The following is a 57,671-nucleotide window of genomic DNA, read 5'->3' as shown; positions in this document are numbered from 1 at the left end:
GCTGAGCGGGACTTTAGCGTTGCTACAAAGGAGTTCATAGGTTCTGAGGGTAAAGTAGAAAAACTTCGTATCGTCAGGCTGGACAAAGATATGAAGGAAATACCTGGCAGTGAATTTGAGCTTGATGCTGATTTGGTTCTCTTGGCCATGGGATTTGTCCATCCCGTACATGAGGGTATGTTATCTGAAATGGGTGTGGCCTTAGACGAGCGGGGTAATGTTGAGGCTAATACACAAGATTATCAGACAGCTATCCCTAAGGTATTTGCAGCAGGTGACATGCGCCGCGGCCAGTCATTGGTTGTCTGGGCTATTCGCGAAGGACGGCAGTGTGCGAGAGCCGTTGATAAATTTTTGATGGGAAAGACGGCACTTCCCAGATAATCTGAGATATTAATAAAATTAAGCAATGTCAAACGCTACGCATGGCGATCTTTTTATTTTCATGAGGACGGTAGTGTAAGTAACTTTTAGTTCTTTTTTTAAATCATTAGGCCTCAAGTGCTCAAGGTGAGGAATTAAAATGCACAGTTAACCCCGCACCTTGATTTTGGCATCCATGTACCATCAAGCAGGTCTAGATCTGTTAGCTCAGTTCACCGATCTAATGATCTTGGAGGGTGCTACAGAGACACGTATCATGTCTGCAATTAAAGACGCGAGTGCTGTTTTCGTCTGATACCCCAGTAAGTTGTAGGCTACGGCTATCAAATCTAGTGAAAATGTTGTCGTTGTTAGTACATCCGGACGTGGCACTGACTCTATTGACCTTGAGGCAGCCAGTGCAGCGGGTATTGCCGTAGTTAACGAACCTGGCGTGGGCCGTATACCAGTTTCTGAACACACGTTGGCCTTGCTGCTGGAGCTGGCTTAGCAAGTGCGTCTTTCGGACCAAGAAAATAGGGCGGGAGGGGGATTTGGGCAGGGTGCAATATCGAGCGCTTCCACCTGCAGGGGCGTTCAATGGGGATAATCGGTTGTGGGGACATAAGTGCCGAGGTCTCTCGCAAATGCAGTGTTGGGTTTGGTATGGATGTCTTCGTCTATGATCCCTTTATCAGTGAGTTGCCGTCTACAATTGGCCCTGCGAAACAACTGAAGTCATTAGACGAAATGTTACCACTGGCGAATTTTATTTCAGTCCATGCGGAACTTAATGACTTGACCAATAAAAAAGGTGGATCGTTCATTTCTTAAATCAATGCGCAAAGATGCCTATTTTCTCGATACTGCACGTAGCGGGATTGTTTTTCAGTCAGATTTGGTCGAAGCTTTGAAAGAAAATTGGATTGCTGGTGCAGCCTTGGATGTATTCGAAGAAGAACCCATTCCTTTTGAAAGTCCATTAAATCGTTAAGATAATCTTGTTATGACTGCTCACACCTGCTGGACTTACGGTTGAGGCGAAGAAAGAGCTCTTCCTCTCGGCCGCGTCTCAAATTCTTCAAGTTCTCAGGGGAAAGAAACCAAAGCATTTAGTCAACCCGAACATTTGGCGTTCTACTGTCCCTATTACATAAGAGGCTCTTTATTTTTGAAAAGACATTTGAAAACATTTTTTCGGTGAGGCGGCCGGTGTTTGTGTTGTAACGTGAACAATGATAGCTGTCTGCCAACCAAATGCCGTTTTCAAGATCATGGAAGGCACTATGGGTAAATTTTACGGCGCTTTGTTTTAGACCTCGACTAGCGAGGACAGCTTTGTGTGCTAGGGTGCCGAGAGCCAGAATGACTTTTAGATTTTTCATTAATGCTATTTCTGACACTAAGAAGGGTCGGCAATTTGTAGTCTCGGCACCTACTGGCTTGTTTTCGGGCGGTACGCAGCGGACAGCGTTTGTGATGCGAGTGTCAATAAGAGTTAGCCCGTCATCCGCATTAGCGTTGTAAAAACCTTCAGCAAAACCATGCTTGATGAGAGTCGAATAGAGAAGGTCACCAGCATAATCGCCGGTGAATGGGCGCCCTGTCTGGTTTGCACCCTTTAAGCCGGGCGCAAGTCCAACAATCAAAAGGCCAGCGTCTAACTCGCCAAAACTAGGTACTGGCGCATTGTAAAAATTTGGATAAAGTTTATCATTATTCTCACGAAAGCGAACCAGTCTTGGACAGAGTGCGCAATTAATACTCGGTTGGTGAATAATCAATTGCTGATCATCAGCAATCGTTTTCGATAATACTCCGTTCCGCGAATGTGTTACTAAATTGATCATCTTTTGTAATTTGCAGCTACTCTTCAGTATTCTAAGGTCTACGTGTAATTTCCCTGAAATGATGTTTCAAAGCCGCAAAGAAAGCTACTTGTTTACGCAACCATTCGCTGTTGATATCAAGATACCCTTAAAACCTTAACTTGAGCTAATTTTTGTTGCGCTGCCTCAACTGATTGGGAAGAAACCCCATCCTTTAAAAATAAGATACATAATTACGCTGATCAAACAACACCAACATGTCTACTGCAAGTTTAATATCCATATCACCCTTATTTGCTTGTTTCGCAGTGGCATCACTGAATCCTTGATCGCAGTTCGTATTGATAGCAAAACCATTGTAATCCAAACACTTAAAAAGTGGGCCACAACGCGAATAATCCTGCTCTTCCATGATTTCTGTATATAAGTATGCGCTAATTGCGCGTGCAGGGGCAGAAAACGGCAATAGAAATTTATTAAATATAATTAAACATTTCTTATATTTGCAAAAGGCACAATATAAATACAAAGTTTGTTGAAAAAATACCTTTTTTGACGCATAAAATTTTTTATATATTACTCAAATAAAAAAATTCCTAATTTGTTATTTAATATGAGCTGTTGTTACTTATTATTATAAATTTTTCCATCGATTATTTGCAATTAAGATTATTAAATAGAAATTCTCTTGCATAAATTTTTATTTTTGGCCGCAAAGGCAAAGTTGGATTTTTAATTTCGCAAAAACTCTTGTGTTTTTTGTTTTGCCCGACCTATAACCTTAACCTATATGGACTTTGTGAGGAGATCGGGCATGGCGCGGGTTACTGTTGAAGATTGTATCGAGCGCGTTACTAATCGCTTCGAGTTGGTGTTACTTGCTGGACAGCGTAGTCGCAATATATCAGCTGGTGGTGAGCTGACTGTTGAGCGTGACAATGACAAAAATCCTGTAGTAGCGTTACGCGAAATTGCTGATCAAACTGTTGAGTTGGAAGAGCTTCGTGACTCGCTGGTGAAGGGGCTTCAAAAGGTTGCGGAAATTGATGAACCAGAAGAAGACGAATTGATGGAATACATGGTTTCGGCGATGGGCAGTGACGATGAAACTCGTAACCGTGATACAGCTATATCCGAAAGTGCCGACGCTGGTGTTTCACCAAACGTATAATTTAGAAGCCTTTTCTGTTATTATCATCAAGTTGCTTTTAAGCCCCGTTTTTACGGTGCATTCCTAATATGTTGCGCCAACAAGAACTTATTGAGCGTGTTCGTCGTTATGACCCAAGCGCGGATGAAGCGGCGCTGAATGAAGCTTACGTATTTTCCATGAGGGCACACAAATTACAAAAACGTGCCTCAGGTGATCCGTTTTTTTCGCACCCAGTTGAGGTAGCCGGGATACTCTCTGAAAAGAAGCTCGACTCAGCCTCCATAGTAACTGGTTTACTGCATGATACGGTTGAGGATACACTTGCTACGTTGCCTGATATTGAGGGGCGGTTTGGAAACGAAATAGCACGTCTTGTGGACGGCGTTACCAAATTGAGCAGGCTGGAATTACAATCAGGTGGCACGAGGCAGGCCGAAAATTTCCGCAAGCTTGTTCTTGCTATGTCAGATGATATTCGGGTCTTAGTTGTGAAGTTAGCAGATAGACTGCATAACATGCGCACTCTGCATCACATTAAAAATAATGGTAAACGGAGGCGTATTGCCCTTGAAACAATGGAAATATACGTTCCATTGGCACAACGCATCGGTATTCGAGATTGGCAAAACGAACTAGAAGACCATGCATTCCGCGAACTCAACCCTGATGCATGGGAGTCAATTACTAAGCGGCTAGCCTTTTTGCACTCAGGTTCTGATGATGTGACTAGTCGAATAATCGATGCCTTGCGGCGTGATTTGGCAAACATGGATCTTGAGGCTGACGTCTACGGCCGACAAAAAACTCCCCATTCAATTTGGCGCAAGATGCAGCGGAAATCAGCAAGTCTTGAGCAGCTTAATGACGTAATGGCTTTTCGTATTGTTGTGAGGACGACAGAGGAGTGTTATAGGGCACTTGGCTGCATTCATAGCAAGTATCCGCTCGTCGCAGGCCGCTTCAAGGACTATATTTCTCTGCCAAAACAGAATGGGTATCAGTCTATTCATACAGATGTTATTGGACCCGAAAATCAGCGTATAGAGATGCAGATCCGCACGTTAGAGATGCACGATGTAGCTGAGCTGGGTGTGGCTGCTCACTGGCAATTCAAAGAGGGTGTTAAACCTGTGCGGCGTACTGAGGGTCGTCAGTACCGTTGGCTTCGGGAGCTATTGGAAATACTTGAAAACGCTGGTGGCCCAGAGGAGTTTCTTGAACATACGCGCATGGAAATGTTTAGCGATCAATTATTCTGTTTTTCACCCAAAGGTGACCTTCAAGTTCTGCCAAAGGGAGCAACGCCAATTGATTTCGCCTACGCGGTGCATACTGATGTGGGAAATCGGTGCGTTGGAGCAAGAATTAATGGCCGCATGATGCCGCTTCGCACACTTTTGAGGAATGGTGACCAGGTAGAGGTTATGACTTCTGACTCACAAGTGCCCTCACCTGGGTGGGCGAGTTTTGTAGTAACTGCTAAGGCGCGATCTTGTATTCGTCGATTTGTACGGTTGCAGCGAATAGATGAATACTGTCGAATGGGACGAGAGATTATTAATAAAATTTTTCAGCAAGAGGGCTATGTCCTCACACAGACAGCAATGCAAGATATTTTGAGCGACTTCGATTGCGATAAGGTAGAGGGCTTATATTCTCTTGTCGGTCGAGGTAAAGTAGCAGGTCATCAAGTTCTCAAGTCAGTTTATCCAACCGCAAAAACAGGTTGTTCTCTTAAGCTATCTGAGGATGTGGCAGTGGCCCGGGCAGGAGAACATTCGATTGAACTTGTTGGTCTCGCCCCCGGAATGGAAATCAATTTAGGGGACTGCTGTCATCCGATACCCGGAGATAGAATAATAGGTATATCAACCACTGGCAAAGGGATTACTATACATACGATTGATTGTGAGGCCCTAGAAAGTGTTGCGGAAATGCCGGAAAGATGGATGGAGGCAAATTGGTCAATTGATGAAAAAAAATCGGCAGTATTTGTGGGCCGGATTCGAGTAATACTAGCCAATGAAGCCGGCGCTTTAGGATCTTTATCAACAGTTGTTGGGCGCGATGGTGGAAATATTAGTAATCTCCGTATAACAGACAGGTCCCCAGATTTTTTTGAGCTATTCGTTGACATTGAAGTAAACGATGCAGGCCACATGTCAGATATTATCGCAGCGCTGAGAGCAACTGAAGTAGTGCGTGGAGCCGAACGTGCGGGGAGTTGATTACGGTCTCAGGAAACATACAATTTATTCTGCAAGTACATGGTCGGTTGGGACAAAGGATCAGAAAACCCTTAATGTTTAAGCGAAGAGCAAAATCAAGCCTGCCAAGTCGTGTTGCTAATGTTCTGTGGCCCACAATTGGTTGGCGTAGATCATTTATCTACATTCGGCATCGGCTAGGACGTTTGCCTGGTACCCCGTTCAGCATAGCGGCTGGATTCGCTTGCGGGGCTGCAGTATCCTTCACTCCTTTAGTAGGGTTACATTTTTTTCTTGGCGGTATTTGGGCATGGTTGATACGTGCAAATGTGATTGCCTCGGCAATAGGGACTGCAGTAGGTAACCCATGGACATTCCCTTTCATCTGGATGTGGCTTCATCAATTGGGAAATTGGATGGGAGCAGCAGGCGCTAGCGCCTCACCTGAAAAACTAGATTTTGGCATATTTTTTTCGCATATGATCAATGGAGTGTTGATGGGTGATATAGATTATTTGATGGAGACGATTTGGCCAGTATGGTGGCCAATGATGGTTGGTGCTATTCCATCAATGCTAGTTGTTTGGTTTGGATCATATTTGCCGCTTAAATCGCTAATACAATCCTATCATGTTGCCCGTCGCCAACGAATGAGTAGGAAAAGCCGAACAAATGAAAAGGGGTAGACTTCCATGTCAAAACGGTTTTTAAGACTTGGGGTAAACATCGATCATGTAGCGACCGTCCGAAACGCGCGTGGGGGGGATCATCCAGACCCTATTCGTGCGGCTCAAAAGGCCATAGTAGCTGGAGCAGATGGTATAACAGCGCATCTGCGTGAGGACCGGCGACATATTAGGGACAGGGATGTTACGCGACTGCGTAACACTATTAACAAGCCGCTTAATCTTGAGATGGCGGCAACAGATGAAATGATCGGAATCGCGCTCGACGTGAAGCCAAATGCTGTTTGTATTGTCCCTGAAAAACGGGAAGAGCAGACAACGGAGGGGGGTCTTGATGCTGGGGCTAATATATCTTTTTTTTCAGAATTTGTAGAACGGTTAAGTAAAGCAGACATTCGCGTCTCGCTCTTTATTGAGCCCTGCTCAAAACAGCTTGATGCAGCCAGAGATATTGGAGCAGCAGTAGTAGAGCTTCATACTGGAAGGTATTGTGACTCATCGGGCGTTTCTCGGTGTGAGGAATTAGGGCGTATTCAGCGAGCTGCCACATATGCAGACAATATCGGTCTGGAATGTCATGCCGGACATGGGCTGACCTTTGAAACAGTTGGGCCGATTGCATCAATCGAGACGGTGGCCGAATTAAATATCGGCCATTTTCTAATGGGCGAGGCAATGATAACGGGTTTGGACTGCGCCGTAAGGAAAATGCGTACATTAATGGATGAGGCTCGTTCTCGAAAGGATGCAACATGATCATCGGGGTTGGAAGTGATTTGATCGACATTCGTCGCATAGCCAAAACACTTAAACGATACCCAGGGAAATTTGAAAAACGTTGTTTTACCGAGATTGAGCGAGAAAAATCTGATCACCGAAGTAACCGGGCAGAAAGTTATGCAAAACGCTATGCCGCAAAAGAGGCTTGTTCCAAAGCGCTGGGCACCGGTTTTCGGCAGGGGGTTTTTTGGTCTGATATCGGAGTTGTTAACATGCCGGGTGGAAAGCCTACATTGGAGCTTACTGGAGGGGCCTTGCGGCGTCTGCGTGAAATAACGCCGAGCAATATGATAGCAAATATTGACGTTAGCATTACCGATGAGTTTCCAATAGCACAGGTGATAGTTATTATTTCAGGCGTCACTCGTAAATAAAAACCACAGCTTTGCTTGACAAGCTTTCGTGTGGGCCGACATATTTTACTTGCACCAGCAACCATAATAGAAATGAATGATTTTAAAATGTCCCGAGAGAATGACGATCCGCAGCATAATCCGAAAGATAGTCGTGGTTGGGTGGAGACGATTCGAACAGTTACGTACGCAGTGGTAATAGCTGTCTTAATAAGAACCTTTGCTTATGAGCCGTTCAATATACCATCGGGATCTATGATACCGACATTACTGGTTGGCGATTACTTGTTTGTATCAAAATACTCATACGGATATTCAAGACATTCATTCCCCTTTAGCTTAGCACCAATCACAGGTCGTATTTTTGAAAGAGGGCCTAAGCGGGGGGATGTTGCGGTATTTAAGCTACCGACTGATAACGAAACAGATTACATCAAAAGAATAGTAGGATTGCCAGGTGATCGCATTCAGATGAAAAAAGGGTTTTTATATATAAATGGCGAGCGCGTACAACGAAAAGCAATAGATCGATTCCAAGTCAAAAATTCTTTTGGACAGAAGCGCAGAGTACCCCAGTATATTGAAAAACTCCCCGGTGGAGATTCCCACTTAATAATTGAGGAACAAGGTGATTTTGGCGTGATTGACAATACGCCAGAATTTTTGGTGCCAGACAGGCATGTCTTTGCTATGGGAGATAACCGCGACAATTCGGCAGACAGTAGGATAGAGACACAAGTCGGAATGGTTCCTTTTGAAAACTTGGTTGGTAAGGCTCAATTTTTTTTCTTTTCAACTGATGGCACTGCACGATTTTGGGAAGTCTGGAAATGGCCATTTACGATCCGGTATGAGAGATTACTTAAAGCTATTCGTTAAAGTGGATATTTTATAATTTGATGCCCGCCGAAATCATGGAAATACTTGATTATGAATTCGCCAACCGTGGGTTATTGACCGCAGCATTAACCCATCGCAGTTCATGTTTGGACGTAAACTATGAGCGGCTCGAGTTTTTGGGTGATCGGGTGTTGGGGCTAGTAATTGCTGAGCTTCTTATGGAGACTTTTCCTGAAGAAAATGAAGGCGATCTTTCTCGACGATTCCACGCGCTTGTGAGGAAAGAGAGTTTGGCTGATATAGCTCATAATATTGGATTACCATCACTTATTCGTATGGGTCATGGAGAGCATGAGTTTGGTAGGAAAGAGAATGAGGCAATAATCGCCGATGTTTTCGAGGCTTTGTTAGGGGCTATATATTTAGACGGAGGTTTAGCACCAGCAAAGAAAATCATCGCCCAACATTTCATGCCAGCTATGACGAAGAATTCTTGTCCTCCACAAGATGCCAAGACGACATTGCAAGAGTGGTTACAATCCAAAGGTTTAGGATTGCCTCACTATACTCTTGTTGAGCAGAAAGGACCAGATCACCGGCCGACATTCATAGTCGCTGTGACTGCTGGCCAGCTCGGGTCGGCTGAAGGTATAGGAAAGTCAAAGCGTGCGGCCGAGCAGGAAGCTGCAGGTAATATGCTTTCAGAGCTAACAAGTGGGTGATTTGGCTGAAATTAAAAAGCGCTTCGGCTTTGTCGCGGTCATCGGTGCACCGAACGTGGGAAAGTCGACCTTCGTAAACCGTATCGTCGGCACGAAAGTAAGCATTGTTACACCAAAGGTGCAAACAACGCGCGCAAATATCCTTGGAATAATAATACGAGGCAAAAGTCAGATTGTCTTTATTGATACACCTGGCATTTTTGCACCCCGAAAACGTTTTGATCGCGCCATGGTTGACGCTGCGTGGACTGCTGCAACAGAGGGTGATCACATAATTGTAATGGTCGATGCCTCTCGCGGAATTGATCCTAATACAAAGTCTCTTCTAAATTCTATCTCTAACGGCCAGCGGAACCTAATTTTGGTTTTGAATAAAATAGATATAGTGAGACCTGAAGAACTTCTCTCTCTGAGTCATGCAGTGAATGAACTTGCAACATTTTCGGCTACCTTTATGATTTCTGCAAGAAGTGGCAATGGTGTAAATGATATTTTAGCCTACCTCGATGAAGTGATTTCAGAAGGCCCCTGGCATTTCCCAGAGGACCAGATATCCGACTTACCAATGCGAGTGTTGGCTGCCGAAATAACACGAGAGCAATTATTTTTATTGTTGCGCCACGAATTGCCTTATTTGGTTACCGTAGAGACTGACACTTGGGAAGAGTTTTCTGACGAAAGTGTAAAGATTAATCAGACAATTTACGTCCAGAGAGATACGCAAAAAGCAATCGTACTTGGCAAAAGTGGCGCCATGATAAGAAAAATAAGCACCGCAGCTAGGAAAGAGCTTCGCAAATGTTTTGAACGTAACGTTCATCTTTTTTTATTTGTCAAAGTGCGCGGAAAATGGATGGAGGATCAAGAGCGCTATCAAGTGCTTGGATTAAAATTTGATGTGTAACTGCAATGGATATTTTTGAATGGAGTGGCAAGATGAAGGATTTGTATTAGCATCTCGCCCACACGGAGAGGCCGCATCGATTGTTAGCTTACTTACATCACAAAATGGCCGTTTCTCCGGTCTTGTGCATGGAGGGCAGTCGCGTCGCCAACGGGCCGTTTTGCAGGTTGGCAACAAGGTCACAGCGGTATGGCGTGCGCGACTTGACGAGCATTTAGGAACATATTCTATTGAATTGTTAAGCAGTACTATCGCACGGCTTCTTGGTGAGCCTGCGAAGCTTTTAGCTTTGTCCTCTGCTTCTGAATTGGTAGAATCAGTAGTCCCGGAGCGTGATCCTTGTCCAAATTTGTATCAATCATTTTCTGCTTTGGTAGGATCTTTCAATGGTGAATATTGGGCGGCAACATATGTTTATTGGGAGCTCCATCTATTAACAGATATAGGGTTCGGCTTAGATCTCAGCGAATGTGCAGGGACAGGGGTCACGGAGGATCTTGTATTTGTATCGCCAAAATCCGGGAGAGCTGTTAGTCGACAGGCGGGTGAACCTTATAAGGACAAGCTCCTAAAACTTCCAGCCTTTTTGAAAGGGGCTTCGGGAGCACAGATCAGCGGAAAAGATCTCGCCGATGGGCTAATTTTGACAGGATATTTTCTTCAAAAGTATGTTTTTCAGCCCAGACAAGCAAAACTGCCTGACAGCCGGGTACGTCTTGCGGGTAAGCTTAGCAGTTATAATTAGTAAAACTTTTGTGTTACAACAATACATGATATTGGGTATGTTCTAGGGTATAATACATCATATTGTGGGCAGCATTCTTTCATGGTTAAGACCTCAGAGGCCGGAGATATATGTAATGTAGCGTTTGAGGAAGCTTTAGGAGAACGTTATCTATCTTATGCATTGTCGACAATTATGGCGCGATCGCTTCCCGATGTACGCGATGGCTTAAAACCTGTGCACCGTCGGTTGCTTTTTGCGATGCGTGAATTGCGACTAAATCCAGATAGCGGCTTTAAAAAATGCGCACGAATTGTTGGTGATGTAATGGGGAAGTTTCATCCTCACGGTGATGCTGCAATTTATGACGCAATGGTACGCTTAGCACAGTCATTCGCGGTTAGGTATCCCCTTGTTGATGGTCAGGGAAATTTTGGAAATGTTGATGGTGATAATGCTGCGGCTATGCGTTACACCGAAGCACGAATGACCAGCGTCGCCGATGCTTTGCTTGAGAGTATAGATGAAGATTCGGTTGATTTCCGTTCTACCTATGATGGAGAGGGTTCTGAGCCAGCAGTTCTACCTGCGAGCTTCCCAAATCTTCTTGCTAATGGAGCATCAGGTATAGCAGTAGGTATGGCAACAAATATTCCGCCGCACAACGTGGGGGAATTATGTGCGGCGCTATTACATTTAATTAAAAGGCCAAATGCCACGATTAAAAAGCTTGTTGAATTAATCCCGGGTCCAGATTTGCCGACAGGCGGGGTGCTTTGCGAAGACCATGACAGCATCGTACAAGCCTACAAAACAGGGAAGGGGGGGTTTCGTGTGCGTGCGACATACGAAATTGAGCGCAGTAAAGGAGGCGGATATATTTTAATAATAAACTCTATCCCTTTTCAGGTACAAAAAGCGAAGCTGATTGAAAAGATTGCGGAGCTTATGCATTCCCGCAACTTGGCTATGATAGAAGATATACGGGATGAATCCACTACTGATATTCGATTAGTAATTGAGCCTAAAAGCCGCAATGTCGATCCAGATGTTTTGATGGAGTCTCTTTTTCGTCAGACCGATTTGGAAAGTCGCGTGTCTCTAAACATGAATGTTCTTGATCAAGGCAGGGTGCCACGGGTCATGAACCTACGCGAAGTATTGCAGGCCTTTTTAGATCACCGTCATGAGGTGCTTGTACGACGTAAGAAATACCGACTGGGTAAAATCGAAGATCGTCTAGAAGTTTTAGGTGGTTATTTGATTGCGTATTTAAACATCGACGAAGTAATCAGAATTATACGCGAGGAAGATTATCCTAAAGAAATTTTGATCAAAAAGTTTAAGCTCTCTGACTTGCAGGCGGACGCCGTTCTTAATATGCGGCTTCGCCATTTGCGTAAATTAGAGGAAATTGAGATTGCGGAGGAGCATTCACACCTAACGAAAGAAAGAACACATGTTCGCGGCCTATTAAGGGATACATCAGCTCGTTGGAAAGTCATAGCGGCAGAGATAAAAGAAATACAAAAGAAATTCGGGCCAAATACTGATATCGGGCGACGTCGGTCAGAGATAAGAGATGCTCCAACCACAGTTGTTATTCCCATGGAGGCTATAATCGAGCGCGAACCGGTTACGGTTGTGTGTTCAACAAAAGGATGGGTGCGTACTGTGAGGGGCCATTTGGAGAAAGAAACCGAGCTCAAGTATAAGGAGGGAGATAGTCATCGCTTTGCGTTACATGCACAGACTACAGATAAACTAATTTTATTTGCAACTAATGGCCGTTTCTACACTGTGCCGGTTGACCGGTTGCCAGGAGGTCGTGGTTTTGGGGAGCCCATCCGATTGATGGTAGATTTACCAAATGACCAAGATGTAGTCACGTTGATGGTTTTAGAGCAAAAAGCAAAATTATTAATAGCCGCCTCTGATGGGCGTGGCTTTATTGTTAATGGAGAAGATGTAATAGCCCAGACGCGTGGGGGCAAACAAGTGCTTAATTTAGGCGATGGAATTGAGGCTGCTGTTTGTGTGCCTGCTAAAGGAGACCATGTCGCGGTTGTTGGGCTTAATCGTAAATTGATCATTTTCCCCATTGGGGAGTTGCCAGAAATGCGCCGTGGCCGCGGTGTCATTATGCAGAGATATAATAAAAGTTCAATTTCTGATGCTAAGGTATTTAATCTTAAGGATGGTTTGAACTGGAAAATAGGTGATAAGACCCGCACAGAGATGCATTTAAAAGAATGGATTGGGAAGAGAGCCCAATCCGGACGTATCGTGCCTAAAGGATTTGCCAAAAGTCGCCGTTTTCGAACTGATGCATAGTGATAGAGTGCCGAGCCAACGATAGTTCTCTCAAAAGTCAATATTTTTGGTGAAGGTTTCTAGTATTATTTTGGAGCCAGAGCTACTACCTTGTCTGTGTCGGCAGTGTTTATCATATATTAAAACTGAAAAGATAGATTTCGACGTTTGATTAATTTGGTATTGGCAAGTGCGCAGGATCAATCGCTGGTTTTATATGAGGGTGTTCCTTGGCAAGTGCTTATTTGCCGCTCATTCGTCCTATTAGAAAAGCGCCCCAGCCATTTAATGTAACGCCATAAGAATAATCCTATTCATAGTGACCAATCATTGGGGTAAGCGGGTCAAATTAAGAAAGATAGATCAAGAGTGATGGATATCTTCAGGGGGTGACGTTTAAGCACTCACTTGGTCAAGACTAAAGTTTGATTTTAAATTTTAAATTCACAGCCGTTGATTGAGGGGGTGAAAAAATCATAGTCCTTTGCTTCATATTCAATAACTTGGGAGTTTGAAAATTCGGTTGGGTGCAAGTTCTTTCTGCGTAGTTTTTTTTGCCTTTCGAAGTACTAAAACTGCTATCCGTCTATTGCGTGCAGCATAAGGTGACTCAGCATCGAGAATATTAGTGTCGGCTTTTCCGTCGATCGTAAAAATACGTGAATTAGATATACCATTTTGCTGTAGGTATAGACGGGCAGAATTAGCTCGCCCTATAGAAAGTTCCCAATTAGATTCTCCGGGAGGACCTGCTTTATACTCGCCACGCGCAGTGTGTCCCGTGATTGCGATCTTGTTAGGCAATTTTTTCACCACATCAGAAATCATCTTCAGGATTCCACGGCCGACTGAATTCAAATCTTTGCCGCCTTTTGTAAACAGTGGTCTCTTATCATTGTCAGTGAGTTGAATACGCAACCCTTTTGGGAGAACTTCAATTATTAGAGAGGGAGCCAATTCCTGTAGCTCCTTGATTTGTGCCATCGCCTTTTGAACGGCAGCCTTAGCTTTTTGTAATTGACGTTCATCATGATCAGCTTCATTTCCGGGAACGTCGGTTTCGGACTTGGTCTTCTTAGCTGGCTCTCCACTTTTCGTTTCTTTTACTTTCTTCTTCACATCCTCCGTATCTTTTGTCACATTTGGCGTGCTTGTCTGTCCAGGCTCGGGTATTGGCCCAGGGTCTGTAGCCGAAATGCCACCAAACGGGCCTCCACTACCGGTTGATCCAGCAAGAGCTCCGATCGGCTCAAAATAATTAGAAATGCCTTGTTTTTGGTCCGTGGTGGTTGCGTTGAGAAGCCATAATAGAAGGAAAAATGCCATCATAGCGGTTACAAAGTCAGCGTAAGCGACCTTCCAAGCCCCTCCGTGGTGCCCCTCTTCCTGTATCTTCTTTCGCTTTATGAAGATTTCTCGTTCGTCATCTAAACTCATATTCAGAGACCTTAAGAATTTTTTTTGTGCCGAATTAGTAAAATATCGATTCGGCTATTCCGAGGGGAATCAGGATTTTTTGGGTCAAGTAACTCTTGGTCGGCGCGTCCAGCTATTCTTTCTATTCGCTTAGGGTCGATACGGTATTTGGTTAGTGTTTTGCGTACCGAATTAGCGCGGTCGCTTGACAGTTCCCAGTTTGAGTAATTCTGTTGGCGTTTTTCACCTCTACCCGTGTGACCGGTAATGCGGAGATGGTGGGGAAGGTCACGCAGTATAGAAGATATGATAGCAAATAATCGTTCACCTTTTTCGGTAAGTATTGAATTCCCAGAAGCGAATAGTCGTGTATTTTGGTGGTCAAATAAAAGAATTCGCAGGCCCTCTGGGGTAATCCCTATAAGCAGGCTTTCGCGCAAGTCGGAGATCTCAGAAATTTCTTGTATTGCTTTTCTTAAAGACTCTGCAGTTGTCTCAAATTGTTCATTTTCTAATTTGTCACGCTTTGAGTCAGCCCCCTTTGTGTCGCCGCCTTCCCTTGGTTCCGGAACCCGCTCTCTCTCGTCTGCAGAGCCAGTTTTAACACTACCAAAAGTAGGCATTGCTGCCTTAACGCTGGGTGGGGATCCTGGCGACTTTAGAGCCTCTTGAGAATTTAATGAAAGGCCTGCCATAGCACCTCCGCTACCTGTCTGCACTTTCGATATGCCTACTGGCTCGTAAAAATCAGATATACCCTGTTTGGTGGACTCGGTGGTTACGTTGAGAAGCCATAACAATAAAAAAAATGCCATCATAGCGGTGACGAAATCGGCGTAGGCTACTTTCCACGCTCCACCATGCGGAGGCGCGGGAAGGATTTTCGTTCTCTTCACGACGATAGGGCCTTTGGCTTTTAATCCCCCTGATCCTGCATCTAACAGCTGTTCGTCTGCCATGGCTTTGACAATACTTCCTTTAATGTTCTTAAAAGATCAGTTAAATGGGCTCTAGTTTGTTCACTTCTTCCTCTAGTTCCGAGAATGTTGGTCGCACTCCACTCATGAGCGTTTTACGAGCAAACTCAACTGACACGGCAGGCGCATATCCTTGCAAATGTGCAAGCATTGCTACTTTCATTACAACAAAGTATTGGTGATCTTCTTCATCATTGCCCTTAATTGCATTTGCAATCGGGCCAAAATAACCATAACAAAGCAGAATACCGAGAAATGTTCCCACCAACGCTGCAGCGATAAGGCCACCTAATACCTCAGGCGGTTCGGTAATTGAGCCCATGGTTTTGATTACGCCCAAAACGGCGGCTACAATACCCAAACCAGGGAAAGATTCCGCCATAACATTAACGGCGTGGCTAACGCGGTGTACTTCTAAATGGTGTACATCAAGCTCTTGATCCATCAATGTTTCAACTTCAAGGGGATTGTCAGTACCTAAGGTCATTAGTCTTAGATAGTCGCACATAAATTCAAGAGCATGATGATTAGCCATAACGCCCGGGAACTCTTTAAATAAATCTGAACTCTCAGGCGCATCCACATGTGCCTCTAATGCTAGCATACCTTTTGTTTTAGCCAGCCGAAGAACTTGAAAGAGCAACGATAATAACTCAACGTAATCTTTTTTCTTAAATTTTGGTCCTGAAAGTGTCTGCGCGAAAGCACTTAGTGTTCTCTTCAGTACCGCAGGTGGATTGGCAATGATAAAGGCGCCAACTCCTGCTCCACCGATAATGACTAACTCAAATGGTTGGTTTAAGACGGCGAGTTTGCCGCCTAACGCCATGTAACCTCCGATTACGCAGAGAGTAACAAACACAGTTCCTATTATAATAAGCATTGTAGCCCTATCCGCAGTGGGAGATTATTTAATCAGGTATCAATGTAAGGAAAAAGCGCTGATATTGTCTACTACGCAATTTAGAAAATATGGCAGGTTATATAACTCCTGTTGTGCGAAGACTATAATCCCAGAGAACAAAGACTCACAATTTCTCTGATATTTATGTTTATTAAGGCTCCAATGTGGCTCTGATCCTGCGGTTGCTAAATAAATTTCATCCTTTTCCTAGTGGGCAAAGCATATAGGGAGGCTCTTAGGACTTCCATGGAAAAATCTAGTTTTTCATGTCTGTTGCAACCTGCTAATTTAGCAACACCAAATAAGTGTTTGGAATGCACAAAATAAATCGAGTTGATTCGTATGCTGTTTAAAATGTCCTTAGCTTTGTATTACGGGATTAAGACGTAACAATCCAACTGCACTTTTTCTTAACGTGTTACGTGTGCCAGAAATATTTATATATAAGCCATCTCGCCATTTCCTATTGAAGTTGCTGTAATGCCTTGAGAAAATATTTCCGGATTGTCCTGTTGCAGTAATAAACCTGCTTTGACTCAACTTGCTCAAGTCGTAAATAGCCCGAAATCCAGCGCCGTGCCTGTGCAAAAATGAATCCGAAGCATCGTTGTTAAAATTGGTTTGTCCTCTGTTCAACGTATGATCTCCGCCACTTGTGCTAATTTCAAGATTAGCAAAGTTTCTCAGCAGGGGGACTTGATCAAATATTCTGTGTTTGAAAAAAGCTTTGTGTTTGGTACCCCACCGCCATTGATAGGCATTATTGCCGTGTTGTTTTATGAGTTGTTTCATCGTAAGGCTGAAACTCTTTTCCAGCGCTTCAGAGCAATTTTCGACCTTAATAGTGGTCGTTTGCACGTTGCACCAGATAGGCTTTTGTGAAAGCACAAGGATAAGGAAGTTGGGCTTTGGCCCCATGTCCATTAAGTCAAAAGGCCGCATCAAATGCACCATGAAATTTCTGACCCAAGTATTGTATATGAGTGGTGCGCTACTGTTACGTCGCATGTGAAAATCCCAATTTTTAAGGATTTTGATAGCTTTATTGTTCATTAAGTCATTGGGAAGTTTAGCTAGCATGAGCGGCAGTAATTTAGCAGCTGCAGATGAATAGGTATCCATTTGCCACGCTGCACTAGTATCCAACGTGTGCGCTTGGGAAACCTGCGCTAATTGGTGCAATCTTTCCGCACGGTATGGAGCATCCCAATCCTTTGTGATGATATGTTTAGGGTTTTCTGACACTAGTCGATTGTTGGCGTTGCCTAGAAAACCAGAAGGAGGATTTTTGCGCTGTGGCAAGCTATCAAAAGGAACTGTGCCAATCCATGTGCTCTCGAGAGTTTTTCCGTCAGCCGGCCATCGTCCATCCCAGCCGTTTCTAATTGGAATTATGCCTGATGATATCATGCCTATATCCCCTTTTCGGTCTGCAAAGAAGATATTCTGATGCGGACTGTGAAAAAGGTCTGTTGCTGTTTTGAAATCATCCCAATTACGTGCTCTGTTAATTTGCCACATCGCCTCATATGTGCGGTCGCTTTTTCGGATATGTGTGCTTCTTAGGGCTAGCACTTGACCATGGGGCAGTAATTTCCTTGTGGGTACAATATCAGAGATAATAATTCCGTTACGGCTAGAGCGTACTTTAATGTCTATTGGAGTTTGGCCTCTTATTTTTATCTGCTCTTTCCGGATATCGAATACACGAGCACCTTGCGGTGTCATATACATGTCACGGTGACCTGGGATGAGTGTTTCAATAAACAGGTCTTGTGTGTCTCCTCCTGCAGTTGTAAGCCCCCAAGCAATATTTTTATTGTGACCTATAATTGTAATTGGCGCCCCTGGAACTGTGGCACCCACAACCTCAGTATTGGGTGTAATTATTCGGGCTAGATACCAGAGTGAGGGGGCGCTAAATGCCAAATGAGGATCGTTGGCAAGAATCGGTTTTCCCGTGTCGGTACGCATACCCGAAACGACCCATGCATTTGATGCAGGGTGCGGGATTAACATTTCTGGCACCACGTTTTTCAACCGAGTGCTGTTAGGAAATATTGTTTTTGTGAGATTAAGTGTTGCTTTGCTGGTATTAGAGCGTGGCCAAAAATCTTCTATTTGAGGCTTGTTGAACTTCTCACTCAATCGCAGCCGTAACAATTCTTGCCACCAATTCTGTGATAGTTGGAAAGCCATCATACAGGACCAAACCAAGCTGTCTGCTATCGACCACGGTTCAGGTCGGTGTCGTAACATGACAAACTCTGGAGAAAGTGGCCCCCGATGATTATTTATATGGTAATTTATCCCTGCGACATAGGCGGTCATATGTTGGTATAACTTTGGGGGAAGAGATCCAACACGATCTTGTGCGGTTTTATAAAACCCTAAAGTTCTAGTATATTTATCAAATTGTAATGCCGAATGGCCAAGAATCTCGGAAAGGCGGCCTGAACCTGTACGACGCATAAGCTCCATTTGCCAAAGTCTGTCTTGAGCGTGGGTGAGACCCAGAGCAAAGAAAGCGTCTTTCTCATTCTTAGCAAAGATATGAGGAACGGCATTTTTATCCCGGATGATCTCTACAGGTTGAGAAACAGTTTTTGAGAGGAATGTACCGTTTATGGTGGGCAGTGAGCCCCTCAACCAAATAAATGCACCGAAAACCAAAAACAGAGAAAAAGTGATCAATATAATAAGGCCACGTGTGACAAAACGTTTGATCTTCTGGGAACTTTTAAATTTTATCATTTGATTTCTTATGCTGGCAATGTGTCAATATTCGACGCTACTATAGACGCGAAAGCTATTTAATAAAGTTGGTATTCGAATGAAATTATTAAGGTGTTGATATGGCAAACTTAGATGATTTGGTTAAGGTAGAATTTTTAGATAAGGGTGGACTTGGTAGAATTGCTTGCGTGACCTTTAACAACCCAAAAAAGCGGAATGCATTGGGTCTTGCCGGAAAACAGCGGTTTGTAGATATCATGGCCGAGCTCAAGCACGATGATTCACTTCGGATACTCGTACTTACTGGCGAAGGTAATAAGGCGTTTGTTGGTGGCAGTAATCTAGATGAAATGCGACACTATGATTCTATTCAAGGCGAACGCTCCTCTACACTCACACATTACGCATGTGACGCTGTCAGAACGTTTCCTGTTCCGGTTATAGCGCGTATAAATGGTCACTGTTTTGGGTCTGGAATGGAAATTGCGGCAGCTGCAGATATGCGTGTGGGAGCAGATCATGGCAAATATGGCATGCCCGAGACGCGATTTGGGATTCCATCAGGAATGGAAGCTTGTTTGTTGCCACGTTTGATTGGTTGGGGAAGGACGGTCGAACTAGTTCTTACTGGCGATCATATCACCGCCGCAAAAGCCCATGACTATGGATTTTTGCATAAAATTGTCCCTTTTGCTGAGCTCGACAAAGCTGTCGGGGAATGGACAGATTCGCTGCTACTTTGTGGCCCAAATGCTATACGTGTGCAGAAAGCACTCATTAATAATTGGGAGAGAATGGCATTTACAGATGCTGCGAAAGTTGGAATCCAAGCGATAGCGGGATGTTACTCCACTGATGAGCCCCGGTCTCTAATGACGGCCTTTGTAAACAGAAATAAATAGCTATTTCTCAATTCTGTCATTATCACAAAGTCTAAAGTCAGTATTTTGGCCCACTTCCGTCAAGTTAAATCCCGGTCTAACAAGGCAGCTGCCTCCAACGCGGAGTAACTTATAACGCCATCTGCTCCTGCGCGTTTAAACGACAATAATGCCTCGAGCATTGCTGTGTCATGATCAATCCAACCATTTTGTGCCGCAGCCTTAAGCATCGCGTACTCCCCACTCACTTGATAGACGAACGTTGGCATGTGGAAAGTATTTTTTATCTGATGAACTATGTCTAGATAAGGCATTCCTGGCTTTATTAGAAGCATATCAGCCCCCTCAGCAACGTCGAGTGCTGCCTCACGCAAAGCTTCATCAGAATTAGCTGGATCCATTTGATAAGTTTTTTTATCGCCCTTCAATGTGATTTGGGATCCTATTGCATCTCGGAACGGCCCATAAAATGCCGATGCATATTTTGCGGAGTACGACATTATACGAACTTGTTTAAAGCCCTCAGAGTCCAGTGCTTTACGGATCACACAGACACGGCCATCCATCATATCGGATGGCGCTATCGTGTCACATCCAGCGTCAGCTTGCGTTATTGCTTGCTTGGCAAGCACTCCCAAAGTCTCATCATTTAAAACCACTTCTCCATCTACAAGGCCGTCCTGCCCATGGGTAGTGTAAGGATCGAGAGCTACGTCACAAATTACCAACAATTCAGGTGTGTTTTTTTTAATTGAGCGTATGGCTCGGCATATTAAGTTATTTGGATTGTAAGCTTCTCTTCCGTCTGCAGTTTTAAGCTCTTGATCAGTGCAGGGAAAAAGTGCAACAGCCGGGATCCCCAATTTAAAAGCAGACTCAGCGCATTGTGGGACCAAGTCAATAGACAGTCGATCGATGCCAGGCATGGTTGCAATGGGCTCGCATCGGTTTTTACCGTCAATTACAAATATTGGCAGAATTAAATCATTAGGGGTTAGATGGTTCTCCGCAACTAAGCGACGGACCGACCCGGAGCTCCTATTCCGGCGCATGCGTACCATTGGAAAACGAGCCTCGGTTACGCTATTTGTGCAAGCCGTAGAATTCTGCGATGCCAGAGTGTTATTGGCCTTCGGCATATTATTCTCCCGAGATTTGAGTAATAACCTTATTTTAAAGTGATAAGCACAACTTTTTATTCAGGACATCTTCGCAAGGGCATTGGCAAGATCTTTTATTATGTCATCTATGTGCTCAATTCCTACAGACAAACGCACATAGCCTTCTGTAACGCCGCTTGCAATCTGGTCCTCAGACGTTAATTGTGAATGGGTAGTTGTTGCTGGATGTATTGCGAGTGAGCGAGCATCTCCAATATTAGCGACATGATAATGCATCTCGAGAGCATCTATAAAGGCCCGACCTCCCTCTGCGCCGCGCTTAAGTTCAAATCCTACGAGTCCTCCATTGCCGCCCGAGAGATATTTTTTGGTTCGTTCTAGCTGCACCTTATCGGTGTGGTGCGTAGGGTAGATAACATTTGCAACCTCTTTGTGAGATTGAAGAAAATCCGCGACCATTGCTGCGTTTTTTGAATGTTCACGAATACGAAGTGCAACAGTTTCAAGCCCTTGGAGAAACATAAAAGCATTAAATGGACTCATTGCAGCGCCAAGATCGCGAAGCAATGTTACTCGCATCTTCAAAATATAAGCGATAGGCCCAAGTGGTTTGACTGCTTCAGTCCACACAGCGCCGTGATACGAGGGGTCTGGTTTGTTTAACATCGGGAAGCGATCAGCGTTAGCTTCCCAATCAAAATTACCGCTATCAACAACCAGGCCGCCGATTGAGGTGCCGTGGCCACCAATATATTTTGTCGTGGAGTAAACAATTATTGAAGCGCCGTGATCAAATGGCCTACATAAAACGGGGCATGCAGTATTATCCATTATCAAAGGTACCCCATACTTATTTCCAATTTCTGCTACTTCTGTTATCGGAAAAACACAGAGTTTCGGATTCGGCAATGTTTCTGCGTAATAGGCCCTCGTTTTTTCATCGGTTGCACGCGCAAAAGCTTGCGGATCCTTTGGATCAACGAAGCGAACTTCTATCCCCATTGTGCTGAGTGTATTGGCAAATAGGTTCCAAGTCCCTCCGTAAAGGTCGGTCGAGCTAATAATGTTATCGCCGACTTGAGCAATGTTTTGAATGGCTAACGCAGAGGCGGACTGGCCCGATCCTAATGCTAAGGAGGCGGCTCCTCCCTCTAGTGCTGCCACGCGCTGTTCGAGCACATCTGTCGTTGGATTCATTATTCGAGTGTAAATATTACCCAACTCTTTTAGCGCAAATAAATTTGATGCATGTTCCGTATTATCAAATTGATAGCTAGTGGTTTGGTAAATAGGCACCGCAACAGCTCCCGTAGTAGGGTCGGATCGATAGCCTGCGTGTAAAGCAACTGTTTCAGGATTTTTTGAGTGATGGGGCATGACGATCTCCTTAGTTTTTCTGTGCGTGGTGTCGAGAAGACTATCGGTAACGTTCGCTGTCAAGTGTATGTCGGGGTCTAGTAGCGCTTGAAGGGAAAAAGTTGAGACACATCATTTAAAATTTATTTTGCAAGATTTAACTGAGTTCTTTGTTGTGCATCTGAACACAGTGAATGTCGTGGATAACAGAAATATGTAAGGGCACCAATTGTATTTATTATACCTTTCTTTGTAAGCTTTCTTTTCTGCAAATTATTCAAATCAATCCTAGAGCATCTAGAGCAAAATAAGTCAGAACGAATTTTTCAATTACCAAGATTACCGACCGTTAAAATGATCGTTCGAGGCTTTTGCTTTTATCGTGGTGCGGCATTTTGTTGTTTTAAATTATGTAATTAGTAAAATATAACTCAGGAAAGTAATATAGAGGGTTGCTTTACATGACGGACAAGATACCGCCAAGGGCAGAAAGCCCTGCTGTATGGACTGCGGATGATATGGAGATAGATAGGTCTTGGATCATTAACCTGAGTGAGGTGGATCTCAAAGAGCTCAATACCGCTACTTTGAAATTACATGAACGGGGTATCTCGCCGCTTGAATTTAGGCAAAGTGACTTTCCGCTTCCTACTCTTGCTCCAAAAATTGCCAGTCTGCTTAAGGAGATAGAGTATGGTCGTGGTTTCGCATTATTGCGGGGATTAAACGTCTCAGATTATTCTCTGGATCAATTATCAGTTTTGTACTGGGGCCTTGGAACACATCTTGGCGAAATCATTTCCCAAAACAGTCAAGGTGAGTTGTTGGGGCGGGTCACCGATATGGAAGGTGGAAAATTTGTCAAAGGTGGATACTATGAGCAGGGTGTTCGTGGTCATCGAACCAGTGCATTCTTACCACCTCATTCGGATTCATCGGATGTTGTTGGTCTTATGTGTGTGCGTCCAGCTAAAAAAGGTGGAGAGAGTTGGATTTCCTCGTCATTGGCTGTCTACAATGAAATACGGTCGGAGCGCCCTGACTTGTTAGAGCCCTTATTAGCTGGATTTCGGTACGACCTTATTGGTAAGGGGCGCACCGCTGGCGAACTTACTAATAATCGTATCCCAGTCTACAGTTGGTACGAGGGATTGCTCTCATGTAGATTTAATAAGCAACAAATTGAGCTTGGGGCTAAACGTGCAGGCGAAAAATTAACGGAATTACAGCAGGAAGCGATAGGTTTATTTGAGGAAATTGCTTTATCCGATAAATTTCTTTTGCGAATGCTATTTGAGCCTGGAGACATTCAGCTTCTAAATAATCACACAACAGTTCACAGCCGGGGGCAGTTCGTAGATTTTGAAGAGGCTGAGAAACGTCGACTCTTATTACGTTTGTGGGTAAATATTCCAAATGGTCGTCCACTAGCACCTGAGTATGCTGATAGACTTAATACTGGTGGACGTGGTGGTGTAACTAAAAGGTTGTAGATGCATTTATTATGCAGAGTAGCCGTTCTATGTGTACTCTGCTAGTTTGGACTCTGCTGTATGTTATTAAAACACAAAGTGTAATTTAATGTCGTATACCATTATCGATAAAATCTCGGAATGCCAAGGGTCCACCCGTTGTATTCTTTGATAATTTATTAGAACTAAGGCGGGCGAAAATTCATACAATTAGAGGTATTCGCTGCGCAAATGTAAAGCAGGGCAGAGAGCAGACTTGCATGCGATCTTTTTGAAATTTAACACCTTGGTATGTTAGCCTGATTTATGACGAAACAAGAAGAGCACGGTGTTATTATTGAAATGATTGGAGCCGGTCGATACGTTAAAGTGACGGCGGTTGATACACGAACGGGTATAGAGGCCGTTATTGTGGGAGACCCAAGACGCGGCGACAGGGCCCTTCGAATGGCAGCACATAAAAAACTTCAATACGTCTTGAAGAAGAAGGCTGATAAGGGCTCAATTTAAAATTTTTTTGTACAATTAAAAAAAAGCCGATCGCGATGATCGGCTAGGTTGAATTTTTTTCTAATTATCGTTGAAAAGATTACACGACAGTACCCGCTGTGTGGCCTAAACCAATTTTTTTTGCGAAAGCGGAGCGCTGGCGCGAATAGTTTGGGGCAACCATCGGATAGTCAAGAGGTAACCCCCACTTGGCACGGTATTCTTGGGGTGTCATTCCGTAAGCTGTTCTGAGGTGACGCTTTAACATTTTCAGTCTTTTGCCATCTTCCAAACAGACTATGTAGTCTGGAGTGATTGATTTTCTGATAGCAACAGCTGCTTTTGAGCGTACGGTGATCTTTTGGCCGCCATCAAGTTTTTGTAGGGACCCATACACAATTTGAATAACATCGTTCAATTGAGTTGGCGGCAAAGTATTATTGCCGACATACGCAGAAACAACGTCAGTAGTCATGCGTAGAATATCAGTCTTTTGATCATTTTGATTTATCATTTGTTGGCGCATCACCCATGTTCCTGAGTTTTTATTAATATTATTAAATAATTCACACAAAAAAAAATGAATGTCAATATCGAATATAAATATTATATATTTCTATACTTTAAATAAAGTGAAATAAGATATAATGATTATTCATTCGGAAGTATTGCACCACATATACCAATAAAATTATTACACAACGCAATATAAAGTAGAAATAAATCCAATTATTACATTCGCGTCTAAGTTGCTTGCGTAAATTTTACTATTCTTGCTGTATATTTGTGTCTTAAGAAAAGAAATATTTTAGGTTTGAAGTTTTGCTAAACGAAACCTTGTGTTAGATTGGCAAGACGGCGCGATATGTGGTATCCAATTTGAAGTTATTTAATACTCGCTGTTGTTTTATAAAAACGGTTAAAGAGTAAATGGTTAAAGAGACTACTCTAATTGCCTCCGATCATGCTGGCTTTGAAATGAAAGCAATAATTGGAGTGCGGTTGAAAGATCTAGGATTTGGAGTTCTTGATTTGGGCACCAATAAGACTGAGTCAGTCGATTATCCTGATTTTGCAGACGCAGTAGCATTGGCGTTGCTTGAGCGAAGGGCTTCGCGGGGTGTACTGATCTGTGGAACCGGGATTGGTATATCAATTGCGGCAAACCGGCATCGTCACGTACGCGCGGCATTGTGTCATTCGGCAACCGATGCTCGTTTTGCTCGCGCTCACAATGATGCTAATGTGCTTGCGCTAGGTGCTCGAACCACAGGTATAGAAATAGCTCTCGATTGCCTTAGTATCTTTATACAAACGCCCTTTGAAGGTGGCAGACATCAAAAGCGCGTGAAGAAATATTCTTAAATACAAGAGGGGCTTATTGAAAAATGGCAGAGGCCAGAACAGCTGAAATTTTTGAAGACGGTTTTTTTACCGATAGTTTACAGGGAAGTGACCCTGATTTGGCCGCAGCTATTGGTTTCGAATTGTCAAGGCAGAAGCATCAAATCGAGTTGATTGCTTCTGAAAACATTGTAAGCCGCGCAGTGCTACAAGCGATAGGGTCTGTTCTCACAAACAAATATGCTGAGGGATATCCAGGACGCCGGTACTACGGCGGATGTGAACATGTCGATATCGCTGAAGAGCTGGCGATTGAGCGGGCAAAAAAATTATTTGGCTGTGCATTTGCTAATGTTCAACCACACTCGGGCGCACAGGCTAATAATGCAGTATATTTAGCGACGATTAAGCCTGGTGATACGATTATGGGGTTGTCGCTAGCCGCAGGCGGTCATTTGACTCATGGGGCTCCTCCCAACCAATCAGGGAAATGGTTTAATGCTGTGCAATATGGTGTACGTAAAGATAACGCTTTGATCGATTTCGATGAAGTTACATCTCTTGTGGAGCAGCATAAGCCGAAGTTATTGATTGCGGGAGGATCGGCGTATCCGCGCATTATCGATTTTGCAAAATTCCGTGAAATTGCCGACTCGGTGGGCGCTATTTTTATGGTTGATATGGCGCACTTTTCGGGTCTCGTGGCGGGTGGCGTTCACCCAAGTCCATTTCCTCATGCACACGTTGTCACAACTACAACACATAAAACACTACGGGGGGCTCGAGGTGGCATGATCCTCTGTAACGATGAGGAGTTAGGGAGGAAATTTAATTCCGCGATTTTCCCGGGTACCCAGGGAGGCCCCTTGATGCATATGGTTGCTGGGAAAGCGGCGGCCTTTGGTGAGGCACTAAAGCCATCCTTCAAACTTTACGCACAAGGGATTATTGATAATGCGAAGACACTAGCTGAGACCTTAACTGCTGGCGGTTTAGATATTGTATCCGGAGGTACTGATACGCATTTAGTGTTGGTAGATCTTCGTCCTAAGGCGTTAACAGGTAATGTAGCAGAGAAAGCATTAGAGCGTGCAGGGCTTACTTGCAACAAAAATGGAATTCCTTACGACCCTGAAAAACCGATGGTAACATCTGGCGTTCGCCTGGGGACACCTGCGGGAACGACGCGTGGATTTGGACGGGCCGAATTCCGAACTGTCGGAGAGCTGATTGTCGAGGTTTTAGATGGTCTTGCTTCCAACGGTGATAGTGGGAATAAAGTTGTAGAGACATCTGTGCGTGAGCGCGTTGATGCGCTATGTATGCGATTCCCGATTTATCCGAATGAATTTTGATTTTGGCCGAACTCGGTTATAGAGGAGATTTGAGCCATGCGATGTCCGTTTTGTAGTCACAATGATACTCAGGTAAAGGACTCACGACCCACGGAAGATAATGCGGCGATAAGGCGGAGACGCTTTTGTCCTAACTGTGGCCAACGCTTTACTACTTTTGAACGAGTGCAGCTTCGTGACTTAACTGTGGTTAAAAAAAATGGGCAGAGAGAGCCATTCGATAGAGATAAGTTAGTGCGTTCTATGAGCATTGCGCTTCGAAAGCGTCCGGTAGAACCTGACCGAGTTGAACAAGTAGTTAACTCTATTGTCCGGCGCTTAGAAAGTACCGGCGAGAGCGACGTCAATGCTGATTTAGTGGGCGAATTAATAATGGAAGCCCTTGCTTCGTTAGATAAAGTTGCGTACGTGCGTTTTGCATCAGTCTATCGAAATTTCCGCGAAGCCAAAGATTTTGAAGAATTTATTACTGACGAGCTCGGTGCTGACAGGAATTAATAGCCAGGATTTACGCTTTATGCGTATCGCCTTGGCTTTGGCTCGGCGGGGTTTGGGTAACGTTTGGCCCAATCCAGCCGTTGGGTGTGTTTTGATCAAAGACGACGTAATTGTCGGGCGAGGTTGGACCCAGCCTGGCGGGAGGCCTCATGCAGAAACTGAGGCTTTGGCTCGAGCAGGTAAAACGTCTATTGGAGCCACTGCTTATGTTACTTTGGAGCCTTGTTGCCATCAGGGTGAGACACCTCCTTGCACTGATGCCCTAATTGAAGGCGGGGTTTCTCGGGTTGTTGCAGCAACTCACGATCCTGACCCGCGGGTTTCCGGGAAAGGAATAGCTAAACTACGATCATCTGGGATCGAAACGGTGGTGGGGGTTTGTGAGAGCGATGCATTAGAATTGAATGCAGGGTTTGTCTCTCGTGTAACGCAGGCCAAGCCGTTGGTGCACTTGAAGATAGCTTCAACTCTGGATGGGAAAATCGCAACATCTAGGGGTGAAAGTAAGTGGATTACAGGTTGCGAAGCACGACGGCGTGTTCACGCTATGCGAGCTGAAGTTGACGCCGTGCTAATTGGCATTGGCACAGCACTAATTGATAATCCCAAACTAACGTGCCGGCTTGCAGGAATGGAAAGCTTGTCTCCAACTCGCATAGTACTTGATCCGCGTTTAGAGCTTCCATTGACTTCAGAACTTGCCAACTCTTGCAATGATATACCTACCTGGTTGATTACAGGGTTGGGCGCGGATACGAAACGACTTTCTTTATTACGGGGTCTAGGCATTGAGGTTATCCAAATTGCGTCCGATGAAAATGGCCATGTTGATTTGCAAAAAACGCTCTCCGTGTTGGCGAAATATGGGGTCACTAGGCTCCTCATTGAGGGTGGAAGTGAGATTGCATCAGCTTTTTTACGTTTAGGATTAGTGGATAAAGTTTCGTGGTTCCGAGCTGCAACTATCATGGGTGGAGACGGGATTTCAGCCATGGCAGGCTATGGACTTTCGGAGTTAAAAGATATTCAAAATTTTGAACATTTGTCTGTCGAACGAGTTGGAAACGATTTGCTGGAAACTTATCTGCAGCCGGCATAGATTAGGAATATGTTTACAGGTTTAATACAGGACGTGGGCAAGGTTCGCGGTATCGAGAAAACAGGTGATACGCGGATTGAAATAGCCACTGAGTTTAATTTGAGTGAAGTGGCGATTGGTGCGTCCATTGCGTGCTCTGGGATTTGTCTTACTGTCACTGAGAAGAAGTCGAGCTGGTTCGCAGTTGAAGTCTCGGCGGAAACCTTATCCAAAACCACGTTGGGTGATTGGCAAAAAGGGCATCTTGTGAATCTTGAGCGGTCTCTAACGCTCGGAGACGAACTCGGTGGTCATCTCGTGTTTGGGCATGTAGATGGGGTTGCTGAAATAGTTTCTCGTTTACCAGATGGTGATAGTACCCGATTTCAAATTCTACCTCCTCGTGATTTAGCAAAATTCATTGCGCCTAAAGGGTGCATTACCGTAGACGGGGTTTCACTCACTGTTAATGAGGTAGAAGATTCTAAAAATAAGACGATTTTTGGTATCAACATAATTCCTCACACACTGGAACACACAGGTTTTGGACAAACGATGCCTGGAGATAGAGTAAATCTTGAGGTTGATATGTTAGCCCGATATGTTGCTCGGCTTCTGCCAGATGTAGATGAAGGCAAGACATGAGCGAAGAAACAAAAAACATAGAGAACAATACCAAAACAAAGAAACGAAAAGCAGGAGAGTTAGACTGTCTTTCACCAATAGAGGATATTATAGAGGATGCCCGAAACGGGCGTATGTTTATCCTTGTTGATGATGAGGAACGAGAGAACGAAGGAGACTTGGTTATACCCGGGCAGATGGCAACACCAGATGCAATAAATTTTATGGCAACACATGGCCGTGGCCTCATTTGCCTTGCTCTTACACAAACTCGCTGTAGTCATCTTGGCCTCGACTTGATGAGCCAGAAAAACCAAAGTCGTCATCAAACCGCCTTCACTACATCAATTGAAGCACGTGAGGGAGTGACTACGGGTATTTCTGCGCCTGATCGTGCTCGAACTATTTCCGTAGCTATTGATCCAACGAAGGGTATGGCAGATATAGGCACTCCCGGACATGTTTTTCCACTAATGGCACGAAAGGGTGGTGTGCTTGTCCGTGCTGGCCACACTGAGGCTTCCGTCGATATAGCCAGACTTGCTGGACTCAATCCGTCTGGGGTGATCTGCGAAATTATGAATGAAGATGGAACTATGGCCCGGCTCGGTGACTTGGTGTCATATGCACAATTTCATAACTTGAAAATCGGAGCTATAGCAGACCTCATTGCTTATCGTAGGAAACACGATCGGATTGTCGAAAAGTTAGCGGAAAGTAATTTTTCGAGTGCTTATGGAGGAGAATTTAGATTATTTATTTATGTCAACAGGGCTGCTTATGCCGAACACATAGCGCTAGTCAAAGGTGATATTACAGCAGGAAAACCAACACTTGTGCGTATGCACGCTATCAATTTCCTCGACGACGTGATGGGAAATCTCAAGGGTGAACGTGCTGGCGATTTGCACCGCGCTATGGAATTGATTGGTGAGGCGGAAAGTGGGATTGTTGTTATTTTGCGCGAGCCGTATCCGACTCAGCTTTCCGATCAACTTGCCCAACCCTTAGACGGTAGTCTCCCCGAAGGCTCGATAAAACCGCCTCTTAGAGATTATGGTGTGGGGGCTCAGATACTATTAGATCTGGGGGTAACCGATATGATTTTGTTATCAAATACTAAACGCTCGGTTGTCGGCTTAGATGGGTACGGCTTGAAAATCGTTGGCCAGAAGCCCATCACATGACTTTTGAGTAGAGGATAATGGCAGAGAAAATTAAACCACATATAATGATAGTAGAGGGTCGCTACTACGAGAGGATTCAAGATTACTTGCTCGAGGGCGCCGTTAAAATGCTAGATGAATTGGGGGCATCACATGAAACTTTTAGCGTTCCAGGTGCTTTTGAAATTCCGGCAGCCATTGCCTTTGCGGCAAAAACTGACGTTGCGACGGCGAGTGGGCACCAATATGATGGATTTATTGCTTTAGGGTGCGTAATTCGTGGTGAGACGTCCCATTACGAACATATTTGTGGGGAGGTTTCCCGAGGACTTATGGATCTTTCTCTCCGCCATTCACTTGCCATTGGCTTCGGCCTGCTTACATGCGAAAATCGCGAGCAAGCCCTTGTGCGTGCTGCTGTCAACCAAGGTAATAAGGGTGGTGATGCAGCGCGTACATGTATTAGAATGTATGAACATAAACGTTTTTTCCTAATGAACTCATGAATATTGCCAAGTTCTATATGGCTCCCGCTAGAAGGGCGGCACGCCTTGTCGCGGTGCAATCTCTTTATGAAATGGAACTTAGCGGAAAGCCTGCTGACCAAGTGCTGAATGAAGTTGCTCGTCGACGAGATTGCAATAATCCTCAGAATTGCGAAACGGAAGACCAGCTGGCTTGGCCACCAGCTGAGACCGACATGGCATTTTGTGGTGAATTAGTAAGGGGTGTTAATGCAAATTACGATAGTATTGACAATTTAATAAGGGGAGCAATGGTTGCCGGCCGAGCTCCTCGACAGTTAGAAACAATCCTACGGACCATTTTGCGTGTGGGGACCTATGAGCTTGGCCAGAGGCATGATATCGACCCACCTGTTACGATAAGCGAATTTGTAGGGTTAGCCGAACGGTTTTTTTCTGAAAAGGAGCCTGCTTTGGTTAACGGACTTTTGGACCGCATTGCGCGTGACCTGCGCCCGGATGAAATGATGGGGATGCACTCTGATGTTGGGCAAGGGTGAGTTTGGACGTATTCGTGACTTACTTGCTCCTTTGTCGGGAAAAGGGGCTTTCGACCTCGAGGATGACGCTGGAGTGCTATCTGAAACACTGGGTCACGAAATTGTGGTTACGACTGATACCATAGTATCTGGAGTGCATTTTCTAGGTAGCGAGCCTCCCGAAGAGATCGCGGCTAAATTATTACGGGTAAATCTTTCTGATCTCGCTGCTATGGGTACCAAACCAATCTGCTACACCCTAAATTGGTCCTTGCCGTCAAGCTTTGATGATGAATGGGTCAATTCGTTTTGTGCCGGTCTCAAAGTCCAACAAGAAATATTTGGTATTTATTTGTTGGGTGGCGACAGTACGTCGACGCCAGGACCAGCCTGTTTAACGGCAACGTTATTCGGCCATGTGCCCCATGGGCAGGTCCTTCGTCGCGCAGGGACAAAGCTGGGCGAAACAATTTTTGTAAGTGGCACCATTGGTGATGGTGCGCTAGGGCTTCTCGCCGAGCAGGGAATGCTTGCAGATCTTGACAAAGCCTTGGCCCGGAATTTGATTGGGCGTTACCGGATTCCGGAACCTCGCATTGGGTTGGGTATAGCGCTTCGAGGAAGAGCCAGCGCGGTGGCTGATATATCCGACGGATTGCTTGCGGATATTGGACATTTGACAGAATTAGCAGGTCTTGGGGCAGAAGTAAAAATGTCGGAAATCCCTCTTTCCACTGGGGCCCGTAGCGCTTTGGCTAAAAATTGTGAACTTTGGCAGGTAATTGTAGGTGGGGGCGATGATTATGAACTTGTATTCACGGGTCAGTCTGGCTTAGCCGATTCACTCATTAATATCGGAGTAAATATTACTGCAATCGGCAAAATAACCGCAGAGCCAAGTGTGAGGCTTCTTGGTGCTAATGGAGATATAATGCAAGTGAAAAAAGAAGGATATTGCCACTCCTGATTAATGTTGTTGTATTTTGTTATCAGGTAAAAATTAAAGGTTTAGTAGCCCGGGAAAGATACTACAGCAAATTTGGGTTATTCGAATTTTTTGTGTTACTTGGGGCACTCACAAATATGCCGAATGATGGGAAGATTATGCACTTATATCGTATTGGATTTCTGACACTGCTATTGTTTTTTTCAATAGCACCGGCCGCGTGTGCTGTTGAGGAAACTAAGACTTTGGCAGAAGATAATCCAGAGTTTTTGCCAATTCCCAGTCTTGCTGTCCCTGTTGTGAGAGAGGGACGGGTAGAAAAATATATTTTCTTAACGGTAACCTTGGAGATGATAGATTCTGATGCAAAAGATGTGGCGGAGCTTTACGTTCCTCGAATAAAGGATGCGTTCTTTAGCTCTTTATTTAACTACTTTGGGTCTTTGCGGCCTGGAACACCCGGGGTGAATATACGGTCGGTTAAGGCCCGCCTTATGCACGCTGGAAAGCGTGCCATAGGAGAGAATAAGATTAAGGCAGTTTTAATACAAAAAGCTTTTGAGCAGAATGTAAGTATTCGAGCAACAGATGTAAAAAAGAGTCAGTGATTCTCAATTTTCTGGGGGAATTAATTCTTGCACGCAAACTTTTTCTACTAAATGATTGCGTGCAATATCAGTGAGGTGGACACGCTTTTCCTCATTACTTAGTGCTGCGCCTATCCCTTGCGTAAGCGCCAAGACTATAGATTGATCAGTCATATCAAGCCAGTAAGCCCGGCGGATTAATTTATCCTCCGCATCTCTTGCAAATGGATCATCTGGGTTTTTTCCTAAATCGGGTTTGTAGAAATTCATAACGTTACACCTCTTTTTAACGTTTTTGTCGCTGTCATGTTGTGTGCCTTGCATTTTTTGGTTTGTCTAAATTAAATTACCGTATGACTAAAGGCATGTTATCGCTGATACCAGCGTCATTCAATTAATCAGTTAGGTAGTAGCAGCATAATGACTGCATCTCATGACCCTTCGGTCTACGATCCAACAAAGAAAAATGTTCTTATACTATCGGTATGTCTTGGCATGGCGATGACTGGTACTTCTATGGTGCTGACTATATCGGCATTAGTTGGTATTACATTGGCTCCCGACCCCGCTCTCGCAACGGTACCTTTTGGATTGCAATGGGTAATGACCGTCTCGAGCACTGTACCTTTATCACTTCTGATGCGCCGTTTCGGACGCCGACCGGTCTTTATCTGTGGTCAATTAGTCGGTTGCTGTGGAGCCGCGATTGCAACATTTGCAATTTTTTATCAGAATTTTTACTTTTTTGCGTTAGGCAGCGCCATAATGGGTATCCACAATGCTTGCTGGCAATATTATCGGTTTGCTGCTGCAGATACGGCTAGCGAGGCTTTTAAGGGGCGTGCCATATCTTATGTAATGGCAGGTGGTGTATTTGCTGCCATTGCAGGCCCCGAACTAGCAAGTCGGACATATGGACTTTTTGAACCCGTGTTATTTGCCGGAGGATACTTCACAATTTGCTTTATTACTTTTGTGACCTCTGTTCTTCTCTTTGCCATAGATATTCCCAGGCCGCAGCCACGCGAAGGACGAGCTGGTAGACCGTTGGGTGTTATAATTCGTCAACCCGTTTTTATTGTGGCGGTTCTATCTTCAATGCTTGGTTATGGGCTAATGAATTTGTCTATGACCTCAACCCCGTTAGCAATGAAGGTGTGTGGCTTTGTGGTCGAGGACACAAAATGGATAATTCAGGCACATATCTTAGGGATGTATTTGCCCAGTTTCTTCACTGGAAATCTCATAAACCGATTCGGTATTTATAATATTTTAATTGTGGGAGCAGTCCTGATGATTGGTGCAGCTTCAATAGCGATGTCAGGAGAAACTCTAGGTCATTTTGCCCTAGCCTTAACTGTCCTCGGTCTTGGATGGAACTTCCTATTCATTGGAGGAACAACTCTTTTAACTGAGGCTTACAAGCCAGAAGAAAAGGAAAAAGCCCAAGGCTGCAATGACTTGCTTGTATTTGGCACTGTCGTATTGACCGCTTTTTTATCCGGCACTGTCCAACATTTGATCGGCTGGACTGCGGTAAATGCAGCGTTAATCCTGCCCGCGTTCTTCGTTGTCGCAGCCGTGTTTTGGTTGCGGCAACAACAAGCTAACGGTTTTTAAACAACTAAATGTTTAGTGTGGTTGCCTTCGTCATGTGCTTCTGGCATGGTCTTCTTAGTTATAGTGTAAGATTAGGAAAGCACTACGTCGCAATATTTGTTTTAAAACGAAGTTATCAGAAAAACGAAAGTAGGTTTGAACGATGCTTAACATTGTCATCGGGTGCGGTATCCTTGCCGTTCTTTATGGTATTTTTATAAGCCGTCAGGTGCTGAGTGCGGACGCAGGCAGCAAGCGAATGAAGGAAATTGCCTCAGGTATTCAAGAGGGGGCTGCTGCCTATCTCAACCGACAATACACTACTATTGGAATGGTTGGCGCTGCCATAGCATTAATCCTTGTTTATTTATTTAACTGGCATGTGGCTATAGGGTTCGTAATTGGTGCTGTCTTGTCAGGAGCTGCAGGCTATATCGGCATGCACATTTCAGTTCGAGCAAATGTTCGAACTACTCAGGCCGCGAGTAACGGGCTTGCAGAGGGATTAAAGGTTTCTTACCAAGCGGGATCCGTGACAGGGATGTTAGTGGCCGGCTTAGCCTTACTTTCCGTTACAGGCTATTATAAATTTCTTATCGAAAGTGGAGCTAGTGAGCGTGGTATCGTTGATCCATTAGTGGCCCTAGGGTTCGGCGCCTCACTTATATCCATATTTGCACGACTTGGGGGTGGAATTTTCACGAAGGGTGCGGACGTTGGAGCTGATCTCGTTGGCAAAGTTGAGGCTGGAATTCCTGAGGATGATCCGCGTAATCCAGCAGTGATTGCTGACAATGTAGGTGACAATGTAGGTGATTGCGCAGGTATGGCTGCCGATTTATTTGAGACTTATGTTGTAAGCGTAGTCGCAACTATGGTGCTAGCTCAGATCTTTTTCTCGGGAACGGCCGAAGGACAAATGATGGTTTTCCCATTGGTCATTGGCGCAACATGCATAGTAACTACAATAATCGGAAATTTTTTCGTAAAGCTGGGCGCTAACCAAAGCATAATGGGCGCTTTGTACAAGGGTTTTATTGCATGCACAGTTCTCTCAGCAGTGGCTCTGTACTTTGTTACGGATGAGGTAATAGGCTTGAAAAGCAGCTTCATTATATCGGGCCAATCTGCCACCGGCTTAGATCTTTTCTATTGCGGAATTATAGGATTGGTCACTACCGGTCTAATTGTTTGGATTACCGAGTACTACACTGGTACAGAATATCGCCCGGTCCGTTCAGTTGCTCAGGCATCTACTACCGGCCACGGTACAAATGTCATCCAAGGACTAGCGATCTCGATGGAGGCAACAGCGATACCGGCAATTATTATCTGTGCGGCCATAGTAGGAACTTTTTTGCTAGCCGGCCTTTTCGGAATCGCAATTGCTGTGACCACAATGCTTGCGCTCGCTGGCATCGTGGTTGCTCTCGACGCGTATGGGCCTGTCACTGATAATGCTGGTGGAATTGCAGAAATGGCCGAACTAAAAGAAAAAGTTCGGAAAACTACTGATGCATTGGATGCGGTGGGCAATACCACTAAAGCAGTGACAAAAGGATATGCTATAGGATCCGCAGGATTGGGTGCATTAGTTTTGTTCGCCGCTTATACTCAAGATCTTCAGCATTTCACGTCTAATTCAGATCAATTTAAATATTTCGCTGGAGTGACAGTAGACTTCTCTTTGTCGAATCCATATGTGGTTGTCGGCCTTTTTGTAGGTGGGCTTCTCCCCTATTTGTTTGGAGCTCTCGGCATGACTGCAGTAGGCCGGGCGGCTGGTGCTGTCGTTGTTGAGGTACGGCGCCAGTTCAAAGAGATAAAAGGTATTATGACAGGCAAGGCAAAACCGGAATACGGTGCCTGCGTGGACATGTTAACCAAGGCCGCAATCAAAGAAATGATTATTCCATCGATGCTTCCGGTATTGTCACCAATCATACTCTTTCTCGTGATCCAAGGCATAGCTGGTAAATCTGCCGCGTTCTCTGCGCTTGGAGCAATGCTTCTTGGGGTCATTGTGACCGGGCTATTTGTAGCTATTTCGATGACAGCAGGAGGCGGTGCCTGGGATAACGCTAAAAAATACATCGAGGATGGTAATCATGGAGGTAAGGGGTCTGATGCACATCATGCAGCGGTTACCGGGGACACTGTCGGTGATCCTTATAAAGACACTGCTGGCCCCGCTGTAAATCCCATGATTAAAATTACGAATATCGTGGCGCTTCTTTTATTGGCAATGTTAGCGCACTGACCTTTTGAAATGGAGTAAAGAAGAAACCCCTGAATGATTGGTTGGGGGTTTCTTTACTCTTTTTTTTTAATCACCCATTGGTATTCCCAAACCAAGATTTCCAAACATCTGCTCCCAAAATCCTAGTTCTTGCCCGGTCGTGCGCGTCTCTCGTTTGACCAAATCGACATCACGCCGGTCGCCTTTCTGGTATTTTTCTAAGTGTTGGACCTTACCGCGCGGGGTGAAATATATAGCTATAACTCGCTGATCAACTATGTTTTCAGGCAGAAAAGCCCATTGGGATGTTTCACGGCTGATATAATACCAAACCTGCGAATCAAACGTCCCTTTAGTGGAGGGATTTCCGAGTATCCTTACAACTTCTTCTCTGCTCGTTTCACCAATTTTGATCTTAGAAATTTGTGATTCGGTCGGCTGGTTTCCGCGCACAGCGGTTTTCGTTGAACAGGAGCTTAAAGTTGCCGTTATAATTATCATAAGACCTGCAAGTAATGAGTATTTTTTGATGGTCTGTTTCATGTTACTTTATTTTTCCATTATAGCGCGGTGGTAATTCAATGTTGGAAAGAGTGCTCAATGTTTAAACTTGGTTTTATCCACTAAAATTGCCTGGGATATCACGTACAATCTACCAGTTTTTTACGAAAGTATATTCATGCTGAAAAAAATAAGGTCTCTATTTGGATCTGACACATTTGAGGTGCCCGCTCGTGCATTATACCATCGTATTGTCGAGCAAGCACGGCAACGTTTTTTATATGAAGAATTTGATGTGCCAGATACGGCTAATGGGCGTTTTGATATGATAGTTCTTCATTGCTACTGTGTTATGAGGCGGCTCAAGCAAACGCCAGAAGGTTTTAAATTATCACAAATGCTCGCAACTATTTTGATAGATGATCTTGATCGAAATCTTCGAGAAATGGGTGTTGGTGATTTGTCTGTGGGCAAGAAAGTAAAACGTATAGCCGAGGGTTTCTATGGAAGACTTGATGCTTACGACGAGGCTACCTCGAACGCCGGAACGGAAGATCTTAGCCGTGCTCTGGAGCGAAATGTATACTTTGGCCTCGAGGCTAAACCAGAAAAGGGAGTTGAGGCCTTAACAGATTATTTTCAGAAACAAATTGATAATATAGACGGGGCCACTATTGACCATTTATCCAAAGGACTTATCGATTTTTATTCCCCATAAGATAATATGTGCGATATGGATCATATTGTAGAATTTTCGCGCCCTGTAACCGCTGATAAAGTCGGGTTTGATTCGGTGTCATTGGAGTGCAAGGCGAAGGAGGATGAGTTAAAATCGTTGGTTGCCCGTTTCGATCTTGTTTCGTTGGAAAGTTTGATGTTCTCGCTAAAATTTAAACGAAGTGAGACGACCGGTATAATTGAGGCAGCCGGGCGGCTTGCCGCGGTGGGCTTTCAAAAGTGTGTAATTACCTTAGAACCGGTGGAATTTGAGCTTGACCAACCAATTTCATGGAGCTTTCTTGATAAGAGTAACGATGGACAGGAAGCTGATTTTGATAAAGAAATACTAGAATCAGCCGAATTAATTGAAAATAACCAAATAGATTTTGGGGAACTCGCAGCTCAACAGCTTGCCATTCTGCTTGATCCTTACCCTCGCGCACCTGGTGCAAAAATCCCTGCCGATGGTCTTTGGTTCGGAGAAATCGACGGGAATATCGATAGTAACAAACCATTTGCTGTGCTTAGCCAATTAAAGCATCAAAAGTAGGTTAGGTGTTTTGCTTGCTGTTCGGGCAATCTTTCTGTATGACACCGAGCAGTCTAAGCGATCTAACATATCACCATTTGAAAGGGAACTCGCATGGCTGTTCCTAAAAGTAAGATTTCGAAGTCCAGACGTAACATGCGTCGTGCGCATGATGCACTGAGAGCCGCTTCGTTTAACGAATGCCCTAATTGTGGGGAGCTCAAGAGGCCTCATCACGTTTGCGGTGCTTGTGGCCACTACGACGGTCGAGAAGTCGTCGAGCCTGGTGAAACTTGGCCTGCTAACGCTTAGGGAGCCGGCCCAAGCCGGGTTGTTGAGTCCGTGGCAAATGATCTCGTAATTTCTTTGGATACAATGGGCGGTGATAAAGCTCCTGAAATGATTATTCGTGGGGCCTCAATCGCTCGGGTACGCATGCCAGAAGTGCATTTTTTAATGGTAGGGGATGAATCTCGTATAGCCCCGTTACTAGAAAAGGATCCGGATTTGGCGGCAGTAAGTTCAATACGCCATACAGAGGATGTAATCTCTAGCGGAGAAAAGCCATCAGTGGCATTGCGATCTGGAAAAAATTCGAGTATGCGCCTTGCAATCAATGCGGTTGCTAATGGGGAAGCGGCGTCGGTGGTTTCTGCGGGTAACACCGGGGCTTTAATGGCAATTTCAAAGTTCGTTCTTAAAACGTTGCCTGGCATCGATCGGCCCGCAATTACTGCATTCTACCCCACCCAACAGGGTGAGGCATGTATGTTGGACTTGGGTGCCAACTTGCAATGCGACGCCAAAAACCTCGTTCAGTTTGCAGTGATGGGAGAGGTTTTCGCCCGTACGGTGCTTGGTATCCGAACACCGACGATCGGTCTACTCAATGTTGGCGTCGAAGAATTGAAGGGACATGAGGAAATTAGAGAAGCATCTGCAATTTTGCGCTCAACTGATTTGCCCGGGGAATTTGTTGGTTTCGTGGAGGGTGATGACATCGCGGCTGGCACAGTCGACGTCGTGGTTACTGATGGTTTTACCGGAAATGTGGCGCTGAAGACCGCTGAAGGAATGATTAAGTTGTACGCGGGATTCTTGAAGGATGCTTTCCGAGGTAGCCTTATTTCCCGGCTTGGTTATTTGCTAGCGAAGCGAGAAATAACTAATCTCCGCACACGAACGGACCCCCGTCGCTATAACGGAGCGATGTTGCTTGGGCTAAATGGCATTGTGGTAAAAAGTCATGGCGGTACAGATGGTTTCGGATTTGCCAGCGCTATTGAAGTTGCCGCTGATATGGCTACGCACCAGTTCCTACAGAAGATAACCGATGACATAGATCTTCTTGGCGAGGACTATGCTCAAGCCAACAAAAAAGTGACCAATTAGTATGCGACGGTCTGTTTTTTTGGGGTGTGGGTCATATCTCCCAGATAAAATCCTCACAAATGACGACTTGGCAAACGATCTCGATACATCGGATGAGTGGATCTCTAAACGGACGGGTATTAGGCAGCGCCATATTGTTGCTGAAGGCCAATTAACGTCTGATTTAGGCGTGGAAGCTTCTAGGAGGGCGATGGCGAATGCAGGTGTCACCCCCGATGATATTGACCTTATCGTTTTAGCGACGGTAACACCTGATAATACGTTTCCGTCCACTGCTACGCATATTCAGTCAAAACTCGGGGTTAAAAGAGGAGTGGCATTTGACGTTCAAGCGGCATGTTCTGGCTTTATCTATGCACTGAACACCGCAGATAATATGATAAGGCTTGGTCAAGCCAGTAAAGCTCTTCTTGTGGGCTCTGAGACCTTTAGCCGCATAGTTGATTGGGAAGATCGAAGCACATGCGTTTTGTTTGGCGATGGAGCTGGTGCAGTTGTGCTCGGTGCTGAAGATAACAATGGGAGCAACGAGGACCGTGGAGTGCTATCAACCCATATACATTCTGATGGCGACTATTATAAATTGTTGTGGACAAATGGCGGGCCATCAACCAATGGCCAGGCGGGTTATATTGAGATGGACGGCGCTGATGTTTTTAAACACGCGGTATTGAGAATGGCAGAGACCGTTCAGGAATCACTTACTGAAAACGATCTAGATATTTCCGATGTTGATTGGTTGGTTCCACATCAAGCAAATATAAGAATTATGGATAGCGTTGCAAAAAAACTTTCAATTGATAAGTCAAAGGTTGTTGTAACTGTCGATCAGCATGCTAACACCTCTGCAGCGACTATTCCCATGGCGCTTGCTGATGCGCAATCTCGGCAATGCTTTTCTCCGGGAGATCTAATATCGCTAACAGCTATGGGGGGAGGATTCACATGGGGTTCCGCTCTAATACGCTGGTAGAGTCGGTAGCCGCTGTTTGGTGCAGTTTGAAAGCTAACTATTTTCCTCATATTCTAAGCAATTGACTGAGAGTGCGCTGCTGGTTACGCTATAGATGGAAACAGATTGCGATGGGGAAATATGATGACCGATGACACAGTCACACGAGCGCAATTAAGCGAGGCCGTTTATCAGGGAATTGGTTTGTCAAGGAATGAATCTTCCGATCTTGTAGAGTCTGTTTTAGAGGAAATAACAGATGCTTTACTGCGAGACGAGATGGTGAAAATATCGTCATTTGGTAGTTTCTTTGTTAGGCAGAAGGGTCAAAGAATTGGCCGGAACCCCAAGACTGGGGAAGAGGTGCCAATCCTACCAAGGCGAGTCCTTGTCTTCCGTCCTAGCCATGTGCTTAAGGGGCGTATTAACGACGGATATGAAAAGCGCTCGGGCCAAGGTGTCCCTGTAAGCGGCCTCACGGATGGTTCTAGTTCGTGATGGCATATCAAACCGCCGAAACCAAATCGGGTGATGCCTTCAGGACTATTAGTGAGGTATCGACCTCTTTAGATATACCTCAACACGTTTTGAGATTCTGGGAAACGAAATTCTCGCAGGTAAAACCGATGAAACGGGCTGGAGGGCGTCGCTATTACCGTCCTGGTGATATAGTTCTCCTTGGAGCTATACGTTCGTTGTTATACGATGAAGGATACACCATTAGAGGCGTACAAAAAATTCTGAGAGAAAAGGGCGTACGTTGTTTGGTCGGAGAGAAGGTTGCCGATAATGAGAACGACAATAAAGACCGTGCTTTAGCCAACGCTAGTGCATCAACAGAGACCGATACCGGTGAGGCGACTGTTGTCAACGCGGCCACACACCGTGAGTTATCCTCCATACTAAAGGAATTGCACTCACTTGAAAGCGAACTGCGTCGATAAATTTCAATATTCATTGCTGTGAAGAAAAGCTAGCGATATGGTGCTAATGTAGGGATTTTATACTCACTACGTTCGGGGCGTGGCGCAGTCTGGTAGCGCATTCGACTGGGGGTCGAAAGGTCGTAGGTTCAAGTCCTACCGCCCCGACCAGTCAAAATAGTGTGAAAATCGAGATCTTAGAGGTGCATTGGCACTGCTCCGAACGATCTTACAAACAGTAGTTACTTGGTTACAATCTGCCGACCTTCATCGGTCAATTTGCAGACTAACCAATCCGGTTTTATTGGATTATCGAACCATGGAGAGGCCCAGCCTTTGTTGATACAACTTTTTATTGTCCGTTCGCTCACTTTTTGGCCAAGTCCATCAAATAACGGTAATTTTCCGCCAGGTTGCTCTAAACCACGCTTCAACCATTCTAATTGACCGGGTGTCGGTCTGCTTGGTTTTGGGCACGTTACTATTTTTTTTGGTGCCATTTTTTTGGATTCTTCCGTGTGATCCCCATAATTGTACCCTTGTTTTTATACGATATTAACATAACGTCGGCAGAAGTTAGAAAAGAAATATCTTTGGGGGATGGCGGATGAGTTTTTGTATGGTTTATGTAACGGCAAACAACCAGGAGGAGGCTGAGAAGATTGCATTTACGGTGGTAGAGGAAAATCTTGCCGCTTGTGCCAATGTATTGGGTCCAATGATTTCAATTTTTTCTTGGAAAGGAGACTTGCAACGTGAGGAAGAGGTCGCAATGTTATTGAAAACTACGGAAAAGAACGTTGCCCGCCTTACTAAAAGAATAACTACGTTACATTCATATGATTGTCCCTGCGTATTGGCATGGCCCATTCAGTATGGCAATAGCGATTTCTTGGATTGGCTTAAAACTGAGACGGGTGGTTAATGAAACTCTCGTTGAGTGATACCTTTCAGTGACCATAAATTCGTACTTCTCAGTGACCAGAAAAGGGGAATAAGGTACATTAGAAAAAAGGGTCTGTTATTTATCAATATAAGGGGGGTCAGCCGCGATGACGATGAAAACGGTGTTGGTGCCGATTGAGGAAAGTGAGGGACTTGAATCAATACTTGAAACCGCGCTTTTTACAGCAAAGATATTTGGTAGTTATATCGAAGGTCTCTATTATCAGCCAACCGCAGCGAGCACGATGGTGGTGGCGGGTGAGGGGTTGGTAGTAACTACCCCAGAATTGGTTGAGAGCGTAGAGCAACGAGATCGGGACAGGCGTGAACAAGTCCATAAGTTTTTTACAGATTTTATGAAGAGTAGGGGGATCCCGGTCGGGCCTGCGGCTTCGCCGCAAGGCCCAGTTCAAGCGAATTGGGTAGAGGAAGATTCTCCAAATTCCGAAATAGTGGGAAGCCGAAGCCGTGTATTTGATATCACCGCTGTAGCCAGGCCTACGAAAGGAGCAAATATTGCTGCAATGAGTATACTGGAGGCAGCGCTGTTTGAGGGAGGTAAACCAATTTTGATCGCACCGCCGAATGTGCCAGACCAGCTAGGTAAACACATAGCGATAGCTTGGAATGGCTCCACAGAAACAGCACGAACGATTGCATTTAGCATGCCTTTTATCAACCGGGCTAAACGGGTCACGATCATTACTATCGAGGACTTTGGTGTCCCTGGCCCGAGTGCCGGTGAACTCGCGCGGCAAATGGAGCGTAATGGTATAGAAATAGAAACGGACACTAAGCATGTTGACAGATCAAAGGACAGTCCTGGTAAAGTATTTCTGGATGAAGCCGAAGAAATAGGCGCAGATTTACTCGTTAAAGGTGCCTACACTCAGAGCCGTATCAGGCAAATGATATTCGGAGGCGCAACCGATTATATTCTTTGGAATTCCCAAATTCCTGTTTTAATGGCTAATTAAGTCCGCATGGGGCCCAAAGATTGGTTATCTGCGATTAAAGAGCGATAAAGCATGGTGTCATATGTTTTTATTTGGAGTAGGCGGTAGAAAAATTCTATTGGATGGTCGTAATAGAAGTTGTGTAGCTGGGAGCTACGTCGCTCAGTACTATCTGATAATCATAGAAACCTGAAATTAAGGATCAGCTTCCAAAATCGAGGCCGATGTCAAGTGAAGTGGTACTGTGCGTGAGTGCGCCTGAGGAAATTAGATCCACCCCCGTTGCTGCAAAATCAGCAATGTTATCTTTAGTAACTCCGCCAGAAATTTCTATTAACATCCGGTTGTCAATTTTCTTAACTGCTTCAGCAATTTTTGCTGGTGCAAAGTTATCTAACATTACGACATCAGCGCCATTAGGGTGCATTTGCAAGACTGCATCCAGCTGTTCAAGGGTATCTACTTCAACTTCGATCTTCACAAGATGACCGGCATTGGCCCTAGCCCTTTGAATGGCATTAATTACACCGCCTGCAGATAAAACATGGTTATCTTTTATCAACATGGCATCATCCAAGCCAAATCTATGATTCGTGCCACCGCCAACTCGTATTGCATATTTTTCAATTACGCGATGCCCAGGCGTAGTTTTTCGTGTGCATACAATGCTTGCGCGATAGTCTTTTACTGCCTTCACCATTTCAGCGGTGGCCGTTGCAATACCTGATAGCCGGCACAAAAAATTCAGAGCGGTTCTTTCTCCCATTAGCAATGTACGAGTAAGACCTGCAACCGTAGCAATCTTGTCACCCGGTGCTACGGTTGTCCCATCTTCCACATGCTTGTTAAAGCTAGTGGTAGCGTCAAGTAGTTGGAATACCGATTTTACAACCCCGAGACCCGCGACAACTCCTTTCTCACGGGCTATGAAAGCGGCTTCGCTAACTGCCCCAATGTCAATGATGGCATCTGTTGTAATATCGCCTGCACGTCCCAAGTCTTCCTCTAAGGCGCACCGAACCAGCTGCTCAAATATTAGGGATGGAAGTGGAGGAGGGGGGCTTTCCATCGGCGTTCCGGGTCTTTCTGATTTCAACTGAGCTCAAGCATACGTTCCACAGAACGTCGAGCATCAACGGCAACACCCGGATCAACCTCTATCTCAGGCGACAACGTCTTAAGCGCCTCTAAAATTCCTGGGAGAGTTATGCGTTTCATGTGTGGGCACAAATTGCATGGCCGTATGAACTCTACATCTGGATATTCCGCTGCTACATTATCACTCATAGAACACTCGGTAACCATCATCACTTTGGGTGGTCTCTGTTGGCCAACATAATCAATCATACCTGCAGTGGAGCCAACAAAGTCAGCTGCGGCGAGCACGTCCGGCGGACACTCTGGATGTGCGATAACGACTAAGCCTTCGAAATTTTTACGGTATCCATTTATTTCTTCAGCTGTAAAACGTTCATGAACTTCGCAATGCCCTTTCCATGCAATTATTTCTACCTTGTCTGTTTGGCTTGCAATGTATTTGGCGAGATATTCATCCGGTATACATATAACTTTGTCTACACCCAATCCTTCTACCACCTTTACCGCATTGCCAGATGTGCAACAAACATCAGACTCCGCTTTCACTTCAGCTGATGTGTTTACATAAGTAACGATTGGAATACCGGGATATTTTTCTTTTAAAAGGCGTACATCAGCACCAGTGATTGAATCCGCTAGCGAGCACCCAGAGAGCATATCAGGCAATAATACCGTCTTGTTTGGATTTAATAGCTTGGCTGTTTCGGCCATAAAGTGGACACCGCATAAAACAATAACTTCAGCCTCGACATTGACCGCCTCTCTCGCAAGGGCGAGAGAGTCACCAACGATATCTCCTACACAATGAAATATCTCTGGTGTTTGGTAATTATGCGCCAGTATTACGGCATTACGTCGTTTTTTGAGTTCGTTTATTGCTTCTATGTAAGGAGCATGAAATGGCCATTCGACTTCAGGTATGACCGTTCTTACTCGATCGTATATTCCTGCTGTCGCTAAGGCGACTTCGGGCGTGTAATCTAACTCTGCTCTCATATCTAAAATTTTACTCGGATAAAAATATTAAATATAGTCAAATTGAGTATATATATAGTATATAATGGTCGGTCCCAATTAGCAATAGGCGAAATTCTGTTATACCTATGCCTGCGATTATTATAAAACGCGCGTTAGTTTATGGTGATTGGCGAACTGGGAGCCCGACACCCGGTTGAGAGCGTTCACGAACGGCATCTCGCCGAAATTGAAATAAGGCAGCAGGTCGACCTCTGCTCTCCGTATCCAGTTTGCCGGTTTGTTCAACTAACCTATTGTTTGTGACAAGGCGGCGAAAATTTTGCTTATGTAGTCGAACACCAGATAAAGCTTCAACCACATTTTGCAGCTTAAGCAGTGTGAAGGTTGGCGCCAATAACTCGAAAACTAACGGTCTATATTTTATTTTCCCCCGGACACGTGCAAGTGCTGTTGCTAGCATTCGCCGGTGGTCAAGAGCAAAAGAACGTCCAACACCAGCTTCGGTTTTTTTGAGTACCGCATCACGTTTGGCTTCTACTACCAGTCCTGCCTCATATAGAAGCTCATATCGATCTAAAACTCTTTCAATATCCCAACGTGAGTCAGTTGTCGCAAATGCAATTGAGGTGCGTTCAGCTCTCTGTGCTTGCTCTTCTGGTTCGGCCATAATCCATTGTTCGAGAGCAGGAAAAATAAATTGGTCTAGTAGTGGTGGTCGACCGCTTCGCCAATCCTCCCAGGGTAAAAAATCATAACAATTCACCCATTCAGCATCTTTGGTTCTGAAAGGTGAGTTTTCTCTTACCAATGCAAGATAACCAATCGAGACCACCCTCGATCCATCAGCTCTCTCGCGGGGATCACGGTTACGATCACCAAAAGTATAAAGTTGTTCCACGTACCCAAGGCTCAGGCCGGTTTGTTCTTCTACCCACTCCCGAAGACCTAATTCAAGTGTCCTGTGTCTATTTGGTTCAAATGGACCGAACGGAAGCGCTGTGGGGCGATCTTCGGCGGGCGCATATTCGGATAGTACGCCCTTATGAACGGTTAATACTCTCGGTGCACCCTCGGTAACGGCCATAATAACAGCATTAAGTCCGATGTTTATATCCAAAGCTACCATACAGTTATCACTCTTTGCTCTCCGATCAAATTTTTAAGCGAGGTATCTCAATTTTCGGACATCTGTCCATTATGACCGGTATACCGGCAGCTGTGGCGCGTTTTGCCGCCTCTTGGTTTACGACACCAATTTGCATCCATATAGCTTTTGCATCTACAGCAATCGCCGCATCAATTATTTGTCCGACTTCATCAGGTTTGCGAAAGATATCGACCATATCTATTGGCGTGGTAATTTCAGAAAGACTTCCAAAAACGAGCTCTCCCAAGATTTCTTTGCCGGTTTTGAATGGATTTACCGGAATTACCTGATAACCCTGCATTTTTAAATATTTCATCACGGCATAACTCGGTCTATCTGGCTTGTCGCTCGCACCTATCAACGCGATTGTACGTGTGGTCTTAAGAATTCTTTTTATAACCACATCCGAGGTAGAATTGGATTCTGACAAGGGCATCATGTCAGGTATTCCGGCCTGACCTCGTCTGGTGCAGCCGTATTTACCGTACGCGACGATCTATAGAATTCTCGTATCATGTCTGCCTTATAATGGAATGTTGCTAATATAGCTTGTTCGTCTTCAAGTTGGCACATTTGATTTTAATTACGCTTCAAATTAAATTCTTCATCGATAATCTCAACAAGAAGTATTCCAAATTCTTGTCTGGCTCAATTAGTTTCAAAAGCTATCAATGGGCAGAGAATAAGATGCTAGGGAGCACGACCGAGCTGCTCGAAAACTTAAAAATAAGCTTTAGGGCGCCAATCCGCTTTGATTAGAAAGGCAATGGGCCTTAAGTGATCCTTATGCGGAACTCAATTGTGCCTACTTGTCGCTCATATCAAAACTTTTGATTTTGCGATCTGTATTTTATCTCACAATTATTGGTCAGGGAAAGGTAAACGCCTTTTTTCGCCACTGATATCTGTCAATAACAAGTTATGCACCAAAACGTCGTAAGTAAAAGACGCGGTATCTGAATACCGTCTTGCATTTGTATGATTTTATTTAATAAAATTAACATAAGGTTTATTGACACTGGGTCTTCTTTTGTCCTATGTACTGCCGGAAATCGGTGTTTTTAGCCTGTCGGAAACAAACTATGAAAACATACTCAATGAAACCTGCCGAGGTTGAAAAAAAATGGTTTTTGGTCAACGCTGAGGGATTAGTTCTTGGCCGAATGGCGTCTATAATAGCAAATATTTTGCGAGGAAAACATAAGGCGAGTTATACGCCACACGTGGATTGTGGAGATAACGTAATAGTCATCAATGCTGAAAAAGTGGCAATGACTGGCAAGAAAAAGAACAACAAGGTTTATTTTCGTCACACAGGTTACCCGGGCGGCATAAAGTCAGAGACACCGGAAGAAATTTTTGCGGGTAAAAACCCCGGCAAGGTTGTGGTAAAAGCAGTTCAGCGGATGGTACCAAGCGGTTCTTTGGGCAGGACACAACTTTCAAATCTTAAAGTTTATGCTGGAGCAGAACACCCCCACGATGCGCAAAAGCCGCAGGAGCTAGACATTGCTTCTATGAACAACAAAAATAAACGGAGTTCTTAGGCATGGCTGATGATTTAGAAAAGCAGGAGGCACCAGCTTCTGATATGCCTGTTGCAGGCCTAAGTGCTGGGTCGAAGTTGGTTAAAACGGAAAGTGGAACTGGATCTAAAATTGATGACCTCTCTGCTCTCGCTGACGCAGTGGGTAATGAGAAATCTTTAGATATTAGTGAGCCTGCAGTACCCCAGCTAGACGAGCAAGGGCGTGCTTATGCTACAGGTAAGCGTAAAAATGCTGTAGCACGGGTATGGATAAAGCCTGGTAGTGGAGTGGTAAAGGTGAATGGTCGTGAAATTGAGAGATATTTCGCTCGCCCAGTTTTAAGAATGGTTATTGATCAGCCTTTTCAGGCGGCTGCTCGTCATAATCAGTATGATGTGACGTGCACAGTTACCGGCGGTGGACTCTCGGGGCAAGCTGGCGCCGTTCGTCATGGGATTTCGAAAGCGCTGGTTAATTTTGAACCCACACTACGTCCAACCTTGAAACAAGGTGGCTTTTTAACTCGGGACTCCCGGGTTGTTGAGCGGAAAAAATATGGAAAACGTAAGGCAAGACGGTCTTTCCAATTCTCTAAACGGTAAAGGGCGTCATCTAGTAAATAATCGGAAAAAGGTGCCGATTGTTTTATGGGTTGCTTGTTCTTGTGGTTGGTGCACACACACGAATAAGTCTGTCATTTGAGCTATGAAAAAAATTATTCTTGATTTGGAACGATATTTGTCATGGCGATCATCGGACCGTGATGTAGAACTTAAGGTTACCAATGGTGATAACGTAGTTTTGACTATCTCACCGGATGGTCACGATGCGGAGTCAATGTATCTGGGAAATGGAGGCGCCAGTGCATTGGTGAAAGCGGGGGAATGGTTTACCCTAGAGACTATTGGCATAAGATCTGAGGTTTGTTTTAACAAAGATGATTTCAGGGAAACAGTTGCTGCAGCCGACTGGGTGCCTATTCCCCGGGCTTCAAAAAATTCATAGAGGGAAAAAAATCATATATTATTTAGGACAATGATTTTGGCGTACGTGGCCGTGAATATTGGTATTGCCCCTTGTGTTGTTAGAAAAACACCTTCTTGCCTTTCATTCCATTAAATATTAGGTAAAAGTCCGAATTAAGCTAGAGGTCTGAATAAAGATTTGCTGCATACGGTTAATGGAACATGGCATTCACAACTAAAATAAATAAAGCCGGTTCGACACCCCCTATCTCAGTTGGTATATTGGGTGCTTCGGGTTATACGGGCGCCGAGCTGATACGCTTGGTGTATAATCATGATGTAATGGAAATAAAGTTTGTAACTGCTGACCGGCATTCGGGCAAAACGATAGCGTCGGTATTTCCGCACCTTGCTCATCTCTCATTGCCAGATCTGGTTTCTATCAGTGAGATAGATGTTTCTGTAGCGGATGCGATATTCTGCGCCTTACCTCATGGTACGACACAAGAGGTAATAAGTACATTTTTGAAGAATTACCCAGAGAAAAAAATTGTCGATCTGTCAGCTGATTTTCGATTAAGAGACGTTAACCTTTATGCTAGATGGTATGGGCATTCCCATCAAGCGCCTGATCTTCAAGCTGAAGCAGTATACGGGCTAACTGAAATCTATCGTGCTTCCATTCGTAATAGTCGACTCTGTGCCAATCCGGGGTGCTATACAACCACTGCAGAGTTACCGCTTATTCCGCTTCTTGAAGAAGGTCTTATAGCCAAGGATGACATTATAATTGATGCAAAATCAGGTGTCAGCGGCGCAGGGCGTTCGGAAAAACAGGCAAATCTGCATACGGAAGTGAGTGAGGGAACAAATGCCTATGGTATAGGTGCTCACCGTCATGCCCCTGAAATTGACCAAGAGCTTAGCAGAGCCGCTAATAGTCAAGTGTTAGTATCATTCACGCCCCACCTAATACCGATGAACAGGGGAATACTTGCCACTATCTATGTTCGGCTCACAGGTAAAGCGACGGCGAAAGATCTTCGTGCTTGCTTAAAAAACCGCTATTCAGGAGAACCTTTTGTTCACGTGCTTCAGGACGGTGCCCCTTCAACACGCGATGTTAGGGGTTCTAATCGGTGTCATATGAGCGTTAGTAATGACCGATTGCCCGGTCGTGCCATAATAGTGTCAGTAACCGACAACTTAGTGAAGGGTGCAGCAGGTCAGGCAATTCAAAATATGAATGTGATGTGTGGCTTGCCTGAAACCATGGGGCTCGACCAATTAACTTTATTTCCTTAGAAACGTCTTTTTTAGTCGGCCTTTGTCAGAACATAAGAGCCAGGCGCATCCTCGATAACATCAAGAGCTCCTTCCCCAGGAATACGCGCTTCAATTTCGACGCCGCTAAATGTTTTTAACCATTTGGCCCACTCTGGCCACCAGGAGCCGGGACACTCGGTAGCATCTTTCAGCCAAGCCTCTGGAGTTTCGGGATTTTTAGGGTTCGACCAATACGAATATTTAGCTGCACACGGAGGATTAATAACTCCTGCGATATGCCCGGAAGTTGCGAGGCAGAACCTCGTCGGGCCTTTGAAGATTCGCATGGCCGCGTATGTAGATTTCCATGGTGCTATATGATCATCCTGGGCAGATAGAATAAAGCAAGGGGTCTTAATTTGTGCCAGATCAATCGGCGTATCACAAAAATTGAGTGCATCTTTTTTGATTAATTTGTTTTCCAAATACATTTTACGCAGATAAAAACTATGCATTGCTGCCGGCATACGAGTGCTATCTGAGTTCCAAAAAAGCAGATCAAATGGGAACGGGTCACGTCCCATCAAGTAGTTGTTAATGACGAAAGACCAAATTAAATCGTTAGCTCGTAGCATATTAAATGTAGCTGCCATCTCTGTTCCTTTAAGATAGCCCTGAGCATTCATTTTTGTCTCAAGTTGGGAAAGCTGTTCTTCATCAATAAAGATACCCAATTCGCCAGCTCGCTCAAAATCAACCATCGTCGTGAAAAATGTTGCAGATTTTATGGATAGCGTTAATTTTTTGTTTTTTCTTTCCATAAGCGCCAATGTTGCGGCGAGTAGCGTTCCTCCGAGGCAATAACCGATCACATTGATGCCTGTTTCCCCAGTGGCTTTTTGTATAGCTTCCAGGCATGCTAGAGGGCCTTTTGTGATATAATCCTCGAAAGTCTTTTCAGACAATTTTTCGTCTGGGTTGACCCACGAAACCATAAAAATTGTTAACCCCTGACTAATTGCCCATTTTACGAATGAATTCTTTTCTTGCAGGTCTAATATGTAATATTTGTTAATCCACGGAGGTATTATTAGGAGCGGTGTTTTGCTGACTGTCGGCGTTGTGGGGTTGTACTGGATGAGTTGCAACAGTTCATTTTGATAGACTACCTTCCCGGGACTGGTCGCTAAATCCTTTCCGACCTCAAAGGCATTTTCCTCAACCATTTTAATCCGCAGCTGATCTTCACTATTCTCTATATCCTCTATTAGGTTGTCTAGCCCATGGACTAGGTTTTGACCTCCACGCTCGATTGTTTCCCTCAGCACCTTAGGGTTGGTCATTACAAAATTGGTTGGAGCCATCGCATCAGCAAATTGACGTGTATAAAAATCCAATTTCTGCATTGTTTTTTCATCAAGGCCGTCAGTATTTTTGACAGTATCTTGCATCCAACGCGCAGTGAGCAAATACGACTGTTTTATGAAGTCAAAAACAATATTTTCATGCCAATCGTTGTCACGGAAACGAAAGTCACTTTGAGATGGGATAATCGTTGGTTCAGTATTTTTTCCAGCAATTTTGTCAGCGGTATTTTGCCAAAGGACCATTTGTTTTTGCCAGAGTGCGAGCTGGTTTTGTGCCAATTTAACTGGATTGTTCATGACTTGGCGGGTGAATTCTATAAAGGCATGGCTGACATTTAGGGGATCTGCAAATTGTTCTTTATAACCCTTGGCTTGCTGACGCCGCACGAGCTCAGCTACGATTTTTTGACTTTTAGAGGCTATATCTATCCAAACTCGTGAGTATTCGACCGGGTCTGGTGCCTTTCGTTCGTTGCCTGATTGATCACCCATGATTTTTTGCCTATACTTGGTCTACATTTTGCATTTAATTTTAGACGATAAGTTATTACTTTTATATTTACTTATCAGAGACGCTAATTTCCTTTCAATGTCTACCTTACACCATTGAATTCGTAAGGTCAGGCACTGATATGGTATCTATGCAAAAAGACTTGTTTAGGAAGGTTAAAGCGAGTGATTAGATCAATAAGTGCTAGTGCCTTCTGTGTCGAGCAACTGCTTTGCCAGCTTCGGGTTTGCACAGCTATTGTAATGGGGGCAATGCTGGGGGCCTGTAGCACAATGGATGCCGTCAGTGATGGGGTGGTAGATGCGGCTACGATGATTAATCCCTTAAACTGGATTGATGACGAAGATGAAAAGGTCGAAGGAAAAACCTATTTAACAAGCAAAAAAAATACAGGTGAAGCGAAAGATCTTGAAGAGGTGGAAACAAAAGTTCCTAAACTGAATGGTAAGACTGATTCAAGACGCAAATCGAGGTCTGCGAAAAACCCTTCAAGCATGCTGTATGGTGATAATCGGCTGGACAAAAGTTATCCAAAGCTTGGTAATATTCCAGACCGGCCCACAAGCGAGGCAGCTTTAATACGCCGGATCCAGCACAAAAAGCTCGCAGATGGCTTGGTTGCTGACAGTGAAAATGCTCAGTATACCGATAAAGTACTTAGAGCATCTTCAGCTGTTACTCCACCTCCGCCAAATGCGGCGCCAGTATCCGAAGTTGAAGCCCAGAGAGTGAGCGCTCCGAAATTGAACGTTACGCCAAATAGCGCGAAAAAGTCAGATCTTGCCTCGCCGCAGAAGGTATTGAGTAGCCCAGGCCGTGCAAACGCTCTGACAACAGAAACAGCTAAGGTTCAGGCACCGCGACCCATAGCGTCGCCTGCCGTGATAAAGGGTGGTACTTCAGATGGCACGGTATCGCCGCCGGGTATTGCTAATAAAAAAAGGCCACTGAATGCATCATTAAATTCGAAAAAATCCCAAACTCCAGTGCCTGGGATAGTGCCTCCGCCTCCGCCTCCAACAGCATATCAAAGAGATTCTGAAAAACAGTTTGCAACGCCTGTGGGCAGGCCGCGTGTTGTTGCTGAAGTGCCAAAGGTGGCACATCGTAAATCCGACCCACCGCCATCCCCACCTGCTCTGACTGAGCGACCCTCCACTGTTCAAGCTCCCTCAAAAGCTGTGGCTCAGGAAATTGGAAATGAAAATACAGGTTTGGTTGAAACGAGCATGCCCTTGAGTAGGGTCCCTCAAACGGTTCAGGTCGCAACGATTTATTTTGATAATGGATCATCTCGGCTTCAAGCTAGAGATCGTGCAGTCGTGCATGATGTTGTAGCGATGTTTGAGGAGACCGGCGGCGCTATCAGGATAGTTGGGCATTCTAGCGGAATAACTGCAAGCAGGAACTCAGGGCGCGGCAAATTAGTTAATTTCAAAGTGTCGCTCGATCGTGCAAACTCCGTAGCTGCGGAGTTAGTTAGAAATGGAGTTCCAGCGAAATATATTGACGTGGTAGCTCACGGTGCAGATAGTCCAGTCTATGCCGAATATTCCCCAAATGGTGCGGCTGGAAATCGCCGCGCGGAGGTTTATTTACAATATGTTAGTGGTATGTAGGCATTCGTAAGTAAATTGTATGTCGACGACGTAAGAGTTCAGGGTTACATGAGTAGCACACTGGCGCTATTTTAACATTCTAGTTACTGGAATAACTAATGGACGATAATTTTTATCGCATAAAAAGGTTGCCGCCTTACGTGTTCACTGCAGTCAATCAAATGAAGGCGGAGGCGCGAGCGTCAGGGGAAGATATAATTGATTTTGGTATGGGAAATCCAGATAGCGCAACCCCTCAGCACATCGTGGATAAGTTAGTAGAAAGCGTTAAAGACCCCAAGACACATCGTTATTCTAACAGCCGTGGAATTCCGGGGTTAAGAAAAGCAATGGCCGCTTATTATCAGCGCCGTTTTAATGTGGAGCTTGACCCAGAAAATGAAATTATCGCGACTTTGGGGTCGAAAGAGGGGCTTGCAAACCTAGCTCAAGCTATTACGAGCCCCGGCGATATGATCTTGGCACCAAATCCATCCTATCCGATCCATGCTTTTGGTTTCATAATTGCTGGCGGTTCTGTGCGTCACCTGCCAGCTTACGTCTCAACTCCGGAGGCGCGCCATGGATTTATGGACGCTCTAGAGAGAGCTGTTGCTCGTTCAATCCCAAAGCCTCTCGCTGTTGTCATAAATTTCCCGTCTAATCCAACTGCCGAGGTTGTATCTTTAGACTTTTTTGAAGAAATTGTTGATTTTTGTAAACGGCATGAAATTTGGATACTTTCTGACTTAGCGTATGCAGAAGTGTATTTTGAACATGGACCACCACCCTCTATACTTCAGATTAAAGGTGCACGAGAAATCGCGGTTGAATTTTCTTCGCTAAGTAAGACTTATTCAATGCCCGGTTGGCGTCTGGGGTTTGCTGCGGGCAACAAAAAACTCATTGCTGCTTTAGCTCGGGTCAAGTCCTATGTAGATTACGGTGCATTTACGCCTATCCAAGTTGCGGCAGCAGCTGCTCTCAATGGTCCCCAAGACTGCGTTGAATCCATGCGAGAACTTTATCGTAAACGTCGTGATGTGCTTATAGATGGGCTTGCCAGCGCAGGTTGGGCTGTGCCAAGCCCCAAGGCTACGATGTTTGCATGGGCTCCGTTACCTCCCGAATTTGCGAATTTAGGTTCATTAGAGTTTTCTAAGTTACTTCTCTCAGAAGCTAACGTTGCCGTTTCACCTGGCGTTGGTTTTGGCGAGTATGGTGAGGGGTATTGCAGATTAGCCCTTGTAGAGAACACGCAGCGAATCCGACAAGCAGTTCGCAACATAAAAGTCTTTCTTGCTAATAGTGATAAATATTTAGAAGCTGTTCAGAGTAAGGTCGTTGCGGAATGACTGCACCGCTCAGGATTGCCGTAGCTGGCCTCGGCACAGTCGGCATGGGAACAATCGAAATTTTGCGGGCGAACAGGCAAATTCTGGCTCGAAGAGCGCAGCGCCCTTTTGAAATTGTTGCAGTATCTGCGCGGGACCGAGGCCGTGATAGAGGTGCTGATATTTCTAATTTCTGTTGGTACGATGATCCAGTAAAGATGGCTGCTGAAGTTGAATGTGATGTTGTGCTTGAGCTCATAGGTGGGGGTGGGGATATAGCAAAGAATGTGTGCAAAAGTGCGATTGCCAAGGGTCGTCATATAGTAACCGCGAATAAAGCATTGTTGGCATTGCATGGGACGGAGCTGGCAAGATATTCTGAGAGCGCTGGTGTTGCATTTTGTTACGAGGCTGCTGTAGCTGGCGGTATTCCGGTGATAAAAACACTACGCGAAAGCTTAGCTAGCAACAGCGTAAGCCGTATTCAGGGTATTCTTAATGGAACATGTAACTTTATCTTAAGTTCAATGCGCACAACTGGGAGTGCTTTTGGGGAGGTTCTTGAAGAGGCGCAAAAACTTGGTTACGCTGAGTCAGATCCAAGTTTGGATATCGATGGTATTGACGCAGCCCATAAATTAGCGATTCTTTCAAGTATCGCTTTTGGTACGGAACTCGATTTTGAGGGAGTACACGTTGAAGGGATTAGGTCGATAAGTGCGGAAGACATAGCTTTTGCTGATGAACTTGGATTTCGTATCAAGCTCCTAGGTATTGCAGAGAAAACGCGAGCGGGAATTCGGCAACGCGTTCATCCTGCAATGGTACCTATTTCTGCTCCGATATCAGCAATTGAGGGCGTGCTTAACGGCGTTTCCATTGAGGGTGATTTTGTTGGGCCAGTTATGCTGGAAGGTGCCGGGGCCGGTGGCGGGCCAACAGCATCGGCTGTTGTAGCCGATTTGGTAGATATTGCTTGTGGTCGTATTATGCCTCTTCTGGGGATTTCTTCTAATTATCTTACCCGGTCCACCATAGACCCAATGGAGGACCACAAAGGTGCATATTTTATTCGTATGATGGTTTACGACAGACCGGGGGTATTAGCGGACATATCTGCTACATTGCGAGACCATGATATCTCAATTGAAGGCGTCATTCAACGGATGAGATCTGCCACCGAGGCTGTACCTGTTGTGGTAACCGTTCATGAGACAACCGAGCGTTCAATGAATGCTGCGATGAAAAAAATCTCCGAGATAAAGGCGATACAGCCGCCAATACAAGCTATAAGGATTGAACGAAGCTAGAGAACATGCATATAAAAGTATCGGAGGGAGGGGGAAATGAGCAACATATCCGTTAACATGGAACGAAACCTCGCGTTAGATGCCGTACGGGTTACCGAGGCAGCTGCGCTTGCGGCTTCACGATGGATGGGGAGAGGCGATGAGAAGCAGGCCGACCAAGCTGCCGTAGACGCTATGCGCGAGGCTTTGAACGGTTTGTCTATAAAAGGAACTGTGGTGATCGGTGAGGGCGAACGAGATGAAGCGCCGATGCTATATATCGGCGAAACTGTAGGTAATGGCGAAGGCCCTGAGCTTGATATTGCTTTAGATCCGCTTGAGGGTACCACTATTACAGCCAAAGGCGGTACTAATGCATTAGCTGTTGTTGCCATGGCTGAGAAGGGTGGTTTTCTTAATGCACCTGATGTTTACATGGATAAGGTTGCGGTAGGGGCCGGATTGCCCGCCGGTATTGTAGATCTAGACAATTCACCGGCTGAGAATTTACAAGCTGTGGCGGATGCTCTTGGAAAAGATATCAACGATGTTGTTGCATGTATCTTAGACCGTCCTAGACACGCTGATCTTATTAAGTCGGTTCGTGATATGGGCGCTCGAATACTTTTGATTTCTGACGGCGATGTATCTGGGGTTATGGCAACATCAGATCCTAATAGTGGCATAGACATTTACCTAGGCAGCGGCGGTGCTCCTGAAGGGGTGCTTGCATGCGCCGCTTTACGTTGCATAGGCGGCCAGTTTCAGGGGAGACTTTTGTTTCGCAATGATGATGAGCGCTTGCGAGCAGCAAAATGGGGTATCGAAGATCTGGATCGAAAGTACGATCTAGAAGAGTTAGCAAGCGGGGATGTAATGTTCGCAGCTACGGGCGTTACCGACGGTACGATATTGCGTGGTATTCGTATGAAGGTAGGAAGTGCTCAAACTGAGTCTATAATAATGCGATCTAAAACAGGAACTGTGCGCATCGTTTCGGCGCAGC

At 44.9% G+C, this 57,671-nt stretch carries 61 protein-coding genes, 1 tRNA gene and 1 pseudogene (2 of these 63 running past the window's edge); 46 read left to right on the top strand and 17 right to left on the bottom strand.

The genetic code is table 11. The features are described 5' to 3' along the window. Positions 1-384 carry the 3' end of a glutamate synthase subunit beta gene (locus VX941_09420; GenBank protein ID MEE2933627.1) on the top strand. Its footprint begins 1,035 nt before the window's first position, so the window shows 384 of its 1,419 coding nt (coding positions 1,036-1,419); its start codon lies off the left edge, out of view; it ends in the stop codon at positions 382-384. 207 nt (positions 385-591) lie between these two features. Here VX941_09420 and VX941_09415 read toward each other — a convergent pair whose 3' ends face one another. Further along, entirely contained in the window at positions 592-846 is a 255-nt protein-coding gene (locus VX941_09415) for a hypothetical protein (protein MEE2933626.1), read from the bottom strand. 69 nt (positions 847-915) lie between these two features. Here VX941_09415 and VX941_09410 point away from each other — a divergent pair, with 69 nt between their 5' ends. Beyond that, complete coding sequence (locus VX941_09410; GenBank protein MEE2933625.1) at positions 916-1,197, top strand: NAD(P)-dependent oxidoreductase; 282 nt, start codon at positions 916-918, stop codon at positions 1,195-1,197. Positions 1,198-1,201: 4 nt separating this feature from the next. After that, on the top strand, positions 1,202-1,357 hold the full coding sequence (locus VX941_09405) for an NAD(P)-dependent oxidoreductase (GenBank protein ID MEE2933624.1): 156 nt from the start codon (positions 1,202-1,204) through the stop codon (positions 1,355-1,357). Positions 1,358-1,475: 118 nt separating this feature from the next. Here the strand turns inward: VX941_09405 and VX941_09400 are convergent, their stop codons facing one another. Then, entirely contained in the window at positions 1,476-2,213 is a 738-nt protein-coding gene (locus VX941_09400) for a uracil-DNA glycosylase (GenBank protein ID MEE2933623.1), read from the bottom strand. 793 nt (positions 2,214-3,006) lie between these two features. Between VX941_09400 and rpoZ the strand changes: the two genes are divergently transcribed. From rpoZ to parC, 10 genes are all read left to right on the top strand, one after another. Beyond that, positions 3,007-3,363 (top strand): DNA-directed RNA polymerase subunit omega, encoded by a 357-nt coding sequence (gene rpoZ / locus VX941_09395; protein ID MEE2933622.1) that lies wholly within the window; start codon positions 3,007-3,009, stop codon positions 3,361-3,363. A 68-nt stretch (positions 3,364-3,431) separates the two neighbouring features. Beyond that, positions 3,432-5,573, top strand: a complete 2,142-nt coding sequence (locus tag VX941_09390) for a bifunctional (p)ppGpp synthetase/guanosine-3',5'-bis(diphosphate) 3'-pyrophosphohydrolase (GenBank protein ID MEE2933621.1) — start codon at positions 3,432-3,434, stop codon at positions 5,571-5,573. Between the two features lie 74 nt (positions 5,574-5,647). Further along, entirely contained in the window at positions 5,648-6,238 is a 591-nt protein-coding gene (locus VX941_09385) for a DUF2062 domain-containing protein (protein ID MEE2933620.1), read from the top strand. Positions 6,239-6,244: 6 nt separating this feature from the next. Further along, positions 6,245-6,994, top strand: coding sequence for a pyridoxine 5'-phosphate synthase (locus tag VX941_09380; protein MEE2933619.1), 750 nt, complete (start codon positions 6,245-6,247; stop codon positions 6,992-6,994). Beyond that, the gene (gene acpS / locus VX941_09375) at positions 6,991-7,392 is read left to right on the top strand and encodes a holo-ACP synthase (GenBank protein ID MEE2933618.1); all 402 of its coding nucleotides are present in this window, start codon (positions 6,991-6,993) and stop codon (positions 7,390-7,392) included. The genes VX941_09380 and acpS overlap by 4 nt, the downstream gene beginning before the upstream one ends. Before the next feature lie 87 nt (positions 7,393-7,479). Then, a complete protein-coding gene (gene lepB / locus VX941_09370; GenBank protein MEE2933617.1) occupies positions 7,480-8,250 on the top strand; it encodes a signal peptidase I in 771 nt (256 codons plus the stop codon). A 20-nt stretch (positions 8,251-8,270) separates the two neighbouring features. Then, on the top strand, positions 8,271-8,933 hold the full coding sequence (rnc, locus tag VX941_09365) for a ribonuclease III (protein ID MEE2933616.1): 663 nt from the start codon (positions 8,271-8,273) through the stop codon (positions 8,931-8,933). Position 8,934: 1 nt separating this feature from the next. Then, on the top strand, positions 8,935-9,837 hold the full coding sequence (era, locus tag VX941_09360) for a GTPase Era (GenBank protein ID MEE2933615.1): 903 nt from the start codon (positions 8,935-8,937) through the stop codon (positions 9,835-9,837). A gap of 19 nt (positions 9,838-9,856) precedes the next feature. Further along, positions 9,857-10,582 carry a DNA repair protein RecO gene (recO, locus tag VX941_09355; GenBank protein ID MEE2933614.1) on the top strand — a complete coding sequence of 242 codons (726 nt, stop codon included), beginning with the start codon at positions 9,857-9,859 and terminating at the stop codon, positions 10,580-10,582. 81 nt (positions 10,583-10,663) lie between these two features. Further along, positions 10,664-12,895 (top strand): DNA topoisomerase IV subunit A, encoded by a 2,232-nt coding sequence (gene parC, locus VX941_09350; GenBank protein ID MEE2933613.1) that lies wholly within the window; start codon positions 10,664-10,666, stop codon positions 12,893-12,895. Between the two features lie 474 nt (positions 12,896-13,369). Here the strand turns inward: parC and VX941_09345 are convergent, their stop codons facing one another. The 4 genes from VX941_09345 to VX941_09330 form a co-directional block, all read right to left on the bottom strand. Beyond that, positions 13,370-14,311 (bottom strand): flagellar motor protein MotB, encoded by a 942-nt coding sequence (locus tag VX941_09345; protein MEE2933612.1) that lies wholly within the window; start codon positions 14,309-14,311, stop codon positions 13,370-13,372. Between the two features lie 11 nt (positions 14,312-14,322). Further along, positions 14,323-15,249: a flagellar motor protein MotB gene (locus tag VX941_09340; protein ID MEE2933611.1), complete on the bottom strand. Its 927-nt coding sequence runs from the start codon at positions 15,247-15,249 to the stop codon at positions 14,323-14,325. A 40-nt stretch (positions 15,250-15,289) separates the two neighbouring features. Further along, complete coding sequence (gene motA, locus VX941_09335) at positions 15,290-16,150, bottom strand: flagellar motor stator protein MotA (GenBank protein ID MEE2933610.1); 861 nt, start codon at positions 16,148-16,150, stop codon at positions 15,290-15,292. A gap of 381 nt (positions 16,151-16,531) precedes the next feature. After that, positions 16,532-18,925, bottom strand: a complete 2,394-nt coding sequence (locus VX941_09330) for a penicillin acylase family protein (protein ID MEE2933609.1) — start codon at positions 18,923-18,925, stop codon at positions 16,532-16,534. Between the two features lie 101 nt (positions 18,926-19,026). Here VX941_09330 and VX941_09325 point away from each other — a divergent pair, with 101 nt between their 5' ends. Beyond that, positions 19,027-19,809 (top strand): enoyl-CoA hydratase-related protein, encoded by a 783-nt coding sequence (locus tag VX941_09325; GenBank protein ID MEE2933608.1) that lies wholly within the window; start codon positions 19,027-19,029, stop codon positions 19,807-19,809. Between the two features lie 59 nt (positions 19,810-19,868). On the opposite strand, the gene hemB is transcribed toward VX941_09325, so the two are convergent. After that, positions 19,869-20,849 carry a porphobilinogen synthase gene (hemB, locus tag VX941_09320; GenBank protein MEE2933607.1) on the bottom strand — a complete coding sequence of 327 codons (981 nt, stop codon included), beginning with the start codon at positions 20,847-20,849 and terminating at the stop codon, positions 19,869-19,871. Between the two features lie 138 nt (positions 20,850-20,987). After that, positions 20,988-22,286 (bottom strand): PLP-dependent transferase, encoded by a 1,299-nt coding sequence (locus VX941_09315; GenBank protein ID MEE2933606.1) that lies wholly within the window; start codon positions 22,284-22,286, stop codon positions 20,988-20,990. Between the two features lie 440 nt (positions 22,287-22,726). Between VX941_09315 and VX941_09310 the strand changes: the two genes are divergently transcribed. Further along, positions 22,727-23,758, top strand: a complete 1,032-nt coding sequence (locus tag VX941_09310) for a TauD/TfdA family dioxygenase (GenBank protein MEE2933605.1) — start codon at positions 22,727-22,729, stop codon at positions 23,756-23,758. A 285-nt stretch (positions 23,759-24,043) separates the two neighbouring features. After that, a complete protein-coding gene (locus VX941_09305) occupies positions 24,044-24,247 on the top strand; it encodes a hypothetical protein (GenBank protein ID MEE2933604.1) in 204 nt (67 codons plus the stop codon). 79 nt (positions 24,248-24,326) lie between these two features. Here the strand turns inward: VX941_09305 and VX941_09300 are convergent, their stop codons facing one another. Then, a complete protein-coding gene (locus VX941_09300) occupies positions 24,327-24,752 on the bottom strand; it encodes a MucR family transcriptional regulator (protein ID MEE2933603.1) in 426 nt (141 codons plus the stop codon). A 404-nt stretch (positions 24,753-25,156) separates the two neighbouring features. Between VX941_09300 and rpiB the strand changes: the two genes are divergently transcribed. The 10 genes from rpiB to VX941_09250 all read left to right on the top strand — a co-directional run bounded on the left by rpiB (position 25,157) and on the right by VX941_09250 (position 32,848). Continuing rightward, positions 25,157-25,591 (top strand): ribose 5-phosphate isomerase B, encoded by a 435-nt coding sequence (gene rpiB / locus VX941_09295; protein ID MEE2933602.1) that lies wholly within the window; start codon positions 25,157-25,159, stop codon positions 25,589-25,591. 23 nt (positions 25,592-25,614) lie between these two features. Beyond that, the gene (gene glyA / locus VX941_09290; GenBank protein MEE2933601.1) at positions 25,615-26,925 is read left to right on the top strand and encodes a serine hydroxymethyltransferase; all 1,311 of its coding nucleotides are present in this window, start codon (positions 25,615-25,617) and stop codon (positions 26,923-26,925) included. 36 nt (positions 26,926-26,961) lie between these two features. Next, a complete protein-coding gene (gene nrdR / locus VX941_09285) occupies positions 26,962-27,423 on the top strand; it encodes a transcriptional regulator NrdR (protein ID MEE2933600.1) in 462 nt (153 codons plus the stop codon). Continuing rightward, positions 27,407-28,522, top strand: a complete 1,116-nt coding sequence (ribD, locus tag VX941_09280; GenBank protein MEE2933599.1) for a bifunctional diaminohydroxyphosphoribosylaminopyrimidine deaminase/5-amino-6-(5-phosphoribosylamino)uracil reductase RibD — start codon at positions 27,407-27,409, stop codon at positions 28,520-28,522. The genes nrdR and ribD overlap by 17 nt, the downstream gene beginning before the upstream one ends. A 9-nt stretch (positions 28,523-28,531) precedes the next feature. Beyond that, positions 28,532-29,146, top strand: a complete 615-nt coding sequence (locus VX941_09275) for a riboflavin synthase (protein ID MEE2933598.1) — start codon at positions 28,532-28,534, stop codon at positions 29,144-29,146. Beyond that, entirely contained in the window at positions 29,143-30,312 is a 1,170-nt protein-coding gene (ribB, locus tag VX941_09270; protein ID MEE2933597.1) for a 3,4-dihydroxy-2-butanone-4-phosphate synthase, read from the top strand. The genes VX941_09275 and ribB overlap by 4 nt, the downstream gene beginning before the upstream one ends. A gap of 17 nt (positions 30,313-30,329) precedes the next feature. Continuing rightward, a complete protein-coding gene (gene ribH / locus VX941_09265; protein ID MEE2933596.1) occupies positions 30,330-30,797 on the top strand; it encodes a 6,7-dimethyl-8-ribityllumazine synthase in 468 nt (155 codons plus the stop codon). After that, positions 30,794-31,315 carry a transcription antitermination factor NusB gene (gene nusB / locus VX941_09260; GenBank protein MEE2933595.1) on the top strand — a complete coding sequence of 174 codons (522 nt, stop codon included), beginning with the start codon at positions 30,794-30,796 and terminating at the stop codon, positions 31,313-31,315. The genes ribH and nusB overlap by 4 nt, the downstream gene beginning before the upstream one ends. After that, positions 31,299-32,261 carry a thiamine-phosphate kinase gene (thiL, locus tag VX941_09255; GenBank protein MEE2933594.1) on the top strand — a complete coding sequence of 321 codons (963 nt, stop codon included), beginning with the start codon at positions 31,299-31,301 and terminating at the stop codon, positions 32,259-32,261. The genes nusB and thiL overlap by 17 nt, the downstream gene beginning before the upstream one ends. A 116-nt stretch (positions 32,262-32,377) precedes the next feature. Then, the gene (locus VX941_09250; protein MEE2933593.1) at positions 32,378-32,848 is read left to right on the top strand and encodes a hypothetical protein; all 471 of its coding nucleotides are present in this window, start codon (positions 32,378-32,380) and stop codon (positions 32,846-32,848) included. A gap of 3 nt (positions 32,849-32,851) precedes the next feature. Here the strand turns inward: VX941_09250 and VX941_09245 are convergent, their stop codons facing one another. Next, the gene (locus VX941_09245) at positions 32,852-33,097 is read right to left on the bottom strand and encodes a hypothetical protein (protein MEE2933592.1); all 246 of its coding nucleotides are present in this window, start codon (positions 33,095-33,097) and stop codon (positions 32,852-32,854) included. A 150-nt stretch (positions 33,098-33,247) separates the two neighbouring features. Here VX941_09245 and VX941_09240 point away from each other — a divergent pair, with 150 nt between their 5' ends. Continuing rightward, entirely contained in the window at positions 33,248-34,447 is a 1,200-nt protein-coding gene (locus VX941_09240; GenBank protein ID MEE2933591.1) for an MFS transporter, read from the top strand. 142 nt (positions 34,448-34,589) lie between these two features. Further along, positions 34,590-36,686 carry a sodium-translocating pyrophosphatase gene (locus VX941_09235; GenBank protein MEE2933590.1) on the top strand — a complete coding sequence of 699 codons (2,097 nt, stop codon included), beginning with the start codon at positions 34,590-34,592 and terminating at the stop codon, positions 36,684-36,686. A gap of 66 nt (positions 36,687-36,752) precedes the next feature. Here the strand turns inward: VX941_09235 and bamE are convergent, their stop codons facing one another. Then, positions 36,753-37,208 (bottom strand): outer membrane protein assembly factor BamE, encoded by a 456-nt coding sequence (gene bamE / locus VX941_09230; GenBank protein ID MEE2933589.1) that lies wholly within the window; start codon positions 37,206-37,208, stop codon positions 36,753-36,755. 136 nt (positions 37,209-37,344) lie between these two features. Here bamE and VX941_09225 point away from each other — a divergent pair, with 136 nt between their 5' ends. The 8 genes and pseudogenes from VX941_09225 (at position 37,345) to VX941_09190 (ending at position 41,853) form a co-directional block, all read left to right on the top strand. Continuing rightward, entirely contained in the window at positions 37,345-37,884 is a 540-nt protein-coding gene (locus VX941_09225) for a ubiquinol-cytochrome C chaperone family protein (GenBank protein ID MEE2933588.1), read from the top strand. Positions 37,885-37,899: 15 nt separating this feature from the next. Next, positions 37,900-38,436 carry a hypothetical protein gene (locus tag VX941_09220; protein ID MEE2933587.1) on the top strand — a complete coding sequence of 179 codons (537 nt, stop codon included), beginning with the start codon at positions 37,900-37,902 and terminating at the stop codon, positions 38,434-38,436. A 93-nt stretch (positions 38,437-38,529) separates the two neighbouring features. After that, complete coding sequence (gene rpmF, locus VX941_09215; GenBank protein MEE2933586.1) at positions 38,530-38,727, top strand: 50S ribosomal protein L32; 198 nt, start codon at positions 38,530-38,532, stop codon at positions 38,725-38,727. 30 nt (positions 38,728-38,757) lie between these two features. After that, complete coding sequence (gene plsX, locus VX941_09210; protein MEE2933585.1) at positions 38,758-39,807, top strand: phosphate acyltransferase PlsX; 1,050 nt, start codon at positions 38,758-38,760, stop codon at positions 39,805-39,807. 1 nt (position 39,808) lies between these two features. Next, the gene (locus VX941_09205) at positions 39,809-40,780 is read left to right on the top strand and encodes a beta-ketoacyl-ACP synthase III (GenBank protein ID MEE2933584.1); all 972 of its coding nucleotides are present in this window, start codon (positions 39,809-39,811) and stop codon (positions 40,778-40,780) included. Between the two features lie 123 nt (positions 40,781-40,903). After that, positions 40,904-41,257 (top strand): integration host factor subunit alpha, encoded by a 354-nt coding sequence (locus VX941_09200; GenBank protein MEE2933583.1) that lies wholly within the window; start codon positions 40,904-40,906, stop codon positions 41,255-41,257. Continuing rightward, a pseudogene (locus tag VX941_09195) lies at positions 41,257-41,541 on the top strand (MerR family transcriptional regulator). The gene VX941_09200 and the pseudogene VX941_09195 overlap by 1 nt, the downstream one beginning before the upstream one ends. Before the next feature lie 235 nt (positions 41,542-41,776). After that, positions 41,777-41,853: transfer RNA gene (locus tag VX941_09190), tRNA-Pro, on the top strand. 71 nt (positions 41,854-41,924) lie between these two features. Here VX941_09190 and VX941_09185 read toward each other — a convergent pair. Further along, on the bottom strand, positions 41,925-42,182 hold the full coding sequence (locus VX941_09185) for a hypothetical protein (protein MEE2933582.1): 258 nt from the start codon (positions 42,180-42,182) through the stop codon (positions 41,925-41,927). Between the two features lie 119 nt (positions 42,183-42,301). On the opposite strand from VX941_09185, the gene cutA reads away from it, so the two are divergent. Both cutA and VX941_09175 read left to right on the top strand, forming a co-directional pair. Next, the gene (gene cutA / locus VX941_09180) at positions 42,302-42,607 is read left to right on the top strand and encodes a divalent-cation tolerance protein CutA (GenBank protein MEE2933581.1); all 306 of its coding nucleotides are present in this window, start codon (positions 42,302-42,304) and stop codon (positions 42,605-42,607) included. 127 nt (positions 42,608-42,734) lie between these two features. Continuing rightward, positions 42,735-43,604, top strand: a complete 870-nt coding sequence (locus VX941_09175) for a universal stress protein (GenBank protein ID MEE2933580.1) — start codon at positions 42,735-42,737, stop codon at positions 43,602-43,604. 181 nt (positions 43,605-43,785) lie between these two features. Here the strand turns inward: VX941_09175 and nadC are convergent, their stop codons facing one another. The 4 genes from nadC to VX941_09155 form a co-directional block, all read right to left on the bottom strand. Further along, a complete protein-coding gene (gene nadC / locus VX941_09170; GenBank protein MEE2933579.1) occupies positions 43,786-44,652 on the bottom strand; it encodes a carboxylating nicotinate-nucleotide diphosphorylase in 867 nt (288 codons plus the stop codon). 23 nt (positions 44,653-44,675) lie between these two features. Continuing rightward, positions 44,676-45,677, bottom strand: a complete 1,002-nt coding sequence (gene nadA / locus VX941_09165) for a quinolinate synthase NadA (protein MEE2933578.1) — start codon at positions 45,675-45,677, stop codon at positions 44,676-44,678. A 139-nt stretch (positions 45,678-45,816) separates the two neighbouring features. Beyond that, positions 45,817-46,785: a hypothetical protein gene (locus VX941_09160; protein MEE2933577.1), complete on the bottom strand. Its 969-nt coding sequence runs from the start codon at positions 46,783-46,785 to the stop codon at positions 45,817-45,819. A 25-nt stretch (positions 46,786-46,810) separates the two neighbouring features. Continuing rightward, complete coding sequence (locus VX941_09155; protein MEE2933576.1) at positions 46,811-47,242, bottom strand: CoA-binding protein; 432 nt, start codon at positions 47,240-47,242, stop codon at positions 46,811-46,813. A gap of 646 nt (positions 47,243-47,888) precedes the next feature. Here VX941_09155 and rplM point away from each other — a divergent pair. The 4 genes from rplM to argC all read left to right on the top strand — a co-directional run bounded on the left by rplM (position 47,889) and on the right by argC (position 50,605). After that, positions 47,889-48,353 carry a 50S ribosomal protein L13 gene (gene rplM, locus VX941_09150; GenBank protein ID MEE2933575.1) on the top strand — a complete coding sequence of 155 codons (465 nt, stop codon included), beginning with the start codon at positions 47,889-47,891 and terminating at the stop codon, positions 48,351-48,353. A 140-nt stretch (positions 48,354-48,493) separates the two neighbouring features. Continuing rightward, positions 48,494-48,937 (top strand): 30S ribosomal protein S9, encoded by a 444-nt coding sequence (gene rpsI, locus VX941_09145; GenBank protein ID MEE2933574.1) that lies wholly within the window; start codon positions 48,494-48,496, stop codon positions 48,935-48,937. Between the two features lie 103 nt (positions 48,938-49,040). Further along, positions 49,041-49,340, top strand: a complete 300-nt coding sequence (locus VX941_09140; GenBank protein MEE2933573.1) for a hypothetical protein — start codon at positions 49,041-49,043, stop codon at positions 49,338-49,340. A 182-nt stretch (positions 49,341-49,522) separates the two neighbouring features. Continuing rightward, on the top strand, positions 49,523-50,605 hold the full coding sequence (gene argC, locus VX941_09135) for an N-acetyl-gamma-glutamyl-phosphate reductase (protein MEE2933572.1): 1,083 nt from the start codon (positions 49,523-49,525) through the stop codon (positions 50,603-50,605). 11 nt (positions 50,606-50,616) lie between these two features. Here argC and phaC read toward each other — a convergent pair whose 3' ends face one another. Further along, the gene (phaC, locus tag VX941_09130; protein MEE2933571.1) at positions 50,617-52,425 is read right to left on the bottom strand and encodes a class I poly(R)-hydroxyalkanoic acid synthase; all 1,809 of its coding nucleotides are present in this window, start codon (positions 52,423-52,425) and stop codon (positions 50,617-50,619) included. A gap of 183 nt (positions 52,426-52,608) precedes the next feature. On the opposite strand from phaC, the gene VX941_09125 reads away from it, so the two are divergent. The 4 genes from VX941_09125 to glpX all read left to right on the top strand — a co-directional run. After that, complete coding sequence (locus tag VX941_09125) at positions 52,609-54,063, top strand: OmpA family protein (protein MEE2933570.1); 1,455 nt, start codon at positions 52,609-52,611, stop codon at positions 54,061-54,063. 98 nt (positions 54,064-54,161) lie between these two features. Next, a complete protein-coding gene (locus VX941_09120; protein MEE2933569.1) occupies positions 54,162-55,397 on the top strand; it encodes an LL-diaminopimelate aminotransferase in 1,236 nt (411 codons plus the stop codon). Beyond that, the gene (locus VX941_09115; GenBank protein MEE2933568.1) at positions 55,394-56,686 is read left to right on the top strand and encodes a homoserine dehydrogenase; all 1,293 of its coding nucleotides are present in this window, start codon (positions 55,394-55,396) and stop codon (positions 56,684-56,686) included. The genes VX941_09120 and VX941_09115 overlap by 4 nt, the downstream gene beginning before the upstream one ends. Positions 56,687-56,722: 36 nt before the next feature. After that, positions 56,723-57,671: the 5' portion of a class II fructose-bisphosphatase gene (gene glpX / locus VX941_09110; GenBank protein ID MEE2933567.1), read on the top strand. The gene runs 44 nt beyond the window's last position; only the first 949 of its 993 coding nucleotides appear in the window; the start codon lies at positions 56,723-56,725; its stop codon lies off the right edge, out of view.

It is taken from the genome of Pseudomonadota bacterium, from assembly GCA_036339585.1.
Taxonomy (GTDB): Bacteria; Pseudomonadota; Alphaproteobacteria; order UBA8366; family UBA8366; genus UBA8366.
Note: the sequence above shows the minus strand (reverse complement) of the source record. Positions and strands in the feature narration are given on the sequence as shown.

Coding starts and splice junctions, on each gene's coding strand:
- hemB (MEE2933607.1), bottom strand. CDS start 20,849: ATGGTACGCATGCGCCGGAATAGGAGCTCCGGGTCGGTCCGTCGCTTA.
- VX941_09325 (MEE2933608.1), top strand. CDS start 19,027: ATGGCAAACTTAGATGATTTGGTTAAGGTAGAATTTTTAGATAAGGGT.
- rpmF (MEE2933586.1), top strand. CDS start 38,530: ATGGCTGTTCCTAAAAGTAAGATTTCGAAGTCCAGACGTAACATGCGT.
- VX941_09315 (MEE2933606.1), bottom strand. CDS start 22,286: ATGCCCCATCACTCAAAAAATCCTGAAACAGTTGCTTTACACGCAGGC.
- VX941_09390 (MEE2933621.1), top strand. CDS start 3,432: ATGTTGCGCCAACAAGAACTTATTGAGCGTGTTCGTCGTTATGACCCA.
- ribB (MEE2933597.1), top strand. CDS start 29,143: ATGAGCGAAGAAACAAAAAACATAGAGAACAATACCAAAACAAAGAAA.
- VX941_09240 (MEE2933591.1), top strand. CDS start 33,248: ATGACTGCATCTCATGACCCTTCGGTCTACGATCCAACAAAGAAAAAT.
- ribH (MEE2933596.1), top strand. CDS start 30,330: ATGGCAGAGAAAATTAAACCACATATAATGATAGTAGAGGGTCGCTAC.
- argC (MEE2933572.1), top strand. CDS start 49,523: ATGGCATTCACAACTAAAATAAATAAAGCCGGTTCGACACCCCCTATC.
- cutA (MEE2933581.1), top strand. CDS start 42,302: ATGGTTTATGTAACGGCAAACAACCAGGAGGAGGCTGAGAAGATTGCA.
- VX941_09205 (MEE2933584.1), top strand. CDS start 39,809: ATGCGACGGTCTGTTTTTTTGGGGTGTGGGTCATATCTCCCAGATAAA.
- VX941_09155 (MEE2933576.1), bottom strand. CDS start 47,242: ATGCCCTTGTCAGAATCCAATTCTACCTCGGATGTGGTTATAAAAAGA.
- rplM (MEE2933575.1), top strand. CDS start 47,889: ATGAAAACATACTCAATGAAACCTGCCGAGGTTGAAAAAAAATGGTTT.
- VX941_09220 (MEE2933587.1), top strand. CDS start 37,900: ATGGATCATATTGTAGAATTTTCGCGCCCTGTAACCGCTGATAAAGTC.
- rnc (MEE2933616.1), top strand. CDS start 8,271: ATGCCCGCCGAAATCATGGAAATACTTGATTATGAATTCGCCAACCGT.
- VX941_09300 (MEE2933603.1), bottom strand. CDS start 24,752: ATGCGCCAACAAATGATAAATCAAAATGATCAAAAGACTGATATTCTA.
- nrdR (MEE2933600.1), top strand. CDS start 26,962: ATGCGATGTCCGTTTTGTAGTCACAATGATACTCAGGTAAAGGACTCA.
- bamE (MEE2933589.1), bottom strand. CDS start 37,208: ATGAAACAGACCATCAAAAAATACTCATTACTTGCAGGTCTTATGATA.
- VX941_09305 (MEE2933604.1), top strand. CDS start 24,044: ATGACGAAACAAGAAGAGCACGGTGTTATTATTGAAATGATTGGAGCC.
- VX941_09235 (MEE2933590.1), top strand. CDS start 34,590: ATGCTTAACATTGTCATCGGGTGCGGTATCCTTGCCGTTCTTTATGGT.
- VX941_09245 (MEE2933592.1), bottom strand. CDS start 33,097: ATGAATTTCTACAAACCCGATTTAGGAAAAAACCCAGATGATCCATTT.
- VX941_09225 (MEE2933588.1), top strand. CDS start 37,345: ATGCTGAAAAAAATAAGGTCTCTATTTGGATCTGACACATTTGAGGTG.
- rpoZ (MEE2933622.1), top strand. CDS start 3,007: ATGGCGCGGGTTACTGTTGAAGATTGTATCGAGCGCGTTACTAATCGC.
- motA (MEE2933610.1), bottom strand. CDS start 16,150: ATGCTTATTATAATAGGAACTGTGTTTGTTACTCTCTGCGTAATCGGA.
- VX941_09175 (MEE2933580.1), top strand. CDS start 42,735: ATGACGATGAAAACGGTGTTGGTGCCGATTGAGGAAAGTGAGGGACTT.
- nadC (MEE2933579.1), bottom strand. CDS start 44,652: ATGGAAAGCCCCCCTCCTCCACTTCCATCCCTAATATTTGAGCAGCTG.
- rpiB (MEE2933602.1), top strand. CDS start 25,157: ATGGTTAAAGAGACTACTCTAATTGCCTCCGATCATGCTGGCTTTGAA.
- VX941_09330 (MEE2933609.1), bottom strand. CDS start 18,925: ATGATAAAATTTAAAAGTTCCCAGAAGATCAAACGTTTTGTCACACGT.
- VX941_09275 (MEE2933598.1), top strand. CDS start 28,532: ATGTTTACAGGTTTAATACAGGACGTGGGCAAGGTTCGCGGTATCGAG.
- thiL (MEE2933594.1), top strand. CDS start 31,299: ATGTTGGGCAAGGGTGAGTTTGGACGTATTCGTGACTTACTTGCTCCT.
- VX941_09405 (MEE2933624.1), top strand. CDS start 1,202: ATGCGCAAAGATGCCTATTTTCTCGATACTGCACGTAGCGGGATTGTT.
- acpS (MEE2933618.1), top strand. CDS start 6,991: ATGATCATCGGGGTTGGAAGTGATTTGATCGACATTCGTCGCATAGCC.
- VX941_09120 (MEE2933569.1), top strand. CDS start 54,162: ATGGACGATAATTTTTATCGCATAAAAAGGTTGCCGCCTTACGTGTTC.
- VX941_09185 (MEE2933582.1), bottom strand. CDS start 42,182: ATGGCACCAAAAAAAATAGTAACGTGCCCAAAACCAAGCAGACCGACA.
- VX941_09160 (MEE2933577.1), bottom strand. CDS start 46,785: ATGGTAGCTTTGGATATAAACATCGGACTTAATGCTGTTATTATGGCC.
- parC (MEE2933613.1), top strand. CDS start 10,664: ATGGTTAAGACCTCAGAGGCCGGAGATATATGTAATGTAGCGTTTGAG.
- VX941_09140 (MEE2933573.1), top strand. CDS start 49,041: ATGAAAAAAATTATTCTTGATTTGGAACGATATTTGTCATGGCGATCA.
- glyA (MEE2933601.1), top strand. CDS start 25,615: ATGGCAGAGGCCAGAACAGCTGAAATTTTTGAAGACGGTTTTTTTACC.
- nadA (MEE2933578.1), bottom strand. CDS start 45,677: ATGAGAGCAGAGTTAGATTACACGCCCGAAGTCGCCTTAGCGACAGCA.
- VX941_09385 (MEE2933620.1), top strand. CDS start 5,648: ATGTTTAAGCGAAGAGCAAAATCAAGCCTGCCAAGTCGTGTTGCTAAT.
- VX941_09345 (MEE2933612.1), bottom strand. CDS start 14,311: ATGAGTTTAGATGACGAACGAGAAATCTTCATAAAGCGAAAGAAGATA.
- VX941_09200 (MEE2933583.1), top strand. CDS start 40,904: ATGACCGATGACACAGTCACACGAGCGCAATTAAGCGAGGCCGTTTAT.
- recO (MEE2933614.1), top strand. CDS start 9,857: ATGGAGTGGCAAGATGAAGGATTTGTATTAGCATCTCGCCCACACGGA.
- phaC (MEE2933571.1), bottom strand. CDS start 52,425: ATGGGTGATCAATCAGGCAACGAACGAAAGGCACCAGACCCGGTCGAA.
- VX941_09400 (MEE2933623.1), bottom strand. CDS start 2,213: ATGATCAATTTAGTAACACATTCGCGGAACGGAGTATTATCGAAAACG.
- VX941_09310 (MEE2933605.1), top strand. CDS start 22,727: ATGACGGACAAGATACCGCCAAGGGCAGAAAGCCCTGCTGTATGGACT.
- VX941_09115 (MEE2933568.1), top strand. CDS start 55,394: ATGACTGCACCGCTCAGGATTGCCGTAGCTGGCCTCGGCACAGTCGGC.
- VX941_09340 (MEE2933611.1), bottom strand. CDS start 15,249: ATGGCAGACGAACAGCTGTTAGATGCAGGATCAGGGGGATTAAAAGCC.
- VX941_09250 (MEE2933593.1), top strand. CDS start 32,378: ATGCCGAATGATGGGAAGATTATGCACTTATATCGTATTGGATTTCTG.
- nusB (MEE2933595.1), top strand. CDS start 30,794: ATGAATATTGCCAAGTTCTATATGGCTCCCGCTAGAAGGGCGGCACGC.
- lepB (MEE2933617.1), top strand. CDS start 7,480: ATGTCCCGAGAGAATGACGATCCGCAGCATAATCCGAAAGATAGTCGT.
- VX941_09380 (MEE2933619.1), top strand. CDS start 6,245: ATGTCAAAACGGTTTTTAAGACTTGGGGTAAACATCGATCATGTAGCG.